The organism is Parafrankia sp. FMc2 (genome assembly GCF_041008525.1).
Classification (GTDB): Bacteria; Actinomycetota; Actinomycetes; order Frankiales; family Frankiaceae; genus Parafrankia.
Map to the genome: position 1 here is coordinate 1 of NZ_JBFLUG010000057.1, position 50,163 is coordinate 50,163.

Here is a 50,163-nt window from a genome sequence, read left to right on the forward strand (position 1 = left end):
TGTGTTTAAGTGACTGGGGCTGGCGGGGTCTGGGTGGGCGTCGTGCCTCGACGGCAGTCGTGGCCAGGCCGGCGGCCACCAGCATGGTGTCGAAGATGGCGGCTGCCTCCGTCGCGGGGAGCAGCCCGGCTTCGTGGTTTCGCCAGCCGCGGGTCTCGGCACCGTCCAGCACGATCTCGATGTCGGGCTCGGGATCGGCGCCGGCCGCGACGAAGACCAGGCGGCCGCCGGCAGGGATCTCACGGTCCCGCAACGGCCGGTTCTCCCACAGCTCCAGCGACTCCTCGGGGGACCAGCTCTCGTCCCGCAGCGGCGTCTGCCAGGCAGCCCGCCCCGGCCGGTAGACGTGGAGGCGGATGCGCACGCCGCGGCAGCGGAAGTGCAGGCCGGTGCCGTCATGGGCGACGGCTTTCATGTCGACGGGAATGCCGCTGCTCGCCGGGCACGTGACGAATCCCCGGTCCCGGAGCCGGGCGAGCCATGATTCGAACGTCAAGGCGGGGTCTCTCCTCCTGCCGCGGGCCGCTCCGGCCCGGCGCCGCCACTGCCCCGGCCGGCCGCCGAAGCAGGCCCGGACAGAGGACGGGGCGGGGGCACCGGGCGCGGGCGGGCCCCGACGGCACGACATCGGGACGCGCGGACGCGCGGACGCGCCAAGGACCGAACGCGCTGAGATACGGGCGGAGCTCACGGCGCGCGGTGCTCGGCACCGCGCAGCTCCGGGACGGCACGTGATCACGCTCCGGCTACGGCCGGCGCGACCCGGCTGGCTTCAGCCTGGGCGCTGGTTCGCTGGGCGGAACGTGATCCGGAGGCCCCTCACGCCCTTGCCCGACCGACGGAATCCGTCCGGGCGACGCCGGGCGGCCGATCTAGGCGGAACGCGGCGTCAACGGGCGCGAGGGCAGGGACAACACCGCGGGCAGGCAGCCGTCAGCTCCAGACGCCGGAAGCCGGCGGAGGAAGCGGACTGCAAGCGGAGTGTCACCAGGCCATTATGCACGCGGACACGACCGGCGGGCGCCAGGCGGCGGGCACCCGACACCCCGCATGATCACCCTCGTTGCCTCCACCTGGGGCGCCCCGACCCGGGGTCCGCTGACTGACCTGACTGTGACGAGAGTCATGCGGCCGGGTACAGCCGGACGGGGTGAGTCGGGGGGGTGAACGACGCGGGCCCGCGGGTGGTCCGGACGGGCGGTTGACGCGGATGACGGGCGGGCCGGACGGGCGCTCGGCGTGGACGGGCCGTCCGGAAGCGGGGCTGGCCGCGACCGTCCGTCAGCTGCCGACCGCGTGGCGGCGCAGCAGTGTCTCGAGCTCGTCCGGCGCCTGCTCCTGGGCCGACGCCTGCGCCGCCGGCTTCCCGGTCTCGGCCGCGGGCGTGGCAGTGGCCTCGGTGGCAGCGGGCTGGATCAGGCCGCCGTGCGTGCCGGGCGGATGAACCTGGACGCGACCGGGGCGCGAGGTGTTCGGGCGGGCGCCGGGCCGCGGCACAGGGCGGACCGCGCCGCCGGGGCGGTAGGTGCTCCCGCCGCTGGCGGCAGGGGCGGTCCCGTGCCCGGTCCCGCCGCTCTCTGCCCCGCTCTGCGCGCCGGCGGCGTACTCGTAGTAGGCCGCCTGCTCGACGTCGCCGGCGTGCCCTGCGTACCCGGTGTTGTCCTGCGCCGCGTATCCGGCCTGCTCCGCGTGGGCAGCCGGCCCGGCCTGCTCGACGTAGCCAGCCTGCACGACGTACTCGGCGTACTCGGCCTGCTCGGCGTACTCGGGCTGCACCGCGTACTCGGGCTGCACCGCGGGGTCCGCAACCGGGTCGGCTTCGGCGGTGTACTCGACGGGGTCCGCCCGGACGTACTCGACGTACTCCACCCGGCCCATGTGGTCGCCGTGTCCGGGGTGCTCGCCGTACTCCGCGTAGGCGGTGCGCAGCACCGTCTCGCCGGTGTAGGGGTCGCCCGCCTCCGGCTGGGGGACGGCCACCGCCCCCGAGCCGTCACCGGCGGCCTCCGCATAACCAGCCTCCGCATAACCAGCCTCGGCGTAGTCCGCCGCCGCGTAGTCCGCCGCCGCATAGTCGGCTTCCGGGTAGCCGGCGACAGCTGCGTGGTCGGACTCGTCGTAGCCCGTGTCCTCCTCGTAGCCCGTCTCCCCGTCATGCTCGGTGCCGATGGTGTAGCCGCCGTCCGCGGCGGCGTCCAGGTGGTCGAGCGGGTCGTGGTGGGGGACGCCGTCATCGTCCGCGTCCTCCTCCGCCGAGCCGGCGCCGTAGGACGCAGCGGCCCCCTGGGAGCGATCGACGAGGGCGCTGAGGTCGACGGTCTCGGCACGCGCATGGGCGAGGTCCTCGGCAGTCAGGCTCTCGTCCGTGCCGCCGGCGGAGAGCCGCACCGGCTCGTACTCGGCACCGCGGTTCGTCCCGCCGCGGCCGGACCGCTGCGCGCCGTGGCCGGCGCCGCCGGACCAGCCGCGGATTCCCCCACGGGCCCGGGCGGCCCGGTCGGCGGCAATGCGGCGGTCCAGCGCGGCCCTGGAGCGCACCAGCCGGCGGTGGGCCTGGGCGGACCGGCGCAGGTGCAGCACGTAGCCGGCTGTCGCGGCGTCCATGATGATCTGCACGACGATCCACATGCCGCCGAGGGTGGCGGCGAGGATGGCGCTGACCGGCAGCGCGACGAGAAGCATCAGCAGCCGCTGCCGGCGCAGCCGGACGAGCCCCGCGTGCTCGGCCTGCACCGCGCGGACCGCCCGCTCGGCGGAGACCTTACGGAGGGCTCCGGACCTCGGTCCGAACAGGCGAGGGGCCTCCCCTGGCTCCTCGTAGGTTCCCGTCTCGTCGGACTCTCCGGCCGGCGCCGGCGCGGACGTCCCGGCTGCCGGTGGCACCGGCGCCGCGGCATGCGACTGGGCGGTCTCCGGCGCAGGGCTCGCAGGGCTCGCCGGGCCCACGGCGGCCCCGTCCGCCCCGGCCTGCCCGTCGCCCGGTCGTTCACCGGAGCGCGAATGCGCCATCCCTGTAGCCTCCTGTGGCCCCATCGCCGGGCCCTCCGACGGGGCCCCCCGGGTCAGCGGGCTCATCCCGCCGCGCTGGGAACCGCGCCGGGAGAGCACCCGCATCGCGGCGGAGAAGCGGTCCGCGGACCGCTGTTCCACCGCGGAGTCATGGTGACGTAGCCACATCGGGATGAGGACGAAGCCCCAGACAGCGACGATCGCGAGCCAGATGATCGCACTCACGCGGTCACTCTCCGCAATGCCGCCAGGGCGTCGTCTGGTGATCGGACGTCCTGCGGGCGACGCACATCGGCACCGGCTCCGGCGGGGCGACTCGCCGGGCGGCAGGCAGGAGCGGATCTGGTCCCCGCCCGCCCGCCGCGAACCAGGCGCGGATCAGACGCGCCGGGCGCGGGATGCGCGAGCGAACGGACCATCTCCGATGCCTCTTCTCGATGTCGTCGTTTACGATTTCGTGCTCGACGCTAGTGAGCGGAATGCGCGCGGTCACCGACCGGAACCCCGCGTGTCGCACTCGTCGGCGAGGTTCGCCGGCCGGCTGACTACTGTCAATGCGAGGGGGCACCGATCCGGGCCAGGCGATATCACCACCCCGCCCGCATGGCCCCCACCACGAACACCCAACACCGGGCAGCCAGGTCGCCGGGGCGTTCTCGTCAGCCCTGGAGCCCGCGGAGGCTTACCGAAGCCGGGGCGTTGTTGCGGGGAAGTGTGGCCGGAGGGTGTCCGGGAGAAGCCCCGCCGGCTGCCGGGACAGTACGGAGCGCGGTTCGAGGACTGGTCACGGCGGGACCATCGGCACCCGCCGGTCGGACGCAGGCCCCGCCCGCGTGGCGCTTCCCGAGCCTCGGGAGCTTCAGGAGGAGGCCGAACGGGCGAGGTTCCAGCGCGCCAGCAATCCGTCGGGGACGTCCTCGGTCGTCAGCGCGTAGCAGATATGGTCGCGGTACTCGCCGTCGATCGCGAGATATCTGCGGTGCAGACCCTCCTCGCGGAAGCCGAGCTTCACCAGCATCCGGCGGCTCGCCGCGTTCTCCGGCCGCACGTTCGCCTCCAGCCGGTGCAGGCCCACCGGCCCGAAACAGTGGTCGGTGACGAGGGCCAGCGCGGTCGGGGCGATGCCCTGCCCGGCACATGCACCATCGATCCAGTAACCGACGTGGCCACTGTTGAAGGCGCCGCGCACGATCGTGGAGACGGTGAGCTGCCCCACCAGGCGGCCGTCGAGGGCGATGACGAAACCCAGCGCCGAGCCGGCCCGGGACTGCGCCCGCAGCCGGTGCATCATCTGCATGTAGACACCGACGGTCTGGCGCTCGTTCCAGGTCGCTCGGATGGGCGGTGACCCGGGCCGGGTGGCCTCCCAGGGCGCGAGCCAGTCCGCGTTCCGGGTGCGGACCTCGACCCAGGCTCCGGCGTCGCGCAGCCGCATGGGACGGACGACGACGTCGTCATGACGCAGAACCGCCGGCCAGCCGGGAGCACTCACCCGGCACCATCCCCCGCCGCGGAAGCCCGCCCGGAAGGGGGGAGGTGCCCGGCGCCGGAGCCGCTGGGGCCAGCGTGGCTCGGGTCGGCGTGGCTCGGGTCGGCGTGGCTCGGAGCGGCGTGGCTCGGAGCGGCGTGGCTCGGAGCGGCGTGGTCGGTGTCGCCGCGCAGCTGGGCGATCGCGTGCGCGACGACCGGGGCGAGCACACCGATCCCGTCCCGGACACCGCCGGTCGAGCCGGGCAGGTTCACGACGAGCGTGGCCCCGACGGTGCCGGCCAGGCCGCGGGAGAGGACCGCGGTCGGCACCTTGTCCCGCCCGGCGGCGCGCAGCGCCTCGGACAGGCCGGGCAGTTCCCGCTCGAGCAGCCCGCGGGTGGCCTCCGGTGTGACGTCCCGCGGCCCCAGCCCGGTGCCTCCCGTGGTGACCACCAGGTCGGTGCCGGCGTCCGCGGCGGCGCGGATCACCGAGGTGATCTCGGCCTGCTCGTCCGGGACGATGACCGCGGCGGGCACAGCGAAACCGAGCGCGGCCAGCGCCTCGACGAGCAGCGGCCCGGAGCGGTCCGGGTAGACGCCGCGATGGGCCCGGTCGGAGACGGTGACCACCAGTGCCCGGGCGCCGGCCGGCGGCACCGGCGGGCCGGTCACCGGCCCCCGCCGCCGCGGTGCCAGTCCCCCGTCTTCCCGCCGGTCTTGGCGACGACCCGAACACCGGTGAGCTCGGCCTCCGGATCGACGGCCTTGATCATGTCGTGCAGCGTCAGGCCGGCGACGGCGACGGCGGTGAGAGCCTCCATCTCCACCCCGGTCCGGTCCGTGGTGCGCACGGTGGCGGTGATGTCCACACCGTCGTCCAGCACGGTCAGCTCGACCTTCACGCCGGAGACCGCGATCGGGTGGCAGAGCGGAACGAGGTCCGGGGTGCGCTTGGCCCCCATGATCCCGGCGATGCGGGCGACGGCCAGCGCGTCTCCCTTGGGGACCCCCTCGCCGCGCAGCAGTTCGATGACGGCCGGCGTGGTCAGCAGCCGGCCCGCGGCGGTGGCCGTGCGCGTCGTCACGTCCTTGGCGGAGACATCCACCATCCGGGCCGTGCCCCGCTCGTCGACATGGGTGAGCCGCGCCTGGTCGGTCACCCGAGGCCCTCACCGCGGCGGGACCCGCCCGGGTGGGAGCCGTCGCTCTCCTGGGCGCCGGCGCCGGGCCCGGCCCATTCGGGGTCGGGCAGCAGCAGCGCGGGCAGCCTGGTGCCTGCGGACACCTCGGTGACCTCCTCAGGTACGACGAGCAACGCGTGGGCCGACGCCAGGCCCGACAGCTGGTGAGCGCCCTGCCCGCCAGCGGACGTCGCGACCAGTTGGCCGGAGTCGTCGCGCTCAAGGCGGACCCGGGGAAAGGTACGCTTTCCCGACGGTGAACGCATCGCTTCACCCACCGTCACGGTGACCGCGCCGGGGTGTGTATCCCCCACAAGGCCGGTTTCCGGTTTGCCGGTGGTCTTCCACGGCACCTGGGCGGCCAGGGGGGTGACGTGGGGTACAAGCCCACGCATCCGCCGCAGCGCGGGGCGGACAAAAAGTTCGAAGGACACCAGGGCACTCACCGGGTTCCCCGGCAGCGTGAACACGGGCACGCCGTTCATGACCCCGAATCCCTGCGGTTTGCCGGGCTGCATCGCGATGCGCTCGAACCGCATGTCCGCGTACCTGCTCAGGACCTGCTTGACGACATCCCGGTCACCGACGCTGATCCCGCCGGTCGTGACGACGACGTCCGTGCTCTTCAGCAGCACCTCGAACGCGGCGGCGAACTCGTCGGGGTCGTCGGAGACGCCGTCGACCCGGCGGACGATCGCCCCCGCCTCGTGCGCGGCGGCAGCGATCGCGTGGCTGTTCGAGTCGACGATCTGGCCGGGGCCGAGCGGGGTGCCGACCTCGACGAGCTCGCTCCCGGTGGACAGGACGGCCACCCGGGGTCGGGGGTGGACGGCTGGCCGGGCGACGTTCACCGCGGCCAGCAGACCGATCTGCGCGGCGCCCAGCACCGTGCCGGAGGCGAGGACGAGATTGCCGGGCGCGATGTCCTCGCCGGCGCGGCGGATGTGCAGCCCACGCCGGGGGGCCTGGTGGATCCGCACGGTCCCGGTGCCGCCGTCGGTCCACTCGAGCTGGACGATCGTGTCGGCGCCGGCCGGGAGCGGGGCCCCGGTCATGATCCGCGCGACCGTGCCCGCGAGGAGCGGTCCCGGCCGCACCGGGCCGGCCATGATCTCGTCGGAGACGGTCATCGTCACCGGCGCGGCCTCGCTCGCGGCCGCCACCTCGGCGGCGCGCGCCGCATAGCCGTCCATCGCCGAGTTGTCGAACCCGGGCACAGCGACTGTTGCCCGGACGTCGGCAGCCAGCACGCATCCGTGCGCCTCCCGGAGCACGGTCCGGCGCGGGGCCATTGGTACGATTGCGTCCAGAATGTCCGAAGCGTGCTGGTCTACCGTTTTCACGTGCACCGTCCGTTCTTTGCACTTCTGTTCTGGCCGGTCATCCTTCGCGTCAGCGGTGAGCGGGACAGCAGGACATCACGGCTGTCGGGATGGGCTCCGCCAGCCGTTCACCCAAGGGGCATTTCCCGGCCCTGGTCAGACGCCGGGCAGGCGCGCTTCCATGGCCCCACACAATTGCGCACGAAGATGCCCGACCAGTCTGCCCGCCCGTGGCAATGCTCTCCGGCAAGGGTCCACCGGAACGCGGTCCCGATCGCATATCCGGAAGTGCGCGGTCACGTCTTGTCAACACCTGCTGGTCACGGGCCGTCAACACCTCCTCAGCCCCCTGACACCGCCAGCACGGAACCGGTGCGGACCCGGCCCGGCCCGGCCCGCTGCCGTGGCCCGCGGGCGGCGGGGTGGGCCCGCGGGCAGGGGGGCATCGTCAGGCCTCGAACCGGGACGTCTCAGGCCTCGGCCTTGGGCCCGCCGGCGGCCACGTACTCCTCGAGCCACGGGTAGAAGTCGGGCCCCAGGTCCTGGCGCTCACTGGCCAGCCGGACGATCGCCTTGAGGTAGTCGAGCCGGTCCCCGGTGTCGTAGCGGCGGCCGGTGAACACGACGCCGTGCACGGGCACGGCCGCGTCCGGGTCGTCGCCGGCCTGCTCCGCCAACATCCGCAGGGCGTCGGTGAGCTGGATCTCGTCGCCCCTGCCAGGCGGCGTCGACCGAAGGACGTCGAAGATCTCCGGCGGCAGCACGTAGCGCCCGATGATGGCCAGATTGCTCGGTGCCTCGTGCACCGGCGGCTTCTCGACCAGGTCGGTGATGCGAACCGTCCGGTACCGGGCGGACGAGCGGCTCGCCGGGTCCACCGACTCCTCGGGACCACGCGGCTCCGCAAGGTGCGGCTCCGCCAGGTGCAGCCCGGACGCGGGGCCGCCCGCGGCCAGGTCCGCCAGGCCCGTCGGGTCCACGAGGCCGGTCGTACCGGCGGTGCTGCCCAGGCCGGCGATGCTGCCCGAGCCGGCGGTACTGCCCGAGCCGGTGCCGCTCGGGTCCGCCCCGACGGTGCCCGCGGCAATCGTGGCCACGCCGTACATGGAGACAGCCTCTTCGGGCACCTCCATCAGCGCCACCACCGCGCCACCGTGCCGCGCCTGCACCGCCAGCATCTCGACCAGCAACGGGTCGCGTTCGTCGATGAGGTCGTCGCCAAGCAGGACCGCGAACGCCTCGTCGCCCACGTGCGCGGCAGCGCAGAGCACGGCATGACCGAGCCCTCGCGGTGACGGCTGGCGCACGGAGTGGACCTCTGCCAGCTCCGCGGACGCACGGACCCGCTGAAGGCGGGTTTTGTCCCCTTTGCGCTCAAGCGCCGCCTCCACTTCGGCCTCTCGGTCGAAGTGGTCCTCGATGGCCTTCTTCGAACGGCTCGTGACCAACAGGACGTCCCGGAGACCAGCCCGCGACGCCTCCTCGACGACGTATTCGATCGCCGGTCTGTCGACGACAGGTAGCATCTCTTTGGGAACCGACTTCGTCGCGGGCAGGAACCGGGTTCCCAGACCCGCGGCGGGAATGACCGCCTTCGTCACCAGCATGGGCGAAACCTTAGTCCGCCAAGGGGTGCCGGAGCACCACGGCACCGGTGCGCTGGGCGTGCCCAACAAACCGCGCGCCGACCGGCCAAAGCCCGTCCCGACGCCCGTCGCCGTGCACTCGTCTCGGCACCTCTCCCGTCATCGCGTCGGCGCGGCGCGGCGCGAGGGTCAGTCGGCGCCGGGGCCCGCCAGCTGATCCACCCCCCACCATCGAGGGGCCTGTACACCACGCTGCGTGTTCGACCGGAGGGTTCTCGCCGACGACATCCGGCACCGTGGTCACCCGTCCGCGCTCGGTTCGTCACGCTCGCCGGACGCCCGCCGACACGTCTGGGCGGGGCCGGCGGGTCAGCGTCGAGCAGGCCCCCACGTGTGGGTCGATCACGGTACCGTGAGGCCTTCGCCAGTGGAGATGTCACGCCGATGGCGCCCGGGCGGATCATCATCCGCCGCCCGGACACGCGCGGAAGCGGGGCACCCGAGGGCTCGGGGGACGGGGCCGGCCGGCCTCGGGCGACCGATGCCCGCGCGGAGGGTGGGGATGGCTGTGACCGGAGGTACCGTCACCAGCAGTGACGTGGTGGGCCGGTCCGGCTCGGAGCAGAACGCGCCGGGCTCCGCCGCCGGCGCGGCCTCCCTCGGGGTGCCCGTCCGAAGTACGGGGCACCTCGGCACGCCGCCTCTCGACGCGTCCTCCTCCGCCGGCGGCTCCGCCGCGGGCAGGTCCTCCGCCGGGCCTTCCTCCGTGGGAGCGACCTTCATCACGGCATCCTCCCCGGAGGCGTCCGCCGCCGGAGCGGCGGAGGAACGGCCACGCCCCAAGATCGCGCTGCGCAGGCGGCTGCTCGCGCTGCGCCGAGCAGGCGTCCTGCCGGATCCGGCGGTCCTGACCGAGCGGGTGCTGGCACTGCCCGAGGTGGCCCGGGCCACCTGCGTGGCGGCCTACGTCGGCATGACCGACGAACCGGACACGACCGAACTGCTGGCCCGGCTGCGGGCCCGAGGCGTACGGGTCCTGTTGCCGGTCGTGCGGGCAGACCTCGATCTGGACTTCCGCGAGTTCGGGGGCACCCTGGTGCCCGGCGCCATGGGCACCCGCGAACCACCACCGAGCGCCACCCATGTGGAGCTCGGGGAGGCGGATGTGATCATCGTCCCCGCCCTTGCCGCGGACGAGACCGGGAACCGCCTGGGCCGTGGGGGCGGCTCGTACGACCGCGCCCTGACCAGGACGGCCCCCGCCACTCCGGTGATCGCCCTGCTCCACGACCGGGAGATCCTCGGCGACGTGCCGGCGGAGGCCCATGACAGGCGTGTGACGATCATTGTCACGCAGTCCAGAACCGTCCGCCCGGCCTCGCTGTGACCCCCGAGCCGGCATTCCGGAAGCCATCAGGCGCTCTCAGGCGTTAGAGTTGGCAGTCCCTACCGCCGAGTGCCAACTTCGGGAGGAGTCCGTGCCGACCTACCAGTACCGCTGCACAGCCTGCGGGCATGATCTTGAGGCCGTGCAGAGCTTCAGTGACGCGGCACTGACCGAGTGTCCTGCTTGCACGGGCCAGCTTCGGAAGGTGTTCAGCTCCGTAGGCCTCGTCTTCAAGGGCAGCGGTTTCTACAAGACCGACAGCCGTTCGGGATCCTCCTCGGGAGTCCCGGCCCGGCCCAAGGAGTCGTCGACGAGCTCGTCCGACGGCGACTCGTCCAGCAAGAGCTCCGCGTCCGCCGAGAGCAGCACGTCCGGCGGCACGTCGAGTTCGACGTCGTCGTCCGACAGCAGCTCGTCGACGAGCACGGCGTCCAGCACCGCGGCGGCCTGACCGGGCGCTCAGGCTCCCGACACGTCACCCTCCAGCCCCCGGCCACACGGTTCCACGGCCGGGGGCTGTGCCGTGCCCGCGGCACGCGGCAGGGGCACGGCACCGCCGGGCCGCCTCGTCGCTGGGCTCAGCCTGCCGCCGTCATGACACCAGCGCCTGCCGGCCAGCACCGCTCCTGCCCGCCAGCACCCGCCACGCCCCCGACGACGGCCTGCTGACGCGCGTCGCTCCCGCCGGCTCCGCCGACGCCCGCCATCCCTTTTCCGCCCTGCGCGGGCCCGGCACTGATGCCGCTCCGGTACCTCCGAACACCGCCTGCCGAACACCGTCTGCCGAGCGCACCGCCTCGTCATTCCGCGCTGCGGACCAGCGCGGACGCAGAAGGCGATTGACTCAATGAATCTCCCCGTTGCACTTCTCCATGCAATTGCACCAGGGGAAGGGAAGGCGACGCGCCAGCCGGGTGGGCATGGGATCGGTTCCGGCCGGACCACTACGCCTACCCGCCGCGCCTCCGGAGCACGCTAACGCGTCCAGCGCGCACAGCAGGACCCGAATACCGTCAACCTACGGGATCGGAACGGTTTCCTCCGCCTGGAGCGGACCGAAACCCCGCGCAGGCCAGCACCTGCCGGCCGGGTATCGGGCACATTGCCCGTTTCACGTTCCACTCGGTGGGGCACCCGGAAGCCCACGCCTGCAGCACATCCGGATCGCCCGGGGAACCCGGGCCGACTCGGCCGATCGGAGCTGCAGGCACCCCCACCCCTGGGAGGGCTCTCTACTGTTTGCGTCGGCGATAGTGCTCCACGATCCACGCGTCAACCTCACGCTTGCGCCAAACTCTGGTCCCTTTGGCGCCGCTGCCGGCCGGGGCGTTGATGACCTGCAGAGGCTCGGGAAACTTGGAGTCCTTGCGGGTCCAGTAGTCCACGGCCTGTCGCGTGATCTTGAGTTGGAACGCGATGTCCCCGATGCCCACCAACTGCTCACCGTCGTCCACGACGAACATCGTAACCACTTTGCTCTTGCTCAAGAACCTCGCTAGGGTCGTTTTTGCTTTCCGACAAATAATGGTGTGGAGGAAACCATGGCCGCAGCACCCGGCGGACACGACGAGATCGGCCAGCTCATTGACCGTGACGAGGCATACGACGAAGATCCGTGCGGAGACCCTCCGCTGCTGGTAGCGCGCTACCGGGCCTCGCTGCGCGCGGTCCTGGCAGCCAGGCCGGCGCAGCCCGACACACAGGCCCGAGCCTGGACCGGCCAGGAGCACGAGGCCTATCTCGCCGGCGGCCGGGCGACCCTGCGGACGGTCGTCGGCGCTGTGGCGGCGGCCCTCACGGAACACCCGCCGGGGCCCGCCCGGGTGGATCGGGTTACCCGACCGGCGGCGAGCGAGTAGCGGCCGACCCCGACCCGCACCCGACACGGACACGGACACGGACACGGGCATCGACCTGAGCGGCACGATGCCCGTGTCGTCGCACTCCCCTGGCGGCGGGACGCCGGTAGATTGGCCGCCGCCGGCGCCGGACGTGGCCCTCCCGGGCCGACGTCCGACACGACCCGATGGACGGACCGACGGACCGGCGGGTGGCCTGTGAACAACTGCCCGCAGGACAGGGGCCGCCCGGCGATCGAAGGAGATCATCATGGGCCACACGCCGCTGCCCGGCGACGAGCTCCCCAGCGATGAGCGGGAGATCGGCTGGGGCGACGACATCCTGCTCGAGGACGATGCCGACACCGACCTCGCCCGGTTCCTGGAGGACCTGCCGCCGCACCACGTCGACCGCTGACGGCGCCGGCCTCAGCCCCGTCGGTGTCAGCCCCCGTCAGCGTCAGACCGCTGCCGTCGGCGCGGCGGGCCACCCGGGTCCCGCGGCCGCGGCCAGCAGCTCGGCGAACCGCGCGGGCGCGTCGAGGTGCGCCGCGTGGCCGCAACCGGGCAGCACCCGCAGGTCGAACCCGAAGCGGGCACGCAGCACCGCCGCGGCATGATGGCGCACCGGCGGCGACTGCTCGCCCACGGTGATCATGACGGGTGGCGCCCCCGGCGGTGGCGCCGCCGGTTCGAAGCCGAGAAACATGGCCAGGTCACGCTCGACCATGGCCGGGTCGGCCGGCGCGTGCGCCAGACGCCGGCTCGGGCCGTAGAGGCGTAGGCCGAACGCGGCCACATCCACACCACCGCGCGGCGCTGCACAGGGTGACGATGCAGGGTGGCGTGTTCGGCGCCGTCGCGACCTCGGTCTCCGTCCGGGACGCGGTCGCCGTACGGGATCCCCCCGCTCCCCGTTCGACCCGCGGGTGATCTCCGGTGGGTCGAGCTCGGGGTCGGGTGTGGCCGTCGCCGGGGGCCTGGCCACCTTCGCCGTCGGCACCGACACCGCCGGTTCGGGCCGGGTCCCGGCTGCGGCTACGAACACGGTGGGGCTCAAGCCCTCCCGGGGGCTGGTCAGCACGCGGGGGGTCGTGCCCGCGTGCCGTTCGCTGGACTGCCCGAGCGTCTTCGCCCTCTCCGTCCCCGATGCGCACCTTGTGCTGTCGGTGATGAGCGGCTTCGATGAACATGATCCGTACACGCGCCGGTTCCCGGCGTCTCGGCGCCGGGAACCCGCCCACGTCGCCGTTCCGTCCGGTTTCAGGGGGCCGGACGGAACGGGCCGGGTCGAAGAGGCCGCGGTCGCGCCGGCATCGACCTGCTGGCCGCGGGCGGCGCCCAGCTGGTGGAGATCGACCTGGGGGCGTTCCTGGAGGCGGCCGGCCGCTCTACGACGGGCCGTGGCTGGCCGAGCGGTACGCGGCGGTGGAGACGTCTTCCGCGGGCTCACCCACCTGCGGGCGCTGCGGCGGCGCGCGGCGCGCGCCTGGGCGGCCGCCGACATCATCGTGGTGCCGACCGTCCCCACCACCTACCCGGTCGACCTACCCGGTCGACGCGATGCTGGCCGACCCGATCCGGCTCAATGCCCGACTGGGGCGGTACACGACGTTCGCCAACCTGCTCGGCCTGCCGGTGGGCGCTGGAGCCCATCCGCTCCTGACCACCTGAGCCGCGCCGGTCACAGCGTTGACTGGCCGCCCCGCACAGATGCTCGCCACTGTGATCTGCGATACACCCGCTCGAGCTAGAACACAAGGTGACCTTTGGCCTTGGATTCGGTCACCGAAGGGAGCAATACTGATCGAGCCCCGCATCTGAGGTAACCCTCATGCGTCAGCCGTGACATCGCGCCCCTCGGAGGCGACGTGACGCTCACCATCGGCAAGGAAGCCGACACAATCACCACCGCGGCTACGGCTACGGCTGTGTGCGAGCCCGCACTGCGCACACAGTCCCCGCCGCGACCCGCCTGGACGTCCCGTCCGGATCGGGCGGACCGTGCTGACCGGCCGGCCCGGACGGCTCTGACCCCCCGGACGACGCGCACGGCCGGCACCGAACACCGGATCGTCGACGAACACCGGATCGTCGACGAACACCGGGCCGTCGACGAACACCGGGCCGTCGACGACCGCCGGCTGACCGCCGGGCCCCTCGCCACCCGCGTCGAGCTCCGGGAGGAGGGTGCCGTCATCAGCCTCAGCGGGCTGCTGGTCGCCGGCGCCATCGCTGCCGCACGCACCGCGGTGGACCGCGCGGCAGCTCTGGGGCCGCGGCAGATCATCGTCGACCTGGGTGGCGTGCGGGCGATCGATCCGTCCGGCGCGGTGCTGCTGGGCGCGATGAGCCGGCACGCGGCCCGCCGGGGCTGCCTGCTGCACCTGTGCAACGCCGGGCTCCCGGTTCGCCAGGCGCTGACCGACCGAGGAGTGCGGATCGAGGTGCCCAGCACCGCCGACTGACCCCGCCCCGCCCCGCCGTGGCCCGCCGTGGTCCGCGGCCAGCCGGCAGACCTCGACGGTCGCCCCCGATCGCACGTACCGTTAGGGGGTATTTCCGGGTCACGGCGCGGGGTGGCGATGCGGGTGAAGGCCGAAGTCGACCAGGCGGCCGAGGGCCGGTCCGAGAGCGAGCCGGCAGATGCCGGCGCCGCGCCACCGGAGACGCCCCAGCCCGAGCAGGCTGCGCAGCCCGGGCATGCCACCGGGCACGGGTACAGCCCGGCCAAGGCGGAGTACACCGCCCGCCTGCGGCGGATCGAAGGCCAGGTCCGCGGCCTGCAGCGCATGGTCGACGAGGACAAGTACTGCATCGACATCCTCACCCAGGTTTCCGCGGCCACGCGGGCGCTGCAGTCCGTCGCGCTCGGCCTGCTCTCCGATCATCTGGCCCACTGTGTCGCGCAGGCCGTCACCGAGGGCGGCCCCGCCGCCGACGAGAAGATCCGGGAGGCGACCGCGGCCATCGCCCGGCTCGTCCGCTCCTGAGGCAGCCGTCGGTGGTGGGCAGGCCGCCACGCCGCCCAGTACCACGCTAGACGCTGGAGGCCTGGTCAGCGGCACCCTGGTCGCCACCTGCTCGCGGGCGGTCATCAAGGGCCTGGACGAGGTGGCGCAGGGCCGGCAGCGCGGCGACGATCGCAGCCCGGTCCTCGTCGGTCAGGGCCTCCATGGCGGCACCGATCCGCCGCTCGTGGGCCTGCAGCCAGCCGGCGATCGCCTGCTCCCCGGCCGCGGTCAGCCGCAGGGCGGCGGCCCGCCGGTCAGCGGGGTCCCGCTCCCGCCGGACGAGCCCGGCCTCGGCAAGCTGCGCGACCAGGGTCGAGACGGAGTTCGGCGCGAGCCGCAGCAGCCCCGCGATCTCACCGACCCGGATACCGTCCCGTTCGGCCACGCACTGGAGCAGCTCCACCTGGGCCATCGGCAGCGACTCCCACGGAATGTCAGCCCGGACGCTGGTGCGCAGCACCCGCCGCAGGCGTGTGACGACTTCGGTGAGGTTCGCGGCTGTCGCGACGGCGGCATCCTGATCGACGCTCATGACCGGAGAAGGTAGCGCGCGGCGAGGACGACCGGAGCACTGCTCAGGCTGATCTGACCCGGGGTAGCGTCGGTTGATGGCCGACCATGCGAGGGCCGACGACGGGACGAGGGCCACCACATCCGCCGGCGTGACCGGCGAGCGTGGCGGGCCGGGTGTCGATCCGGCCGCGGTGTTCGAACGGGTGCACCTCGACGCGACGTCCTGGGTGGATGTGGCCCGCGGGTGGATCACGGAACCCGACACTCTCTACCAGGCAGTGCGGGACGGGACGCCCTGGCGCCAGGGAACGATGTGGCGGTACGAACGCCACGTCACCGAACCGCGGCTGAGCGCCTTCATCCGCAGCGGGAGCCCGGTTCCGTTCCCGGGGCTGCTGGCCGCCTACCGCGGGCTGCGGCGGCGTTACGGCGTCGACTTCGACGGCTATGGGATGTCCTGGTACCGCGACGGGAACGACGCTGTGGCCTTCCACCGCGACCGGGAGATGCGCTGGCTCGACGAGACGGTCATCGCGATTCTCACCCTGGGTGCGCGGCGCCCGTTCCTGGTGAAGTCCCGGCACCTCCCGCCCGGGCGCAGGCTGCTCAACGACCCGTTCGCCGACCGCGGGCGTGACTTCGCCCCCCGCGGTGGAGACCTGCTGGTGCTCGGCGGTCGGGCGCAGGCCGACTGGCTGCACGCCGTTCCGCGGGTAGGCGGTGCCGTCAGCGGGCGCATCTCCGTCCAGTGGCGGTGGACGTCCCGAGCGGGCCGGCCGGAGATGGGGCCGGGTTACGGGGCCGCGCGGATGTTCTCCCGCTGACGCGGGCCCCGCTGACCAGCACGGCCCCTCCGAACCACCCGGGCCACCGGGCCGGCGCCGGCGTCCGCGTCCGCGGGCGCGGACGTGGACGCACCGGCGGAAGCCGCCAGACCGGCCGCGACGAGACCGGCCACGGCCAGCAGAACCATCGTCGTGCGGAAACCGCCGGCGGCGTAGGCGAGCGCCGACACGGAGACACCCAGGGCGGTACCCAGGCCCCGGGTCATGTTGACCACCCCGCTCGCCATTCCGCTCTGCCAGGCGGGGACGACGCTCATGATGGCCGCGTTGTTCGACGGGGTGAACAGGCCGAGGCCGCATCCGACGAGCATCAGCGCCGGCAGCCCGACCGCCGGTCCGCTGCCGCCCGCGGCCAGCAGCAGCAGACCGGCCGCCACGCAGAGCATCGCCCCGACGGTCACCGCCCGGGCGCCGAACCTGGTGACCAGCGTCGACGCGACCGGTGCGGCCAGGCCGATCGAGACCGGCAGCACCGCCAGCAGCAGGCCGACGGCGAGAGCGCTCGCCTCCGAATGCTGCGGGATGGTCAGCAGCAGGCCGAACAGCACGAGGAACGACAGCGCACCCGCCAGCAGCCGCAGCCCGATCCCGCGGCAGCCCACCACCGCCAGGTCGACCATCGGGTGGTCCGCCCGTGCCTCCCGGCGGGCGAACAGCACCGCGCACAGGACGGCGACCAGGACGAGCGCTGCCACAGCCGGTGCCGCGACCGGGCCGGACAGCGACGCGGCCGCCGACAGTGCCAGCAGCACCGCGGAGACGGCGGGCACGAGCAGCCCCAGGCCCGGCCAGTCGAAGGGCGCCCGCGGGGCGCGCTGGTGTGTCCGGGGCAGCAGGAGGACGCCGAGCACCAGGCCGAGCAGGCCGGCGGGGATGTGCGCCCAGAAGATCCAGCGCCACCCGCCGAGCTCCAGCAGCAGGCCGCCGGCCAGCGGCCCGAGCGAGAGGCCGAACGCCTGCGCCGCTCCCTGCGCGCCAAGGGCCGCGGTGAGCCGCTGCGGGCGCACGGTCGTCGCGATCAGGGCCACGCTGTTGGCCTGCAACATGGCGGCGCCGAGAGCCTGGGCGACCCGGCAGGCGAGGAGGATCCCGACGCCGGGCGCCAGCGCCGCGCCGGCCGAGGCCAGGGTGAACAGCGCGAAGCCATACAACGAGAGAAGCTTGCGGCCGGCCATGTCGGCGAGGCGGCCGAGTGCGGCGATGCTCGCCACCAGGGTGACCAGGTAGGCGAGGCTCACCCAGGTGGCGAGCCCGACGGAGATGCCCAGGTCGGCCCGGATCTCGCCGAGGGCGACGGTGACGATGCTGGCGTCCAGCTGGCCGAGGAAGCTGCCGATGCACACCGCGCCGACCGCGAGCACCGACGCCGCGGGCGACTCACGGACCCGGGCCGGGCGGGCGGGCTCGCGCAGCAGCGCGCTGGCGGCCCCGAGCGGCCGCCGGTCCCGCCACTCGCGGCGGCCGAGGTCAGGGTGGGGCATGACCCCATATTCCTCTGTGACAGAGGTATCTGTCGACGCGAACCGGTGATCTCACATCCCGCCACGTTGTCAGATGGACGGGCAGGGCGGATCGAAGCGGCGGCTACCGACATGGTGACGCCACTCGGAGCGGGTGATCGCCTTCTGGGAGCGCGCGCAGACGTTGTCCACAGCGGCACCGGGACTGAGATCCCAGACGCGGGCGGCGTTGCCGTCCGCGACGGCGAGCGAACGGCCGTCAGTGGCGGCCAGCGCCAGCGCGACCGGCTGGCCGGCCGTCCCTGCCGGTGCCGGCAGGGGCAGGCTCGCCCGCGACGACGGGCGGACCGGATTGGACAGGTCCCACAGCGCGACATCGCCGCCGGCGGCCGTGGGCCCGACCAGGAGCGCATGGCTGTCCGGCGAGAAGGCCACGGCACCGGCACCTCCCGTGGGGGTGAAGGACGTCACCCGCCGCAGGCCCCGCGGGTCACGCGGCCGGTAGATCTCCACGATCGACCGCGTCCCGGTGGGGGCCGGCACCGACGAGGCGACCGCCATCGGCAGGCCGGCGGTCGCGACCGCGAGAGTGCGCCCGTCCGGCGAGTAGGAGGCGCCTGTCACCACGCCGTCGCCGCTCAACTGGCTGGCCCGACGCGGTCGGCGGGGATCCGCAAGGGACCACAGCGAGAGCCGGGCACTGCCACCGACCAGCAGCTGGCTGGAGTCGGGGGAAAATGCCAGCGCCGTGATGGGCCCCGGGGTGCGCAGGGCCGCGAGCGCGGTCGGTTGGCGCGGATCCCGCACGTCCCAGAGCCGCAGCGAGCCGTCGGACGAACCGGTGGCCACCGTCGCACCGTCCTGGCTCACAGCGATCTCGCCCACCGCGCCGCTGTGCCCGCCAAGCTCACCGAGCCGCTCGACCGCCCCGTCCACCGACACCCGCCACAGCTGGACGTTGCTCGCGACGTCGCCACCGGCCTCGGTGGCCCCCGCCGCCGGCTCCTCCGCGGCCCGGCCGGCCGTGACCGGTCCGGCCGTGACCGGTCCGGCCGCCGTCACCACGATCACGCCGGCCAGCGGGGAGCGCCTTGGCGGCGTCACGTAGCCGACGGCACTGACCTGTGGTCCGTCGACCGGAAAGGCAGTGATCTGCCGGCCCGACGCGGGGTCGGACAGGTCCCACAGACCCGCACCGCTGTCGCCGGCCGTCACCAGGCTCAGCCCGTCCGGCGCCACCGCAAGATCGTGGACGTCGCCGGTGAGATGGCCGGTCCGCCGGACGCTCGCGGCCACGAGCGCCTGCGCGGCCGCCGTCGTCGGGGAGATCCGGTATGCCACCAGCGCGAGCTGGCCGGCGAGGTCCGGCTGACGCTCGAGCAGGCCGACGGCCTGGCGGGCGACCCGCCCGGAGGTGCCCGCGGCGGTGTGTGCCCGGACCATGCCAACGGTCTCGATCATCATGGTCATCACGACCGTGGCCACGACCCCGAAGAGGAAGACCGGGAAGAAGCGGCCGCCGCCGGACAGGCGTGACCGCCAGCCGCCCACCGCCCGTGCCCAGCTCGGCCTGGCGGACTCCCCCGCCGCTGCCTGCGTCGGAGCCGGCGGTTCCCCTGCCAGGGGCGACGGTGCCACCGGCGCGGGCGCGGGCGCGGACGGAACCGCTGCCGGCGACGTTGGCGGTGCCGGCCACACCGCCTCCATGGGAGCGACCGGGCCGGGCCTGGCCTCGAGTACGACGGTCCGATCGGCCTCGGCCTCGGCCTCGGTCTTGGACGTGGGCTCGGGCTCGGGCTCGGGCTCGGGCCGCAGGTCGGCCCCGGCGCCCGGGTCCGTCTCGGCCTCGGTGGCCGTGTCTGCCCCCGGGCCAGGTCCGTCCGCCGGCCGTACCGCGGCCTCCGTGGCCTTCCCGTCGTCTGTCAGGCCCTCAGCTTCGGCCACCGAGCCGGCGCCGGGCTCGGCCTGCTCCGCGGCCGCTTCCGACCCGACCACCGCTTCCGGCTCGGCCGCGGCGACCTCGACCGCTGTGCCCGGTTCGGCCGCGGCGACCTTCCCGAGGGACCCAGCCGGTTCCGCAGCGCCGGCCGGTTCCGCAGCGGTCGCCTCGACGGCGCCGGCGGACTCGAGACGGTCGGCGGACTCGGACTCGGACTCGGACGTGGTCGCGGGTCCGGTCGCGGGCGTGGTCGCGGGTCCGGTCGCGGGCATGGGCGTGGGCGTGGTCTCAGAGTCGGCTTCGGCGCTCGGCTCTGCGCCGACCGTGGCCTCGGGCCGGGGACTGGGGAGCCGCGTGGTCGTCGTGGCGAGGTCGCCACCGAGCACACCGGGGGTGGTCTCACCGCCGTCAACCGGTAGAGGGGCGAGGCGTCCTTCCAGCATTTCCAGCAGCTCGGCCGCCGTGGGCCGGCGAGACGGGTCCTTGCGCATCGCCATGCTCACGATGTCACGGAGGGTGTCGTCGAGCCCGACGAGATCCGGCTCCGCATAGACGGCGCGCTGCAACAGAACCTGCGGCGTCCCGTTACCGAACGGAAGTCCTCCGGTGGCGGCGAAGAGGACCACACCACCCCAGGTGAAGATGTCCGACGCCGCTGTGAGCGGCTGTCTCAGAACGTGCTCCGGGGTAATAAAAGCGGGTGTGCCCATCCCGGGACCCGTACCGGCACGTGCGGGTAGGGCGACGGTGTTGAGGACACGCGACAGCCCGAAGTCGAGCAGTCGGATTCCACCCTCGGAAAGCAAAACATTCGCGGGCTTCAGGTCAGCCGAGACAAGACCGGCACCATGGAGCCCGGTGAGCGCGGACACCAGTCCATGAGCGAGTGCCCACACCTCGGCCCGCGGGAGAGGACCGGCGTGCGCGACTGTGAATGCCAGGCTGGGGGCATCGACGAACTCCGTGACGACGTACGGGGGCGCAGCCGCCGTGTCCGCGTCGATGATCTCGGCGAGGGTGGGCGGTGCCAGTGCCCGGACGGTCTCCAGGTCGGCCCGCAGCCGCCGGCGGAATTCGTGGTCGCGGGCGAAGGCCGCGCTGATCACCTTGATGACCACCGCGCGGCCGGCCGGATCCCGACCAAGATAGACCGGCCCGGTTCCCGCCTCGAGGAGCTGTCGTTCAACCGCATACGGACCGATTGAAATCGGCCGATTGCCGCGGGAACGTCCGAGGTGTCGCCGGGCAACGACCACAGGTCGGCACCTCCGAAATATTCGCGAAACCCCGTAACGGGACGTCGCGGTCACATGGGACGTATCCGCATGCTATCGACGCAGGCAGGCGCCTGAACGGGCCGGTTACTCTTCGCGGTTCCCCAGAGCAGCGGCGACAGTGAGCAACAGGCCGGGATGCCGGTACACCGCCTCGGTCGTCAACGGCCCGCCGCGAAGCACACCGAGGACCTCGGCGTGGCTCGGGACCTGCGCACATCCGCTCCGTACCAGGCCAGCCAGGGTGAGCAGCCCGCCCAGGTGCTCTTCCAGGACATCCACGGGCGGCCCGGGCCGGCCCCCAAGCCAGGCCCGATGCTGATCGGGACTCATGATTTCCCACACCACCCGGTCTGTCACCCCCGCGGGCCCCATCGGACCACCCCAGGGACCACGCGCCGCCTCCCCGGCCCGATGGTGCACAGCGAGGAGATGCGGCACGCAGACCAGGCCCGCCGCATCGACCCCACCCACGCCCCTCGCAGGCAGCTCGGGCCGGTGATCGGCGACGACGACGTGCCCGGTCAGGCCGCGCCTCGCACGGGCGTCGTGCAGGCGTCCGGCGAGGCAGACAGCGAGCGCGGCCGTGTCGGAGGGCGCGTACCGCGCATGGACTGCCACCGCGGTGAGCCCGGACAGGCGCACCAACCGGACCGCCGTCCGCGCTGCCTGCGCGGCGTCGGCGGCGACGAAGTCGACCAGGGTCGCCCGTTGCCCGTGCGCCGGGTCGCCGGGCGGCACCCGGCAGACCGGCGCGTCCGGCGTTCGGCGCACCCGGGCGATCGTGATGAGGCCGTCGGCGTAGGGGAGGCTCAGCCGGGGCAGATCGCCGGCGACGACCGCGTGCGGGTCGGCGCCGGCGCCGGGCGCATCAGGCGGATCGGGTGCATCAGGCGGATCAGGCGGATGCGGGTCGCCGCCCGCCATCCGCCCCGCCTCCCCCCACACGCACTCCAGGTGATGCTGACCATACAAGTGGTCAACCACCCTGAAGCCCGTGTTCGCGCAGAAGATCCACAGGAGGGCAACGGCAAGCCCGTGAGGTCACCCGCGGTGGGCAGTCACTCCGTACTGCCGCCCGCCGAGCGGGCGAAGGGCCGCAGCCGAGCCACCAGGCCGCGCACCTCGGCCCCGGCGGCGGCCAGCGTCTCCTCGTTCGAGGTCGCGGCACCGTCGAGGAGGACGTCGAGGGCGATGAGGCGCTCGGCGACCTCCGTGATGAGATCGAAGTCGCGCACCCGCTGATGGGCGAGCTCGGCAAGCCGCTCGTTCTTCTCGAACAGCTCGACGAACACGCTCACCTTGGCGCGCAGCAGCCACGGGTCGAACGGCTTGGCGATGTAGTCCACTGCTCCGACCGCGTAGCCGCGGAACGCGTGGTGCGGCTCGCGGTCGATGGCGGTGAGGAAGATGATCGGGGTGTCGCGCGTCCGGCCCCGCTGCTTGATCCGGTGCGCCGTCTCGAAACCGTCCATCCCGGGCATCTGGACGTCGAGCAGAATGACCGCGAAGTCGTCGACGAGCAGGCGTTTGAGCGCCTCCTCGCCCGAGGACGCGGTGACCAGGTCCTGGTCCAGGGAGGCGAGAATCGCTTCCAGTGCCATGAGGTTGTCAGGTCGGTCGTCCACCAGGAGGATCTTGCTCCGTGGCCGTTCCGTGTTTGACGCGCCCGCGGTGTCGACAGGTCCGCCGGTCCGCTCGGTCACCCGCCTGCCTCCTCCTTCGCCGGTCGGCCTGTGTGCTCGTGGCGACGACACCACTGTTCCACCATCGCTGATCGGCATGTCGGGGCCACCACCGGCCCGTCGACACCTACCCGAATGCGCACCATACGCGATCTGATCATCACAGATGTGACCGCATCACTCCAAGAAGATGATCAAGATCGACGGGCTTGGTGATGTAGTCGGTCGCGCCGGCCGAAATGCTCTTCTCCCGGTCGCCGGGCATCGCCTTGGCGGTGAGCACGAGGATCGGCAGCGGCGCGAAGGCGGGCATCGCGCGGATCGCCGACGTCGTCTCGTTACCGTCCATGCCGGGAAGCATGACGTCCATGAGCACGATGTGCACCGGCGTGCTGTCCTGCTGGAGCATCCGGATCGCGTCGTGGCCGTTGTCCGCGTAGAGCACCCGCATCCCGTGCATCTCCAGCGCGCTGGTCAGCGCGAACACGTTGCGGACGTCGTCGTCGACCACCAGGATCGACGCGCCGACCAGCGGGTCGGCGGTGTCCAGGTTGGTTGCCGGGGGCCGGGCCACCGCGACCGGGTCGGTGAGGAACGGGGTGCCGGCTGCCTCGGGCGTGTCCGTGAGTGCCGTCTCCGGCGCCCGACTGGACCACAGCGTGCGGCCGACCGTGCGCGGGGGCACCACCGGGCCATCGTCACCGGAGGCTGCGGCACTGCCCGCCGGGGGCAGTGGCGCCGCCCTGTCAGCGGCCGACAGGTCGATGCCGGGCTCGGCCGGCGAGCCGCCGGGCCGCGCCGCCGGGCCGGGGAGGGCGGCCCGCTCGCTGCCAGGTGGCAGCTGGCCCCGGCCGTGGTCGCCGGCGCCGTCGGAGCGCCACCGCGGCTGGCCGGCCCCCTCCACGATCATCAGGACGCCGTCCGGCTCTCCGGGAATCGCGCTCGCCGGCGGGTCAGCCGGCATCACCGACGGCACGAACAGGGTGAACGTGCTGCCCTGCCCGATCTGGCTGGAGACGGAGATCGAGCCGCCGAGCAGCCGGGCGATCTCCTTGCTGATCGACAGCCCGAGGCCGGTACCGCCGTAGCGGCGGGACGTCGTGCCGTCCGCCTGCTGGAAGGCCTCGAAGATCATCCTGAGCTTCTCGGCGGCGACCCCGATGCCGGTGTCGCTGACGGCGAACGACAGCACCATCGGCGCCGAGCGCAGGCTCGGCGCGACGAACGGCGTGTCGGGCGGGGCGACGGAGACGTCCAGTCGCACGGTGCCGGCATCGGTGAACTTGACCGCGTTCGACAGCAGGTTCTTCAGCACCTGCTGGAGGCGCTGCTCGTCGGTGACGAACTCCTCCGGCACGTCGGCGGTGACGCTGATCTCGAAGGTGAGGCCCTTTTCCTCCGCGGTGGGCCCGAAGACCCCGGCCGCGGCGTCGCACAGCGCGGCGGTGCGCACGGGGCCGGCGTCCACGTTCATCTTGCCGGCCTCGACCTTGGACAGGTCGAGGATGTCGTTGATCAGCCCGAGCAGCTCGGAACCGGCGGAGTGGATCGTCTCGGCGAAGTCGATCTGCTTCTGGCTGAGGTTGTGGTCCGGGTTGTCGGCGAGCAGCTTGGCGAGGATGAGCAGGCTGTTCAGCGGGGTCCGCAGCTCGTGGCTCATGTTCGCCAGGAACTCGGACTTGTACTGCGAGGACAGCGCGAGCTGCTCGGCCTTCTCCTCCAGGCCGATCCGGGCCATGTCGATCTCGGTGTTCTTCTCCTCCAGCAGCGCCGCCTTCTCCTCCAGCTCGTTGTTGGTGCGCTGGAGCTCGACGGACTGGGAGCGCAGCTCCTGGGTGAGACGCTGCGACTGGGCGAGCAGCTCCTCCGTCCGGGCGTTCGCCATGATCGTGTTGAGGACGACGCCGATCGTGTCGACGAGCTGGTCGACGAGGGTGAGGTGCAGGTCGGAGAACGGCGTGAAGGACGCCAGCTCGATGACGCCGAGCACCTGGTTCTCGAAGATGACCGGGACCACCACCAGATCACACGGTGGCGCCTCGCCGAGGCCGCTGCGGATGTTGAGGTAGCCGGCGGGGACGTCCTCGACCCGGATGCGCTTCTTCTCCAGCGCGGCCTGCCCGATCAGGCCCTCGCCGAACAGGAACGTTCCGTCCGAGCGGCGCCGCGGTACCGACCCGTAGCCGGCGACGTAGCGCAGCTTGTCGCCCTCGATGAAGTCGAGCAGGTAGACGGTGCCCTGCTGGGCGTTCACGGCCGGGGTCATCTCACTGATGATCATCTGGCAGACCGTGTAGAGGTCCCGCTGGCCCTGCATCTTGCTGCCGATCAGCGCCAGGTTCGACTTCAGCCAGTCCTGCTGGGCGTTGACCTCGGTGGTCTCCCGCAGCCGGGCGATCATCTGGTTGATGTTGTCCTTGAGCTCGGCGACCTCGCCCTCGGCCTCGACCGTGATCGAGCGGGTCAGGTCACCGCGGGTCACCGCGGTGGACACGTCGCCGATCGCGCGGAGCTGGATGGTCAGGGTCGTCGCCAGCTGGTTGACGTTGTCGGTGAGGTCCTTCCAGGTGCCCGCGACACCGGCCACCGTCGCCTGGCCGCCCAGCTTGCCCTCGACGCCGACCTCCCGGCCGACCCGGGTGATCTCGGCGGCGAACGAGGAGAGCTGGTCGACCATCGTGTTGACGGTGTCCTTCAGCTCGGCGATCTCACCCTGCGCCGTGACGGTGATCTTCTGGGAGAGGTCACCGCGGGCCACCGCCCGGGTCACCCCGGAGATGTTGCGGACCTGGCTGGTCAGGTTCCCGGCCATCGAGTTCACCGACTCGGTGAGATCCCGCCACACCCCCGAGACGCCCCGCACATGGGCCTGGCCACCCAGGTTCCCCTCGGTGCCCACCTCCTTGGCGACCCGGGTCACCTCGTCCGCGAACGACGACAGCTGGTCGACCATCGTGTTCAGGGTTTCCTTGAGTTCCAGGATCTCACCCTGGGCGGTGACGGTGATCTTCTGGGAGAGGTCACCGCGGGCCACCGCCGTCGCCACCAGGGCAATGTTGCGGACCTGGCTGGTCAGGTTCCCGGCCATCGAGTTCACCGACTCGGTGAGATCCCGCCACACCCCCGAGACGCCCCGCACATGGGCCTGGCCACCCAGGTTCCCCTCGGTGCCCACCTCCCAGGCGACCCGGGTCACCTCGTCCGCGAACGACGACAGCTGGTCGACCATCGTGTTCAGGGTGTGCGCGAGACCCACCACCTCGCCGCGGGCATCCACCGTGATCTGGCGGGTCAGGTCGCCCCGGGCCACCGCCGAGGCGACCTCGGCGATGCTGCGCACCTGGGTGGTGAGGTTGCCGGCCATGATGTTGACCGAGTCGGTGAGATCCCGCCACACGCCGGAGACACCCATGACCTTGGCCTGGCCGCCGAGCTTGCCCTCGGTGCCGACCTCCTTGGCCACCCGGGTGACCTCGTCCGCGAAGGCCGAGAGCTGGTCGACCATCGTGTTCACGGTCGACTTCAGCTCGTGGATCTCACCGCGGGCGTCCACGGTGATCTTCTGCGAGAGATCACCCTGGGCGACGGCGGTGGTCACCTGGGCGATGTTGCGGACCTGGCTGGTCAGGTTCCCGGCCATCGAGTTCACCGACTCGGTGAGATCCCGCCACACGCCGGAGACACCCATGACCTTGGCCTGGCCGCCCAGGTTGCCCTCGGTGCCGACCTCCCTGGCGACCCGGGTCACCTCGTCCGCGAAGGACGAGAGCTGGTCCACCATCGTGTTCACGGTCGTGCCGATGCGGAGGAACTCGCCGCGCACCGGCTGGCCCGCGATCTCCAGCGCCATCTGCTGCGACAGGTCGCCCTCGGCCACCGCGGCGATGACCCGGGCCACCTCGTGGGTGGGCCGGCCCAGGTCGTCGATGAGCGAGTTCACCGACTGGGTCAGCTCGTCCCAGCCACCGCTGCCGCCGAGGTCGTCCATCCGCATGGTGAGACGTCCGTCACGCCGGATGACCTTGCTGACCTTGGTCACCTCGCGGGCCTGCCGCTCCTGCATCCCGGCGAGCTCGTTGAAGCGGCGCGCGACGTCGCCGCCGATCCCGTCACAGATCGGCAGCCGGGCCCCGAAATCCCCCTCGACCAGCTGGTCCAGCCCGGCGAGCAGGGCTGGGAGCAGCGTGTCCACCCCGCCGGAGGCAGCAGTGCCGGCGGCCGCGACCGCCAGGCCGCCCGCACCGCCGCCACCGTCGGCGGGCCCGTTCGCGGCGGCCTCGACCGCCCCGTTGGTGGCGTCGCCCACCGGCAGCGTGGCGGTGGAACCGTTCGGAGGGCCGCCGGAATCCCCGGTACGCACGGGCGACTGCTGGCGGTCAGGGCTCGCGTCGGCGCTCATCAGTCTCCTACCTAGCCTGTGACGGTGGAATTATCAGGGCTGCGAGCCGCGCCGAGGCGGCCCCGCGACGGCCCGTCGCGGCGGGCCGGTCGGCACCCGAGCGGACGGCTCCCGGACCCGTCTCCCGGATGTCTGACGATGGTGTGGTTCAGATCGTGGTGTGGGGTAGGCGTGCGGCTGACGACGATGCGGAAGGCAACAGGGGGGGCGGGGGTGTGACGGTGTCGTTCGATCGGTCCAAGCTGTCACCTGGTTGTAGGTGCTTGTGTTGCTGTGAACGTTCGTCCCACGCTGGTCAGCTTCGCGTGGGGAGCACGCGAACAGAGCGCATCAGCCGCCAGTATCCGCCTTGCCGAGGACAACGCAGGAGAGACTGAGCCACATGAACGCCGACCCCGCGACCGGAGACCGGGTTCCGCCCCCGCGTTCCGTCGCGCTCCCGCCGACCGCCGACTCGCCGCGGTCAGCCCGGCGTTTCGTGCAGGACGTCCTGCGCGGCAGGCTGGACGAGGACACTCTCGACTCGGCGCTGCTTCTGGTGACCGAGCTGGTCACCAACGTGGTCGTGCACGCCGGCACGACCACCACGGTCGACATCGCCCTGGACCAGGCCGGCGTGCGGGTCAGCGTGAGCGACCGTCATCCGGTCCGCATCGGCGTCGGCCGGCGCGAGACGTCGGTTCCTCGCCCGCGGCCCACCGACCTGGACCTGGACAACCTCGACGACCTGGAAAGCCTCGAGGGGCTGGAAGGTCTGGAGAGCCTCGAGGGGCTGGCGGGGCTCGACGCCGGCCCGGGCGCGTTCGACGGGCTGCGTGAGGACGGGCGCGGGCTCGCCCTGGTCGACGCCCTGTCGGCCTCCTGGGGCACCGAGCATGTCGCGGGCGGGAAGACCGTCTGGTTCCGCCTCGCCACCCGGCCCGCCGACAGCTCGCCGCTGGGACCGGCCGGGACGTCCGGCGTCGAGCCCGCCGGAGCCGCCCCCCCAGCCGGGGTCGACCCGGTCGCCGCCCCGGTCGGGGCGTTCCCGGACCGCGAGCTCAGGGCGGGCGGCGAAGCCTCGCCGGCGCCCGCCCGCCGGATGCCACGACTGATCGCCCGCGACACCGCACGCGCCCTGACCGCCGAGGGCGAGGTCGCGGAGCTCCTCGCCCAGCTCCTCGACGCGCTGCCCACGGCCACCGGCGGGCGCGTCCGACGCCCGACGCAGGACGGGGGCCGCACCGAGACCGTGGCGACGCTGGGTCGCGCCCGTCCGGCCGGCGAGGCACGGGTGTTCCCGCTGGACCCGACCCAGGAGGCCCTCGGCGAGCTGCTGCTGTGGCCGGCCGTCACCGGCGGGGAGAGCACCTTCGACGTCGAGCAGATCCAGCTCGTGTCGCGGTGGATGGCGCTGGCGCTCGGCGGTGGCGACATGCGCCGGGCGGAGGAGCGCCGCATCGGCATGCTCTCCTTCCTCGCCGAAGCGTCGGACCTGCTGGCCGGGAGCCTGGACCTGACCCATTCGCTCACCCTGTTGGCGCGGCTGCCGGTACCGCGTCTCGCCCAGTGGTGCGCGGTCTACCTGAACCACGACGGCAGCGATCCGACGCTGGAGGCCCTCGTCCACGCCGAGGAGTCCGAGACCGCGGCGCTGACCAGGGCCGCGGTCGACCCGGACGGCCCGCTGATGGCCGCCGTGCGCGCAGCCCGCGGGGACAAGGCCCAGACGATGACCGCGTTCGGCGGGCCGGCGCTGGTCGTCGTCCTGCAGGCCCGGCGACGGGTGCTCGGGGTGCTCGCGCTCGGCCGGGCGGCCGGGCACGCGTTCCTCGCCGACGAGATCGACCTGCTGGCCGACCTGGCCCGCCGGGCGTCGTTCGCCGTCGACAACGCGCGGCTCTACAGCCGGCAGGTGGAGCTCGCGGGCACCCTGCAGGCAGGGCTGCGCCCGCCCGCGCTGCCACACATCCCCGGGATCGACCTCGGCTCGGCGTACGGCGCGGCGCAGTCCGCCGGGCTGGACGTCGGCGGTGACTTCTTCGACCTGATCTCCGGGCCGAACGGCTGGACGGTGGCCATCGGCGACGTCTGCGGGAAGGGAGCCGAGGCGGCCACGGTCACCGGGGTGGCGCGTGCCGTGCTCCGGCTGCTCACCGGTCGGGGCGCGGACCTCGAGGAGCTGCTGCTGGAGCTGAACCGGGCGCTGCGGGACACCGCCGCCGCCTACCCGAGCGGGCACGCACGCTTCTGCACTCTGGCCGCCGCCACCCTGCTGCCGACCGAGGGCGGGGAGGCCCTGCTGCGGCTGCACCTGGCCGGCCACCCGCAGCCGGTCGTGCTGCACCGGGACGGCACCGCCTCACTCGTCGGCCTGACCGGCACCCTGCTCGGGGTGCTCGACGACGACGAGATCTCCTTTCCCGGCCTGGACCTGCGGCTGCACGCCGGCGAGTCGCTGGTGCTGTACACCGACGGGGTCATCGAGGCCCGCCAGGGCCGGGAGCTCTTCGGAGACCAACGGCTCCTCGACGCCGTCGCCGGCTGCGCCGGGCTTCCCGCGCAGGGAGTGGCGGACCGGGTGCGGTCCGCCGCCGAGCGGTTTGCGGGCGGCAACCTGCGGGACGACGTCGCGATCCTGGTCGCCCGGGTAGCCGAATGATCCCGGTCGGGGGGATTGGCCGGCCGGCGTGTGGGTAGAACCGTGCGGGATGTCCCCGTTCTAGACGTGGTGATTGATGAGTTCGACGTCGGTTCCGATGAGCGTTGTCCGGCAGGCAGGCTGGTGCCGCCTTCCGGCCACGCACATCGTCGCGGAGCTGCCCTACCTCCCGTCGGCCGTGCCGCAGGCACGACGGGTGCTGCGTGAGTGCCTCGACATGACGACCCTGCCCGAGGAGAGCAGCGCCACGGCGGAGCTGCTGGTGAGCGAGCTCGTGACGAACGCGGTCAAGTACGGCAGCCCGCCGGTGTGGCTTCTGGTCGAGCTCCGGCCGGGTCTTGTCCACGCCTCGGTCTCCGACACCTCGACGACGCTGCCGCACCGCCGCGAGTCCGCGCCCGACTCGGAGGGCGGCCGCGGGCTGCTCATCCTGGACGCCCTGGCCGCGAGCTGGGGCGCGGTGTCGGTGGAGTCCGGGAAGTACCTCTGGTTCGACCTCGCCGTGCCGCTGCGCAAGCCCCCGGCCGGCCAGATCGACTAGCGCCGGAGCGGCCTGGTGCCAGTCACGGCCTGGGGCGCGCCGGTCACTGCTCGGGTGAGCTCGCATCGACGACGACCCGGTCGGCGCGGGGGTGGCCGAGGAACTCGTGCATCGCGAACTCGTAGCCGTAGGCCCCCGCCATCGGGAAGACCACCACGTCACCGGCACGCAGACGGTCGATGGTCACGTCCCGGGCCAGGGTGTCCTCCGGGGTGCACAGCTCCCCCACCACGGTGACCGGCCCCCCGGCCACCTCCGGCCGAGGCCAGCCGCTCGGCCAGGTCTCGCGGGGGACGACAGCGAAGTTGTGGACGATCTCCCAGGAGGTCGGCAGCTGAAAGTGGTGAATACCGCCCCGCAGCACGGCGAACACCTCGCCGTGCACCCGCTTGACGTCGGTCACCTCGGCGGCGTACCAGCCACAGTCCGCCGCGAGCGCCCGGCCCGGCTCGAAGATCACCCGGGCCCCCTCCGGCGGGCGCAGCCGGGCCAGCCCGTCGCCGAACAGGTCCAGGTCGAAGGGGCGCTCGCCGCGCCGGTCCGGCTCGAAGGGCACGCCGAGGCCACCGCCGACGTCCACCACCCGCAGTGCGAAGCCCCCCTGACGGGCCGCCCGGGCCGCGAAGTCCAGGCACCAGCGCACGTACTCCAGGTGCGCCCGCGCGTCGAGGTTCCCCGACACCGCATGGACGTGGAAGCCGACCAGCTCGACCCCCGGCAGCGACCGGGCCACCTCGACCGCCGCCGGGACGGCGCTCTCCTCGATCCCGAACGCGGTGGGACGCCCACCCATCCGGAGCGCGCCGCCGAGCCCGACCTGGGCGGGGTTCACCCGCAGCGCGACGGCTGCCCGGCGCCCGGCCTCGGTGGCCACCGCGTCGATGCGGCGGAGTTCCAGCACGCTCTCGGCGTTGACGACGTCCACCACCGGCCCGGCAGAGCCCGGCAGGCCACCCAGCAGGGCCCGCAGCAGGGTCGTCGACTTGCCCGGCCCGGAGGCCACCAGGCCCGCCTGCCGACCGCCCGGCGGGGCGGCTCGGGCGACCGCTCCGGCCGCCAGCGCGAGCTCACGCGCCGAGGAGACCTCGAAGCCGTCGACTCCGCCCGCGCCCGCCACCCCACTCGCACGGCCGACCGCATCGCCGACCGCGCCCGCTCCGCCCGTACCGCGCAGCAGGGCGTCGAGGACAGGCGGGAAGGAGTTCGCCTTGACGGCGAAGTACAGGTCCGCCCAGGCGGGCAGGTGCCGGCGCAGGTCCGCGGCGGCACGCGCCGCCACGGCCGGGTCGTACAGGTAGGCCGCGATCTCCCCGCGCTCGGTGGGCCAGGAACGCAGCCGGCCGAGGATCCCGGGGGGCAGCTGGCCGGGGCCGAGGGCGCGCAGCGGGGCCGCCGACACGGGGAGGTCCAGCACGTCGACGCCCCTTCCTCCGACCGACCGGGCTCGCCCGACACCCCGCAGAAATGCCGGGGCAACACCGGAGACATCGACAGAATCACTCGCGTGGGCGCCCTGCAACCGTAATCTTACAGTCGGCAACAGTCTCGCCTGGTTCGTCCTTCGTTCGGTTCGCCTCCCATGCCCCTGCCGGCCCGCCACCGCGGTACCGCGGTACCGCCACAGACCTCGATCCCGACATCACGACCTCAGCACCGACAGCACTCCGGTGCGGCACCACAGGGGCAACAGTGAGGAAAAGCTCGGCGCATCCACACGCCGGAGATCGGGACTCATCGAAGTTAGGCTTCCCTGATCCGGCTCGCTCGAAGGGAAGTCGCCCGTGAAGATGATCTCTCCGGCCGACGCCGAAGCCGGTCCCGGCAACACGGATCCGGCTGCAGCGGCCGCTATCCTGGCCCGCCAGGCCACCCGGGAGTCCGCGGCCCGCACCTACGCCCGGTCGCTGCCGATCGTCCCGGTCGGCGCCCACGGCTCCTGGATCACCGGCGCCGACGGGCGGCGCTACCTCGACTTCCTCGCCGGCGCCGGCACCCTCGCCACCGGGCACAACCACCCGGTGGTGGTCGAGGCGATCGAGCGGGTCCTGCGCTCCGGCGCGCCGCTGCACGTGCTCGACCTCGCCACCCCGGAGAAGGACGCCTTCACCGAAGAGCTGGTCGCCACCCTGCCCGTGGGCCTGCGCGAGGACCCGCGCCTGCTGTTCTGCGGCCCGACCGGCGCCGACGCCGTCGAGGCCGCCCTCAAGCTCGCGCAGACTGTCACCGGCCGCCAGACGGTGCTGGCGTTCACGGGCGCGTACCACGGGATGACAGCCGGCGCGCTCGCGGTGACCGGCAAGGTCGCCGCCAAGGAGCCACTGCCGGCTGCCGGCGCGGTCACCCGGCTGCCCTTCCCGTATCCGTACCGGTGCCCCTTCGGGGTGGGCGGGCCGGCCAGCGCCGAGATCTCCGCTGATTTCGTCGAGCGCCTTCTGGACGACCCCTGCGGCGGGGTCACCAGCCCGGCCGCGATGATCCTCGAGGTCGTGCAGGGCGAGGGCGGTGTCGTGCCCGCGCCGGACGGCTGGCTGCGCGCGATGCGCGAGCTGACCCGCCGCCGGGGCATCCCCCTCATCGTGGACGAGGTGCAGACCGGCGTGGGCCGCACCGGCCGTTTCTGGGCGTGCGAACGCGCCGGTGTGGTGCCCGACATGCTGGTGATGTCGAAGGCGATCGGCGGCGGCCTGCCACTGGCCGTCGTCGCCTACCGTGCCGAGCTGGACACCTGGGCCCCGGGCGCCCACGCGGGGACCTTCCGTGGCAACCAGCTCGCGATGGCCGCCGGGCGGGCGACGCTGCGGCTGGTGCGGGCGCAGGAGCTCAGCGAGCGCGCGGCTGTCCTCGGCGACCGGCTCCTGGCCGGCCTGACCCAGCTCGGGCGAGGGACCGCGATCGTCGGTGACGTCCGGGGCCGCGGCCTGATGCTCGGCCTCGAGATCGTCGACCCGGAGGCCGCCGCCGACCGGACGGGTGCCCGTCCGGCCGACCCGCGCCGCGCCGCGGCCATCCGTGACGCCTGTCTGGCCCGCGGGCTGATCACCGAGCTCGGCGGCCGGCACGACGCCGTGCTCCGCCTGCTGCCGCCGCTCACGGTCTCCGACGAGGAGGCCGAGCTCGCCCTGGAGATCCTCGCGGAGTCGCTGGGGACGGCAACCAGCGCGGGCCCGCGGGCCGGCACGCCGCAAGCCCGATGACGAGGCCGGGTCACCGGCCGGCCGACGACCTGCGGGCACTGCTCGCCGTCACCGTGGACGCCCTTGACGCCGGGCGGCGGGACCGCGGCGGCCCGCTGCCTTCCGGCGGGCCGGCGGACGTCCGGAAGGCGGTTCTCGCCGCGCTCGGCGAGCCCGGCCCGCTGCTCCCCCCGAGGGGGGATGGGGAGGCCGCGGCGCTCGGCGCGCTCACCCGCATGCTGTCGGCCGGGTCGGCCGATCCCGCGGACCCGTTGTGCGCGGCTCACCTGCACTGCCCGCCGCTCGCCGTCGCCGTCGCCGCCGATCTCGCGGTGAGCGCGCTGAACCCCTCCCTCGACTCCTGGGACCAGGCTCCGGCCGGCACCACCATCGAGACGGAGGTGCTCGCCGCGCTCGCCGACCTCGTCGGCTACGACCCGACCCGCGCCGTCGGCACGGTGACAACCGGCGGCACGGAATCCAACCTGATGGGCCTGTTACTCGGCGGGCATGTCGCCGGACGCGCTGCCGCACCGGCCCCCGGGAGCACCGCCGCCTCCCCCCGCGGCTGGCTCGGCCAGCTCTCGCACCACGGGCGGCACGGTGCGCGCCCTCCCGCGTCGCGCGCACCCGCGTCGCGCTCGGCCGCCACGGCGGCGCTGCCCGTGTTCTGCTCCGCGGCCGGCCACCACTCGGTGCGCCGCGGCGCCGAACTGCTCGGGCTGCGCAGGATCGTCCCGGTGGAGGTCGACGCCGCCCATCGGATGGATGTCCAGGCGTTGCGCTCGGCGCTGGCCCGCCACCCCGGGCCGGCTCTCGTCGTCGCGACCGCCGGCACCACCGACGCGGGTGCGATCGACCCGCTGGCCGAGATCGCCGAGCTGGTCCGCGCCCACCCGGCCCCGGTCTGGCTGCACGTGGACGCGGCGCACGGCGGGGGCGCCCTGTTCTCCCGCCGGCTCGCCGAGCGGCTGGCCGGGCTGGCCCAGGCCGACTCCGTCGCCCTCGACCTGCACAAGCTCGGCTGGCAGCCGGCCCCCGCCGGCATCTTCCTCACCCCGTCGGGCCGGGGGTGGGACCGGCTCGACGCCGAGGTCGCCTACCTGAACCCGGCCGACGAGACCATCGCCGGGTACACCAGCCTGCTTGGGCGCTCCCTGCGCACCACCCGCCGCCCGGACGCGTTCAAGATCGCCGTGACCTTCCGCGCGCTGGGCCGGGAGCGCCTCGGCGCGATGGTCGACACCTGCCACGATCTCGCTCGGCATGCCGCCCGGGTGGTGACCGCGGACCCACGCCTTGAACTGGCGGCTCCGGTGACCCTGAGCACGGTGCTGTTCCGCTACCTCCCGCCAGAACCCGGCGAGCACCCACCAGATACCGGCGGCGGTACGCCGGAACACACCGGCGTACCGCGCCACGCAGACCGCGCGCGCCACGCGAGCCGGCTCGACCGGATCGACCGGATCGACCGGATCGACCGGCTGAATGCCGCCATCCGCTCGCGGCTCCTCGAGGAGGGCGCGGCGGTCGTCGGGCGCACCACCGCCGGGCCCCACGGGGCCGTCCATCTGAAGCTCACCCTGCTGAACCCGAACGCGACCGATGCCGACGTCTCCGCCCTGCTCGCGCTCGTCGCCGCGACCGGGGACCAGCTCGCCGCCGAGCGGACGCCGTGACGGAGGCGGGGCGGACATCCGCGGCGGAGGCGGAGGCCGCGGCGGTCGTGACCGAAGTGCTGCTCCGCTGCTGGGCCCGCGAGGTCGGGCTCGTCGGCGCGGTGGACGGGCCACCGGCGCCGGGGCGCCTGCGTATCGCGCTGCCCGCAAGCAGGCTCGACATCGACGTGGAGCTGCGGTACCGCTCACCCACCGGCTGGCACCGGTTCGGCCCACCCAGCCTGCACGGCACGCCGCTGGACGTCGGCCCGCTCGCCGCGCTCCTCGTGCGGGAGGCAGCCGGCACCGCGATCTCCCCGGCGGCGGCCCGGACCGCGCTGGCCCGCATCCTCGCCTCCACCGCCTGGCTCGCCCGCTTCATCGCCGCCCGTGCAGCCGGGTCGGTGGCCCCGGCTGACGACGCCGCCGGAGACGGGAGCGCCGCGCCGTTCCTCGTCGCCGAACGTGCCCTGATCACCGGTCACCCCTTCCATCCGGCGGCGAAGAGCCGCGGGGAGGCGACCGACGCGGAGACGGCGCGGTACTCCCCCGAGCTGCACGGGTCGTTCCCGTTGCACTGGTTCGCCGCACATCCCGACATCGCCCGGCACGGGGGCCCCGATCCGGCACCGCTGCTGGCGTCCCTGCGCGGCACCGGCGGACCGCCCGCGCCGAAGGGGTACCTGGTGCTGCCGGCTCATCCCTGGCAGGCACGGGCCATCCGGGACCGCCCGGCCCTCGCCGGCCTGCTCGGCGACGGCCGGCTGGTGGACCTGGGGACGTCGGGCCCGCCGTGGTACCCGACGGCGTCGCTGCGCACCGTCTGGCGGCCGGACGCACCGGTGATGCTCAAGCTGTCGCTCGGCATGCGGATCACCAACTCGCGCCGGGAGCTGCATCCCGACGAGCTCGCGCTGGGCGCCGAGATGGCCCGGTTCGCCCGGCTGGACGCGGACGGCTGGCTGCAGCGGCACCACCCGCGGTTCCGGCTCGTTCCGGAGCCGTCGTGGGTGTCGGTGCGTGGCGGCGGGCTGGAATGCTCGCTGCGGACGAATCCGTTCGGGCCCACCGACCGGGTGGTCTGCGCCGGAACGCTGGTCGCGGACCGACCCGACCTCACCCCGGGAGTGCCCGGCCGGTCCCGGCGGTCGATGCTCGCCGAGCTCCTCACCGGCCTCACCGACCTCACCGGCCGCACCGCCCGCACCGGCGTCGGCAGCGTCGGCGACGACGGCCCGGGGGCGCCGGACGTCGCTGCAGCTGGCCGCAGGCGGGCGGAAGCGGCCGCGGGCGCGGTCGCCCGCGAGTGGTACGCCCGTTACCTGCGGGTTCTCATCGTCCCGGTGCTCGACCTGTACCTGCGCCGCGGGACGGGCCTGGAGGCGCACCTGCAGAACACCCTGGTCACGCTGGACGAGCAGGGCTGGCCGGTCGCCGGCTGGTACCGCGACAGCCAGGGCTACTACCTGGCCGCCTCCTACGCCGACACCGCGCGCCGGGAGGTGCCCGGGCTCGGCGAGGGGCTGCCCGCCGTCTTCGACGACGCGCTGGTCGAGCAGCGCATTCTGTACTACACGGTGGTGAACAACGCGCTGGCGATCGTGGGGGCGCTGGGCTCCGCCGGGCTCGCCGACGAGCACGACCTGCTCACCGTGCTGCGTGAGGCCGTCCTCGGCCTGCGGTCGCGCCTGACCGCCGGGCCGGGACCGGGACCGGGACCGGGACCGTCGTCGGGGCCGACGTCCAGCGGTGGCCTGGCCGCGCGCCGCGGCCTGCTGGACCGGCTCCTGGACGCGCCGACGCTGCCCTGCAAGGGCAACCTGCTGACGTGCGTCGATGGGCGCGACGAGCTGGTCGGGCCCGTGTCGAGCCAGTCGATCTACGTGGAGATTCCCAATCCGCTGCTGGAGGTCCGCCCTTGATGCCGTCGCCCCCGGACGAGGCCGGCCCCTACGACCTGCTCGGGGTGGGGCTGGGGCCGTTCAACCTCTCCCTCGCGGCGCTGGCCGACGGCGTGCCCGGGCTGCGGGCGGTGTTTCTCGAGCAGGCGGACGAGTTCCACTGGCATCCGGGCCTGCTGCTGGACGGGACGACGCTGCAGGTGCCGTTCCTCGCCGACCTGGTGACGTTGATCGACCCGACCAGCCGGTGGTCGTTCCTGTCCTACCTGCGCGAACACGACCGCCTGTTCCGCTTCTACTTCTACGAACGGTTCCATCTGCCGCGCCGTGAGTACGACGACTACTGCCGCTGGGTGGCGCACGCCCTGGCATCCACCCGCTTCGGGAGCCGGGTCGAGGCGGTGCGCTGGCAGCCGGGCAGCGGGCTGTTCGAGGTGACGGTGTGGGACGGGCAGCGGCGCACCCTCACTGCCCGCAACCTGGTGCTCGGGGTCGGCACCGAGCCGGTCGTGCCGTCGGCGTTCGCCGGACAGCACGGGCCGCGGGTGTTCCACTCGGCCGACTACCGGCAGGCGCGCGACCGGCTCGCCGGGGCGGGGCACGTCACGGTCGTCGGGTCCGGGCAGTCCGGCGCCGAGGTGTTCGCCGACCTGCTGCGCGCGCAGCCCACCTCCGGGCACGCGCTGGCCTGGATCACCCGGACACCGGCCTTCGCGCCCATGGAGTACTCCAAGCTGGGGCTGGAGCAGTTCACCCCCGACTACGTGCGCTACTTCCACGGGCTCGACCAGCGGACGAAGGACGCCCTCGTCCCCGGCCAGTGGCAGCTGTACAAGGGCATCGACGGGCAGACGATCGCCGAGATCTACGACCTGCTCTACGAACGCAGCATCGGGGGCGCCGAGCCGAACGCCCTGCTGCTCCCCAACGTCACCATCGAGGCAGTCGAGGCGGGCGAGACGGGCGAGACGGGCGGGACGGGCGCCGGCCCGGCTGGGCAGCGCAGCTTTCAGCTGCACTGCCGGCACGGCGATCAGCACCGCGCGTTCACCGTCGGCACCGACGCGGTGGTGCTCGCCACCGGCTACGCGCCTCGCCGCCCGATCCTGCTCGATCCGGTCACCGACCTGCTCGACCTGGACTCCGGCGGCCGTTTCCGGATCGACGAACGCTACCGCCTCGCGACCGCGGACGAGCTCACCGGACGGATCTACGTCCAGAACGCCGAGCTGCACACCCATGGAGTGGGAGCTCCCGACCTCGGGCTGGGTGCCTGGCGGGCGGCGGTCATTCTGGACGACCTGACCGGCGGCCGGGCGCACCGGTTGCCGCGCCCGGCGGCCTTCACCACCTTCGGCCCCCCGAGCGGAGCCGGCCGGTGACCGCCGCGACGGACGGCGAGCTGTGGCGCACCGCCGGGCTCGCGCTACTGGCCCGACTGATCGCCGAACTGGCGTACGAGGAGCTCCTGGTCCCCGCGCCCGACCCCTCGGCCGGCACGGCGGCGCGGCGTCCGGACCCGCCGCCGGTCGGCCGGGGTGCCCCGGCGCCGTACCGGATCGACTGCGGTGCGGTGGCCTACACGTTCACCGCCCGCCGGGGCACCTTCGGCAGCTGGTGGCCGGACGCCGCGACGCTGCGGCGCGGCGGCGGGCCGGCCTGGGACCCGGTGCGCTTTCTCCTCGACGCGCGGGAGGCTCTCGGCTGGTCGGGTGACGTCCTGGCGGATGTCGTGCGCGAGGTGACGGCCACCCAGCGCGCGGACGTCCGGCTGCTGCGCGGGGCACTGCCCGCGGGCCGGCTCGCCGACCTGTCGTACGTGGAGCTCGAAGGTCATCAGTCCGGGCATCCGTGCATGGTGGCGAACAAGGGCCGCCTCGGCTTCGGCGCGACGGACGCCGCCCGCTACGCCCCGGAGTCCCGGGCGCCGTTCCGGCTGCGCTGGCTGGCGGCCGAAGCCGGCCTGGCCCGGCTCGTCACAGCGGAGGGCCTGGCCCCGGGCGCGCTGTACGAGGCTGAGCTGCCGGCGGTCACCCGGGCGGAGTTCACCGCGGCCCTGCACGCGGCGCTGATCGGCGCGGGCCTGGCCGACGCGGGTTCCATCCCGGGTTCCGTCGCGGCGGCGGCGGACCGGTACCGGTGGCTGCCGGTCCACCCGTGGCAGTGGGAACACGTGGTGGTCCCGCTGTTCGCCGCCGAGCTGGCCACCGGGGCACTGGTCGATCTCGGCGAGGCACCCGACCGGTACCTGCCGCTGCAGTCCATCCGGACGGTGGCGAACGTCGACACACCGGGCCGGCGGGACGTCAAGCTCGCCCTCATGATCCGCAACACCCTGGTCTGGCGCGGGATGTCCGCCGACGACGCGGACGCCGGCCCCGTCGTCTCCTCGTGGCTGACACGGCTGGCGCGGGAGGACCCGGAGCTACGGGCCACCGGCGTCATCCCGCTGGCGGAGGTCGCCGGTGCCACCGTCGCCCATCCGGCCTACGACGCCGTGGCGGACGCCCCGTACCGCCTGCACGAGCTGCTCGGGGTGCTGTGGCGGGAGCCGGTCGCCTCCCACCTGGCACCCGGCGAGCGGGCCCGGACGATGGCCGCGCTGCTCACCCTCGGATCAGACGGGCAGGCGCTCGTGACCGAGCTCGTCCGGCGCTCCGGGCTGGATCCGGAGCAGTGGCTCACGGCGTTCCTGCAGGCCCTGCTCCCCCCGCTGCTGCACTACCTGTACGTGTACGGCGTGGCCTTCACCCCACACGGCGAGAACGTGATCTGCGTGTTCGATGCGGACGAGACCCCGCGGCGCATCGCCGTCAAGGACTTCGGTGCCGACATCGACCTGGTCGAGGGCGACTTCCCGGAGCGCGCCGCGACCGACGGCGGGGCCGGCGCGCTGTGCCGGCACTGGCCGGCCGGGCTGTTGGCGCACTCGGTGCTGTCGGCGGTGTTCGCGGGGCACTTCCGATACTTCTCGGTGCTGGCCGCCGACCACCTGGGCGTCGCCGAGGAGCGCTTCTGGTCCCTCGTGCGGGACACCGTGCTCGGCTACCAGCGGGCCCACCCCGAGCATGCCGCGCGTCACGCGCTCATCGACCTGATGGGCCCGGTGTTCGCCCGCGTCTGCCTGAACCGGGAACAGCTCGCCGGGGCCGGCTTCCACGACCGCGCGGGGCGGGACGCCCAGTTCGACGTCCTGCACGGCACGGTGGCGAACCCGCTCGCCGCCATCCCGCCGCACTCCGGCGACGCACTGTGATGGTCAGCGGTGGCGGAGCGCCCGCGGATGGCGGGGCGCCCGGCGATGCCAGGACACCCGGGGATGGCGGGACGCCCGCGGGCACCGCCCGGGGAACGGAGCTGCTCGACAGCGGCACCGTGGACGAGGTGATCGTCGCCGTGCCTGACCTGCAGGGGCGGCTGGTCGGCACGGGACTGTCACCGGAGTACTTCCGCGAGCAGGTGCGGTCCGGCTCCGACGGGGTCGGCGCCTGCACCTACCTGTACGCCGTCGACGTCGAGATGCAGACCGGGCCCGGCTACGCCTACGACCCGTGGCAGGGCGGGTTCGGTGACCTGCGCCTGCACCCCGACCTGACGACGCTGGGCCGCGCGCCGTGGCGGCCGCGCTCGGCGGTCGTCATCGCGGACGCCGTCTGGCCGGACGGGAGCGCCGTCGAGGCCGCGCCGCGGACGGTGCTGCGCCGCCAGCTGGACCGGGTGGCCGCCCGGGGACTACGGGCGTTCGCCGGCACCGAGCCCGAGTTCCTCGTCTTCGAGGAGACCTACCGCGAGGCCGCCCGGCAGGACTACGGGCGGCTCACCCCCGCCAGCAGCTACGGCATCGACTACGCGCTGGCGGGCACCGAGCGGATGGACGATCTCGTCCGGGCCATCCGGACGGCGATGGCGGCGGCCGGCGCGCGGGTGGAGTCCGCCCGGGCGGAGGTGCATCCGGGCCAGTTCGAGATCGTCTTCGGTTACGACGAGGCGCTGCGCACCTGCGACCGGCACGCGCTCTACAAGACCACCGCGAAGAAGATCGCCGGTGCGGCCGGCCACGCCCTGACCTTCATGGCCAAGTACGACGAGGGCGAGGGGAACTCCTGCCACGTACACCTGTCCCTGCGCGGCGACCAGGGGGAGCTCACCTTCGCCGCCCCCGGTGCACCCGATGGACCCGGGGCACCCCCCGACGGGGCCATGTCGGACCTGATGCGGTGGTTCGTGGCCGGCCAGCTCGCCTGCATGGCCGAGTTCACGCTGCTCTACGCGCCGACCGTGAACTCCTACAAGCGGCTGGCACCAGGCGCCTTCGCCCCGACCGGGATCTCCTGGGGCCTGGACAACCGCACCTGCGCGATCCGGGTGGTCGGGCACGGCGCCTCGCTGCGGATCGAGCACCGGGTACCCGGCGGTGACGCCAACCCCTACCTGGCGCTCGCCGGGATGATCGCCGCCGGCCTGCACGGGATCGAGCACCGGCTGCCGCTGGAACCACCGCGCACCGGTAACGCCTTCGCCGCCCCCGACGTCCCGCGGCTGCCCACCACCCTGGCCGCCGCGGCCCGGGCGTGGCGGGAGAGCGCCATCGCCCGGGCCGCGTTCGGCCAGTCGGTCGTCGATCACCTTGCGCAGGCCGCCGACGTCGAGCGGGCCGCCTTCGACCGGGCCGTCACAGACTGGGAGCGCCTGCGTTGTTTCGAGCGGTTCTGACGTCGGGCACGCTTCCGGCCGGCGCACTGCCGGCGGGCCCGCCGGCGGTGGGTGCGCCGACGGCGGCCGGGACGGGTGCGGCGGGTGCGGCCGGCGCGCCGCCCTCGCTCAGGCCGATCCGTGCGTGCAGGGCCCGCAGCGGCTTCGGCGCCCACCAGTTGGCGTCCCCGGCGACCCGCATGAACGCGGGCACGAGCACGCCGCGGATCAGTGTGGCGTCGAGCAGGATCGCAAGCGCCGTGCCCAGGCCGAACATCTGCATGAAGCGGACGGACGAGGTCGAGAAGGCCACGAAGGTCACCGCGAGCAGCGCCGCGGCGGTGGTCACGAGACGTCCGGTACGGGCCAGGCCGGCGGCGACCGCCTCGGCGTTCGAGGCGCCCGCGTCATGCTCCTCCTTGATCCGGGAGAGCAGGAAGACCTCGTAGTCCATGCTGAGCCCGAAGGCGATGCAGAACAGCAGCACCGGCATGGACGTGTCGAGCGGGCCCGGGGTGAAGTCGAACAGCCAGCCGAGGTGCCCGTCCTGGAAGATCCAGACGGCGACTCCGAAGACGGCCGTGAGCGTGATCCCGTTCAGCACGATCGCCTTCAGCGGCAGCAGCACACTGCCGGTGAACAGGAACAGCAGCACGAAGGTGGTCAGCGAGATCAGCCCGATGGCAAGCGGGAGACGGTCGGCGATCGTGTCCTTGCCGTCGACGATGACGGCGGGTGGCCCGCCGGCGAGCGCCTCGGTCCCGGCCGGGGCGGCAGTGTCGCGGATCTGGTGGACGAGGGCCTGGGCCTCGTCCGAGTGCGGCTCCACGGACGGCACGACGCGCAGGTAGGAGGCGTTCTCGGCCGTGTGACGGCTGGCGGGCTCCCGCGGTGGCGCAACCGTCCGCCCGTCGATCAGGGTGCCGGCGGAGCTGTCGACCCGGGCGACGCCGTCCAGTTCGGAGAGGGCGGCGGCGTAGCCGGCGACCTGCTCCGGTCCGGTGCGGTCGGCCGGCCCGGTCACCACGACGACGATGGCCCCCGCGTCGTTGGAGGAGAAGTCCGAGCGGAGGACGTCACCGACCGCCCGGCTGGAGGCGTCCGCGCGCAGCACCCGGTCGTCCGGGGTGCCGAACTCGACGTGCAGGAAGGGGGCGGCCAGCACCAGCAGCAGGGCGACGACAGGCAGGCCGGCGAGCAGCGGACGGCGCATCGTGACGGTGGCCACCCGGCGCCAGAACGGCGACTCGACCACCTCCCGTGGCACCGCCCGCCCAGCAGCCGCGCCCGCACCGGCTCCGGCGCCGGCGCCGGCGCCGGTCGCGGCGTCGGCCTGCGCCGCGGCGTCGGCGGCGCGGCGGCGGCGCCGGAACAGCCCGATCAGGCCACCGACCCGCAGCGCGTTCACCCGGGATCCGAGCAGCATCAGCACCGCTGGCAGGACGACCACCGCGGCGACCACGGCCACGGCGGTGACCGCGATGCCGGCGTAGGCCATCGACTTCAGGAAGTACGGCGGGAAGACGAGCATCACCGCGAGCGCGACGATCACTGTCGCGCCGCTGAACAGGATGGTGCGCCCGGCGGTTCGCACCGTCACCGTCACGGCCTCGGCGCGGTCCCGGCCGGCCGCGAGCTCCTCGCGGAAGCGGCTGACCATCAACAGCGCGTAGTCGATCCCGAGGCCCATGCCGAGGGCCGTCGTGAGGTTGACGGCGAAGATCGACACATCGGTGAGGCTGCCGACCACCGAGAGCACGGCGAAGCCGCCGAGGATGCCGAGCAGCCCGATCCCGAGCGGGAGGAGCGCGGCCACCAGCCCACCGAAGGCGATGATCATCAGCACGGTCGTGATCGGGATGGCGATCGACTCGGCGACGGCCAGGTCGGCCCCCACCTGGCCGTTGATGTCCTCGCCGACCGTCGCGGCACCACCCGGGCGCACCGTGACCGGGGCGGCGGCACCACCCGGTGGGCCCTGGTCGGCCTGGCCTGCCTCGTAGGCGTCCTCGAACCGGGCCACCAGGTCCTCGGTGTGGTCCTCGTCCACGCTGGCGACGACGAGCGCGGAGCGGCCGTCGTCGGAGCGCAGCGGCGGGGCGTCCGTCCAGTAGGACGAGACGTTCGTGACGCCGGGTTCGCGGGCCAGATCCTCCGCGAGCTCCCGGCCCGCCCGGGCCACGGCAGGATCATCGACCGCCCGCCCGTCCGGGCCGGTCACCTCCGGCCGGGCGGTCACCAGGAGGACGAGGTTCGGCTCGCCGCCGAACTTCTCGTCCACCAGGTCCGCCGCCCGGGTGGAGGGTGAGGCGGGGTCGTCGAAACCGTCCGACTCGAGCTTGCCGAAGGCGCCCATGCCCACCACTCCGGCACCCAGCAGCGCGACAAGGGTGAGGAGCAGGACAAGTCGTGGCCGACAGGTGACGATCTTCGCTACAACAGTGAACACGGGACCCTCCCGAGAGAAGCAGTCTCTTAGGAGAACAGTGTTCACAGAGATCGACGCCACCGTCAAGAGCAGTGTTCTCGAAAGTTGACACCGATCGCGACCGGGACCCAGCATGGTGCGGTGACCCATCCCGTCCCACGTCGCGAACGCATCCGCCAGACGACGATCGACGAGATCAAGACGGTCGCCCACGAACAGCTCGCCGAGCACGGGGCGGCCGCGCTCTCGCTGCGCGCCGTCGCGCGCGCGATGGGGATGACCCCGTCCGCGATCTACCGGTACTTCGACAGCCGGTCCGCGCTGATCTCCGCACTCGCGCGGGACGCCTACAGCTCACTCGCCGACACGCTGGAGGCTGCCTTCCTCGCCGCCCCCGCGGACGACCAGATGGTGCGCTGGCTGCTGGTCGCCCGGTCACACCGACGCTGGGCGAAGACGCATCCGACCGAGTACACGCTGATCTTCGGCCCGCGGCCGGCCGACCTCACCGGCCGCCCCACCGCCGTCCAGAACGAGGTGGAGCGCTCCGTCGCGGTGCTCTTCCGGTGCATGCAGGAGGTGGTCGAGGCCGGCATCGTCGACCTGGGTGTGCTGGACGCCGAGCTGTCACCCGGCCTGCGCGCGCGGTTCCAGGAGTGGGACTGCACCGACCTGGGCCCGGCCGCCGAGGCCGCCTGCATGCTGGTGTGGACGCAGCTGCACGGCCTGATCGCGCTGGATCTGTTCGACCATCTGCCGCCACCGCTCGCCGACTCGGCCGAGCTGTTCGACCAGCAGATGATCGGCGCGCTGGTCCGGATCGGCCATCGCGGCCCGGTCGACTTCGCCGAGGTGATCAGGCGCGCCGATCTCACCGAACAGCACACGCTCGCACCGACCTGACGCGCCCCCGGCTGACGCGCGCCGGCCCGATGCCCGCCGCCGGCCCCGCCGGCCCCGGCTGACGCGCGCCGCCGGGCCCCGGCCGCCGCCGCGCCGGTGTGACGCGGCGGCGGCCGGGATCGTGCCGCGGCGGGGTTTCGTCAGGCGGAGGCCCGCATCCGCCGGCCGAGGGTGTCGAGCGCGGCGCGGCGGGCGCTCTTGATCTCGGGGAGCCGCGCCTGGTAGGCCGACGCCGTCGCCAGCGGCTGGTAGAACCCCAGCCGTGGGACGAAGTCGATCTCGTCGTAGCCGGGTGGGCGGTGCAGCGCGTAGGTGCGCCCCGGGAAAAGGAGGTCGTAGTTGTCGGCAATCTGCCAGATGGCGACATGGGGATCGAGTCGGCGCCGTTGGAAGTAAGCCTCCAGGACGTCGATTGTGAAACTGATCTCGTGGAACTGCTTCACCAGGTTGTGGTAGTGCTGACCGACCTGGTACTTGATCGGCAGCTCGACCTGGAGACAGTCCGCGTAGTCGAGAAGGTCGAGGGCGAGAACCTTCAGGGAGGTTTCCACCCCGTAACCGCGGGAGAACGCGAGCGCCGCAAAGACGTCGGCGTCGATGACGAACTCCCCGATCAATGGCTGGATTGTCCGCGTGATGGACGGCACATAACGAGCGAGTTGCTTCGAGAGCAACGACCTGAGCATCTCCGTCGTGCGCCCGCCAGGCTGACCGTCACCGGTCACCCTGCGCGAACTTCCATTCACGAAAAGCGGGGCGTTCCCAGCCGTGGCTGCGGCCGCGAGCACACCTACCGTGGTCGGGTCATAACTTTCGAGGTCGGCGTCATGGAAAATGAGGCGGTTGCCGAAGGCCAGATAGGCAAGGCTGCGCATCGCGCCGGCCTTGCCGCCGACCGTGGCCGCCTCACGCCCCGCATGGCGCTCGAGCACGGACTGGCCGCGGACGACCCAGCTCGCACCCGCCTCGGTCGCGATGCGGACGAGATCGTGCTCGTCCCCGTCCGACGAGGGGTCGACGACGACCCCGATCTCGTCGAGGACGCTGCGCTCCTGCATCCAGCGTTGCCGGTTGAGCGCGATGATGGTCCCGAGCGTTCGCGCCGCCTCTGGCCCGCGTGCGGGTATCAGAAGACTGAGCGTGACGCCTTTGTTGAGCTTGTCCACCTCGATCGCGTCGAGGTCGAGGGTGGTGGGTTCGAGCGTTCGCACGGACGCCCCTCTCTCGAGGCCTTTCTTGGTTACGACCAACCCCCCAGACCGACCACGCCCGCGCAGACGTGGACGGCGGAACACCAGATGGTCCGTGTACCGCGTGAACCATCCAGGCGAAGCTTTCCGGGCAGACGTCCCCAGGTCAACAGGGCGTCCTTCCCACCCTCCCTTGTTAAGCCTTTTCGCGACCCCTGATCCCCCCCGGGATCGATCGGCCCGCGGACCGGCCGATCAGGTGGCGAGCCCCAAAGTATGGATGTTGCGCGACGGATCGTCACTCCCCCGGAAGAGTCCTTCGGGGAGCATCTGCGCCCGGCGGGGGACACCGGGCGGGCCACGGTCTCCCCGTGGAGGTCCGACAGGTCAGGGCACTCTGGCCGCTCCAGCCCGTCATGGGCTGGATCCCTGCCCTGAACGGTCTACCCGGGAACTGTCCGGATGACCCCCGGCGGGTCCGGAAACGCCGCCAGGACCCGATGTCGGCGCTGGTAGTGGACCTGGGCACTGTCCTGGCGAGGGCCCGGCGACCCGATGGCATTGATGGCATGCTCGGGTGATGGATGTCGCACTGGACCCGATGCGCCCCGATCTCCGGCTCGCCGGATCGCCCCTCCCGGTCGTGGGCCGAGCCCGGATCTACGTGTGCGGTATCACACCGTATGCGGTCACGCATCTCGGCCACGCGGCGACCTATCTGTGGACGGACCTCGCCGTCCGGCTCTGGCGTTCCACCGGTGTGCAGGTGGAGCTGGCCCGCAACATCACCGATGTCGATGACGCGATGTTCACCGAGGCGCGCCGGCTGGGCATGCCGTACGACCAGGTCGCGTCGATGCAGCGGTTCGGCTTCGACCGCACCATGGCGGCCCTCGGGATCCGCCCGCCCGACCACGAGCCGACGGCACGCGCCTCCGTCTCGCGGGTGATCGAGCTCGCGGCGGCCCTGCTCCGCTCCGGCGATGCCTACGAGCGCAACGGCAGTGTCTACGCCCGCGCGGCCCAGGCGGCGGACAGCGCCGGGATCGACCGGGCGGAGGCGATCACGCTCGCCGCCGAGTACAACGACGAGCCGGGCGATCCGGAACGTGACGACCCGCTCGACGTGGCGGTCTGGCGGGCAGCCACACCCGGGGGCGACTTCCCGAGCTGGCCGAGCCCGTGGGGCCCCGGCCGGCCGGGCTGGCACGCCGAGTGCGCGGCGATGGTCCTGTCGACCTTCGGGTCCAGCGTCGACCTGCACGCGGGCGGCGCGGACCTGCGCTTCCCCCACCATGCGGTGGAGGCGCTGCTCGCCGAGCGCGCCACCGGCGTCCGCCCGTTCGCGCGCGCCTGGCTACGCTCCGGGACGGTCCGGGTCGGCGGCGTGAAGATGTCCAAGTCGCTGGGCAACCTGGCCTACGTCGACGACCTGCTGACCCGGCACGAGCCGGCCGCGCTGCGGCTGCTCTGCCTTGCCCGCCCGTGGGGTCTGGACTGGGACTTCGACGAGGCGGCGTTCGAGGCGGCCGAGGCCGACCTGGACCGGCTCTACACCGCCGCGGCCCGGCCCGGCGGCAGCCGGGACGGTCTGGCCGCCGCCGCGATCGACGCCGCCCTGCTCGACGACCTCGACACCGTCCGGGCCCGGGAGGTGGCGTTGGAGGCGGGAGGCGGCGCCGCCCGGCGCTTCATCTCGGTGCTGGGGCTGGTCTGACCTCCGCCCCGTCACCGGCTGGCGAGTGCCCCGCGGAGTGCGACACAAGACTCAGACAAAAGGTCGCACCCTGCGTCAAATGATCGTGTACACGTAGCTACCATCGAAACAGTTTCGACGTCGCCCAGGTTCGGGACCGTCAAACCAAAGCCGCCCGCCCGGCCAGAACGACACAAAGGGTGATGATCCAAGCCGGCAGGGTGGTGTTGCGGGCGGTGAGCGGCAGGCGTGGACCGCGCCGGTACCCGACCCGCGCGCCCCTGTCACCGGCGCATCCCCCGACCCGGCGTTCGTATTCGGAGAACCTGCACATGGCCCGGTCACTCCCGTCCGGTGCGCGGCGGCCGGCGCCCCCCGGCATCCGGTGACCGTGCGACTGCCCCCACGTCCGTCCCGCACACCGCCCGACTCGCCATCGGCCGTCCCACCACGCAGCTGGGTCTGGTACCTCGTCGGCGGTCTGGGCCTGCTCGCCCTCTTCTGCGCCGCCCCGTCGAGCGGCCCGCTGTCGGTGCTGCGCACGATCGCGTCCCTGCTGGTCAGCAGCTCCGCGGTGGTGGCGGTCCTGATCGGGGCGCGGCTGCGGCAGCACCCGCCGGCCCGCCCGCCCTGGCTGCTGTTCGCCGCCGCCGAGGCCGCGGCGGCGCTCGGCGGCGTCCTGCTCCACGGGGCGCGCCACCTGCTGGACCGGCAGGGCTTTCCCGGACTCTGGGACGTCGCCCTCCTCGCGCAGTACCCACTGCTGGTGGTCGGCATCGCGATGCTGGGCCGGCGGCGGGGCGCGGCCGACGGGCTCACCAACATCCTCGACAGCCTGACGATCACCGTGGCCGGTGCGCTCGTCGCCTGGATCTATCTGGTCGCCCCGCGGCTGTCCACCGAGCAGACACTCCTCGTCCGGCTGCCGGCACTGGCGTACGCGGTGCTGAGCCTGGCGGTCCTCGCCGCCGGTCTGCGCCTGCTCCTGAACGGCAGGCCGCGCGCCGCCTCGTACTACCTCCTTCTCGGCTATCTCGCCGCCGTGCCGGCCGCGGCTGTGCTGTACGTCCCACGTCAGCTCGACGGGACATACCAGGTCGGCGGGCCTGCGGAGATCATCGGGATGGCCGGCGCGCTGCTGCTCGGTGCCGCCGCGCTGCATCCGAGCGCGGGCGACGTCACCGCCGGGCGCCCGCGGACGGGCACCGTGCTCTCCGTGCCGCGGCTGCTCGCGCTCACCGCGGCGGCGCTGGTGGCGCCGGTCGTGCTCACGGTGCAGAGCCTGCGGGGCCAGACCGACGGGCTGGTCGTGGTGGCCGTCTCCAGCGGGGCGATGTTCGTCCTGATCATCTTCCGGATGGCCGGCCTGGTCGCCGACCAGCACCAGGCCGCGATCACGGACGGGCTCACCGGCGTACACACCCGCCGCCACCTGGAAGGCGAGCTGTCCGCCTCGGTGGACCGCGCGTTGCGTCACGGCAGCCGCCTCGGCCTGTTCCTGATCGACGTCGACCACTTCAAGGCGATCAATGACCGGTTCGGGCACCCGTCCGGCGACGACGTCCTCGTCGAGGTGGCGCGCCGGCTGCGAGCCGCGACCAGGCCCGGTGACGTGCTGGGCCGGTACGGCGGCGAGGAGTTCGCGGTGGTCGTGACGGACCTGCGCGAGGCGGACCTCGCGGCCGTCGGGGAGCGGCTGCGCCGCCAGGTCGGCACCGAGCCGATCCGGATCAGCGCCCGGACCTCCGGCGAACCGGCCGCCGCCGGGCAGGTTCCGGACGGGCCGGTTCAGGATGATCAGATCGTGACGGTGACGGTGTCGGTCGGGGTGGCGGTCGTGCCCACCCACGCCGCGGACGCGGCCGGGCTGGTCGCCGCCGCCGACAGCGCGCTCTATGCGGCGAAGGCCGGGGGTCGGGACAGGGTCACGATCAGCGGCCAGCCCGCTCCGCCCGCGGCCGAGGGGCAGCTCGCCGTCAGAGCGGCCTCCCGCACCGTCTGAACCGCCGGCACGGGGAGGCCCGGACGGGCACCGGTGGACGTCGCCTGCGCGACATCCCGACCGCGTGACGTGCCGGCACGCGTGGCTGGCCACCTCAGCCGGGGGTGCAATGCGCAACTTGTCCAGTTAAGGCCGGTTTCGCGACGTAGTGTTCGCACAGGGTGCAGCCGCACCGCACCGACTGGTGAAACCTCGATTCTCCCACTGGTCGGCAGCGCCGATCCGGTAGAGCAACCCGGACATCAGTCCTCCTCGACTCCGCTGGCCGATAACTCCGCTGGGCCGTCAGCTCCGGTCGGGCGACGCGCCGCCTCGTTGCCGCGGCCACCCGGCCGTGGCGGGTCATCGGGATGTGGCTCGCTGCCCTCGTCGTGGCTCTCGGGCTGGCAGCCGGTTCCGGAGGAAAGCCTCACGAC

The 50,163-nt window shown here is 73.3% G+C and carries 37 protein-coding genes and 1 pseudogene; 20 read left to right on the plus strand and 18 right to left on the minus strand.

The window, feature by feature from the left end:
- From AB1460_RS19760 to AB1460_RS19790, 7 genes are all read right to left on the minus strand, one after another.
- A partial coding sequence (locus AB1460_RS19760) for a hypothetical protein (protein ID WP_368963145.1) occupies positions 1-496 on the minus strand: 496 nt, incomplete at its 3' end.
- A 785-nt stretch (positions 497-1,281) separates the two neighbouring features.
- Entirely contained in the window at positions 1,282-3,234 is a 1,953-nt protein-coding gene (gene glpR, locus AB1460_RS19765) for a gephyrin-like molybdotransferase receptor GlpR (protein WP_368963146.1), read from the minus strand.
- Positions 3,235-3,868: 634 nt separating this feature from the next.
- Positions 3,869-4,501 (minus strand): GNAT family N-acetyltransferase, encoded by a 633-nt coding sequence (locus tag AB1460_RS19770; protein WP_368963148.1) that lies wholly within the window; start codon positions 4,499-4,501, stop codon positions 3,869-3,871.
- The gene (locus tag AB1460_RS19775; RefSeq protein WP_368963150.1) at positions 4,498-5,151 is read right to left on the minus strand and encodes a MogA/MoaB family molybdenum cofactor biosynthesis protein; all 654 of its coding nucleotides are present in this window, start codon (positions 5,149-5,151) and stop codon (positions 4,498-4,500) included. The genes AB1460_RS19770 and AB1460_RS19775 overlap by 4 nt, the downstream gene beginning before the upstream one ends.
- On the minus strand, positions 5,148-5,639 hold the full coding sequence (gene moaC, locus AB1460_RS19780; protein WP_368963151.1) for a cyclic pyranopterin monophosphate synthase MoaC: 492 nt from the start codon (positions 5,637-5,639) through the stop codon (positions 5,148-5,150). The genes AB1460_RS19775 and moaC overlap by 4 nt, the downstream gene beginning before the upstream one ends.
- Positions 5,636-6,952, minus strand: a complete 1,317-nt coding sequence (gene glp / locus AB1460_RS19785) for a gephyrin-like molybdotransferase Glp (RefSeq protein ID WP_420497320.1) — start codon at positions 6,950-6,952, stop codon at positions 5,636-5,638. The genes moaC and glp overlap by 4 nt, the downstream gene beginning before the upstream one ends.
- Positions 6,953-7,452: 500 nt before the next feature.
- Positions 7,453-8,589, minus strand: coding sequence for a UTP--glucose-1-phosphate uridylyltransferase (locus tag AB1460_RS19790; RefSeq protein WP_368963153.1), 1,137 nt, complete (start codon positions 8,587-8,589; stop codon positions 7,453-7,455).
- 541 nt (positions 8,590-9,130) lie between these two features.
- Between AB1460_RS19790 and AB1460_RS19795 the strand changes: the two genes are divergently transcribed.
- Positions 9,131-9,955, plus strand: coding sequence for a 5-formyltetrahydrofolate cyclo-ligase (locus tag AB1460_RS19795; RefSeq protein ID WP_368963155.1), 825 nt, complete (start codon positions 9,131-9,133; stop codon positions 9,953-9,955).
- A 91-nt stretch (positions 9,956-10,046) separates the two neighbouring features.
- Positions 10,047-10,406 carry an FmdB family zinc ribbon protein gene (locus AB1460_RS19800; protein WP_368963157.1) on the plus strand — a complete coding sequence of 120 codons (360 nt, stop codon included), beginning with the start codon at positions 10,047-10,049 and terminating at the stop codon, positions 10,404-10,406.
- Between the two features lie 781 nt (positions 10,407-11,187).
- Here AB1460_RS19800 and AB1460_RS19805 read toward each other — a convergent pair.
- Complete coding sequence (locus AB1460_RS19805; protein WP_195905215.1) at positions 11,188-11,418, minus strand: hypothetical protein; 231 nt, start codon at positions 11,416-11,418, stop codon at positions 11,188-11,190.
- A 78-nt stretch (positions 11,419-11,496) separates the two neighbouring features.
- On the opposite strand from AB1460_RS19805, the gene AB1460_RS19810 reads away from it, so the two are divergent.
- Together AB1460_RS19810 and AB1460_RS19815 are read left to right on the plus strand one after the other, a co-directional pair.
- Positions 11,497-11,814, plus strand: a complete 318-nt coding sequence (locus tag AB1460_RS19810) for a hypothetical protein (RefSeq protein ID WP_368963158.1) — start codon at positions 11,497-11,499, stop codon at positions 11,812-11,814.
- Positions 11,815-12,064: 250 nt separating this feature from the next.
- The gene (locus AB1460_RS19815; RefSeq protein WP_198541875.1) at positions 12,065-12,211 is read left to right on the plus strand and encodes a hypothetical protein; all 147 of its coding nucleotides are present in this window, start codon (positions 12,065-12,067) and stop codon (positions 12,209-12,211) included.
- A 42-nt stretch (positions 12,212-12,253) separates the two neighbouring features.
- On the opposite strand, the gene AB1460_RS19820 is transcribed toward AB1460_RS19815, so the two are convergent.
- Positions 12,254-12,592 carry an alpha/beta fold hydrolase gene (locus tag AB1460_RS19820; protein ID WP_368963187.1) on the minus strand — a complete coding sequence of 113 codons (339 nt, stop codon included), beginning with the start codon at positions 12,590-12,592 and terminating at the stop codon, positions 12,254-12,256.
- A 130-nt stretch (positions 12,593-12,722) separates the two neighbouring features.
- On the opposite strand from AB1460_RS19820, the pseudogene AB1460_RS19825 reads away from it, so the two are divergent.
- The 4 genes and pseudogenes from AB1460_RS19825 to AB1460_RS19840 form a co-directional block, all read left to right on the plus strand.
- A pseudogene (locus AB1460_RS19825) lies at positions 12,723-12,971 on the plus strand (amidase family protein); the annotation flags it as partial.
- A 250-nt stretch (positions 12,972-13,221) separates the two neighbouring features.
- Positions 13,222-13,467, plus strand: a complete 246-nt coding sequence (locus AB1460_RS19830; protein ID WP_368963188.1) for a hypothetical protein — start codon at positions 13,222-13,224, stop codon at positions 13,465-13,467.
- Positions 13,468-13,664: 197 nt separating this feature from the next.
- Positions 13,665-14,261 (plus strand): STAS domain-containing protein, encoded by a 597-nt coding sequence (locus AB1460_RS19835; RefSeq protein WP_368963159.1) that lies wholly within the window; start codon positions 13,665-13,667, stop codon positions 14,259-14,261.
- 117 nt (positions 14,262-14,378) lie between these two features.
- Positions 14,379-14,786 (plus strand): metal-sensitive transcriptional regulator, encoded by a 408-nt coding sequence (locus AB1460_RS19840; RefSeq protein ID WP_368963160.1) that lies wholly within the window; start codon positions 14,379-14,381, stop codon positions 14,784-14,786.
- A gap of 46 nt (positions 14,787-14,832) precedes the next feature.
- Here AB1460_RS19840 and AB1460_RS19845 read toward each other — a convergent pair whose 3' ends face one another.
- Complete coding sequence (locus AB1460_RS19845; RefSeq protein ID WP_368963161.1) at positions 14,833-15,339, minus strand: MarR family winged helix-turn-helix transcriptional regulator; 507 nt, start codon at positions 15,337-15,339, stop codon at positions 14,833-14,835.
- Positions 15,340-15,415: 76 nt separating this feature from the next.
- Here AB1460_RS19845 and AB1460_RS19850 point away from each other — a divergent pair, with 76 nt between their 5' ends.
- Positions 15,416-16,144, plus strand: a complete 729-nt coding sequence (locus tag AB1460_RS19850; protein ID WP_368963162.1) for an alpha-ketoglutarate-dependent dioxygenase AlkB — start codon at positions 15,416-15,418, stop codon at positions 16,142-16,144.
- Here the strand turns inward: AB1460_RS19850 and AB1460_RS19855 are convergent.
- The 5 genes from AB1460_RS19855 to AB1460_RS19875 form a co-directional block, all read right to left on the minus strand.
- Positions 16,114-17,646, minus strand: coding sequence for an MFS transporter (locus AB1460_RS19855; RefSeq protein WP_368963164.1), 1,533 nt, complete (start codon positions 17,644-17,646; stop codon positions 16,114-16,116). The genes AB1460_RS19850 and AB1460_RS19855 overlap by 31 nt on opposite strands.
- Before the next feature lie 69 nt (positions 17,647-17,715).
- Positions 17,716-20,874, minus strand: a complete 3,159-nt coding sequence (locus AB1460_RS19860) for a protein kinase domain-containing protein (RefSeq protein ID WP_368963166.1) — start codon at positions 20,872-20,874, stop codon at positions 17,716-17,718.
- Positions 20,875-20,925: 51 nt separating this feature from the next.
- On the minus strand, positions 20,926-21,825 hold the full coding sequence (locus AB1460_RS19865) for a hypothetical protein (protein WP_368963167.1): 900 nt from the start codon (positions 21,823-21,825) through the stop codon (positions 20,926-20,928).
- Positions 21,826-21,899: 74 nt separating this feature from the next.
- Positions 21,900-22,544 carry a response regulator gene (locus AB1460_RS19870; protein ID WP_368963168.1) on the minus strand — a complete coding sequence of 215 codons (645 nt, stop codon included), beginning with the start codon at positions 22,542-22,544 and terminating at the stop codon, positions 21,900-21,902.
- Between the two features lie 139 nt (positions 22,545-22,683).
- Complete coding sequence (locus AB1460_RS19875; protein WP_368963170.1) at positions 22,684-26,922, minus strand: HAMP domain-containing protein; 4,239 nt, start codon at positions 26,920-26,922, stop codon at positions 22,684-22,686.
- 382 nt (positions 26,923-27,304) lie between these two features.
- Here AB1460_RS19875 and AB1460_RS19880 point away from each other — a divergent pair, with 382 nt between their 5' ends.
- A complete protein-coding gene (locus AB1460_RS19880; protein WP_368963172.1) occupies positions 27,305-29,563 on the plus strand; it encodes a SpoIIE family protein phosphatase in 2,259 nt (752 codons plus the stop codon).
- Between the two features lie 97 nt (positions 29,564-29,660).
- The gene (locus tag AB1460_RS19885; RefSeq protein ID WP_368963173.1) at positions 29,661-30,104 is read left to right on the plus strand and encodes an ATP-binding protein; all 444 of its coding nucleotides are present in this window, start codon (positions 29,661-29,663) and stop codon (positions 30,102-30,104) included.
- 43 nt (positions 30,105-30,147) lie between these two features.
- On the opposite strand, the gene AB1460_RS19890 is transcribed toward AB1460_RS19885, so the two are convergent.
- Positions 30,148-31,518 carry a type III PLP-dependent enzyme gene (locus AB1460_RS19890; protein WP_368963174.1) on the minus strand — a complete coding sequence of 457 codons (1,371 nt, stop codon included), beginning with the start codon at positions 31,516-31,518 and terminating at the stop codon, positions 30,148-30,150.
- Between the two features lie 373 nt (positions 31,519-31,891).
- On the opposite strand from AB1460_RS19890, the gene AB1460_RS19895 reads away from it, so the two are divergent.
- Genes AB1460_RS19895 through AB1460_RS19920 form a run of 6 tightly spaced genes read left to right on the plus strand, consistent with a single transcriptional unit; the run spans position 31,892 to position 41,549 of the window.
- A complete protein-coding gene (locus AB1460_RS19895) occupies positions 31,892-33,298 on the plus strand; it encodes a diaminobutyrate--2-oxoglutarate transaminase family protein (RefSeq protein WP_368963184.1) in 1,407 nt (468 codons plus the stop codon).
- On the plus strand, positions 33,295-34,956 hold the full coding sequence (locus AB1460_RS19900; RefSeq protein WP_420497321.1) for a pyridoxal phosphate-dependent decarboxylase family protein: 1,662 nt from the start codon (positions 33,295-33,297) through the stop codon (positions 34,954-34,956). Before AB1460_RS19895 ends, AB1460_RS19900 begins: the two co-directional genes overlap by 4 nt.
- The gene (locus AB1460_RS19905) at positions 34,953-36,857 is read left to right on the plus strand and encodes an IucA/IucC family protein (RefSeq protein ID WP_368963175.1); all 1,905 of its coding nucleotides are present in this window, start codon (positions 34,953-34,955) and stop codon (positions 36,855-36,857) included. The genes AB1460_RS19900 and AB1460_RS19905 overlap by 4 nt, the downstream gene beginning before the upstream one ends.
- The gene (locus tag AB1460_RS19910; protein WP_368963177.1) at positions 36,857-38,218 is read left to right on the plus strand and encodes a lysine N(6)-hydroxylase/L-ornithine N(5)-oxygenase family protein; all 1,362 of its coding nucleotides are present in this window, start codon (positions 36,857-36,859) and stop codon (positions 38,216-38,218) included. Before AB1460_RS19905 ends, AB1460_RS19910 begins: the two co-directional genes overlap by 1 nt.
- Complete coding sequence (locus tag AB1460_RS19915) at positions 38,215-40,092, plus strand: IucA/IucC family protein (protein ID WP_368963178.1); 1,878 nt, start codon at positions 38,215-38,217, stop codon at positions 40,090-40,092. Before AB1460_RS19910 ends, AB1460_RS19915 begins: the two co-directional genes overlap by 4 nt.
- The gene (locus AB1460_RS19920) at positions 40,092-41,549 is read left to right on the plus strand and encodes a glutamine synthetase family protein (protein WP_368963185.1); all 1,458 of its coding nucleotides are present in this window, start codon (positions 40,092-40,094) and stop codon (positions 41,547-41,549) included. Before AB1460_RS19915 ends, AB1460_RS19920 begins: the two co-directional genes overlap by 1 nt.
- Here AB1460_RS19920 and AB1460_RS19925 read toward each other — a convergent pair.
- A complete protein-coding gene (locus AB1460_RS19925; protein WP_368963180.1) occupies positions 41,509-43,977 on the minus strand; it encodes an MMPL family transporter in 2,469 nt (822 codons plus the stop codon). The two genes, AB1460_RS19920 and AB1460_RS19925, sit on opposite strands and share 41 nt — an antisense overlap.
- Positions 43,978-44,097: 120 nt before the next feature.
- Here AB1460_RS19925 and AB1460_RS19930 point away from each other — a divergent pair, with 120 nt between their 5' ends.
- A complete protein-coding gene (locus AB1460_RS19930) occupies positions 44,098-44,859 on the plus strand; it encodes a TetR/AcrR family transcriptional regulator (RefSeq protein WP_071084986.1) in 762 nt (253 codons plus the stop codon).
- 140 nt (positions 44,860-44,999) lie between these two features.
- Here the strand turns inward: AB1460_RS19930 and AB1460_RS19935 are convergent, their stop codons facing one another.
- Positions 45,000-46,070, minus strand: a complete 1,071-nt coding sequence (locus AB1460_RS19935) for a hypothetical protein (protein WP_018634768.1) — start codon at positions 46,068-46,070, stop codon at positions 45,000-45,002.
- Between the two features lie 559 nt (positions 46,071-46,629).
- On the opposite strand from AB1460_RS19935, the gene AB1460_RS19940 reads away from it, so the two are divergent.
- Positions 46,630-47,766, plus strand: coding sequence for a cysteine--tRNA ligase (locus AB1460_RS19940; protein ID WP_368963181.1), 1,137 nt, complete (start codon positions 46,630-46,632; stop codon positions 47,764-47,766).
- A 364-nt stretch (positions 47,767-48,130) separates the two neighbouring features.
- On the plus strand, positions 48,131-49,747 hold the full coding sequence (locus AB1460_RS19945; protein WP_368963182.1) for a sensor domain-containing diguanylate cyclase: 1,617 nt from the start codon (positions 48,131-48,133) through the stop codon (positions 49,745-49,747).
- The last annotated feature ends 416 nt before the right edge of the window (positions 49,748-50,163 follow it).

What these genes read in the sequence shown, in the direction of transcription:
- glp (WP_420497320.1), bottom strand. Translation starts at nt 6,952, where the DNA reads ATGGCCCCGCGCCGGACCGTGCTCCGGGAGGCGCACGGATGCGTGCTG.
- AB1460_RS19790 (WP_368963153.1), bottom strand. Translation starts at nt 8,589, where the DNA reads ATGCTGGTGACGAAGGCGGTCATTCCCGCCGCGGGTCTGGGAACCCGG.
- AB1460_RS19795 (WP_368963155.1), top strand. Translation starts at nt 9,131, where the DNA reads ATGGCTGTGACCGGAGGTACCGTCACCAGCAGTGACGTGGTGGGCCGG.
- AB1460_RS19805 (WP_195905215.1), bottom strand. Translation starts at nt 11,418, where the DNA reads ATGTTCGTCGTGGACGACGGTGAGCAGTTGGTGGGCATCGGGGACATC.
- AB1460_RS19810 (WP_368963158.1), top strand. Translation starts at nt 11,497, where the DNA reads ATGGCCGCAGCACCCGGCGGACACGACGAGATCGGCCAGCTCATTGAC.
- AB1460_RS19815 (WP_198541875.1), top strand. Translation starts at nt 12,065, where the DNA reads ATGGGCCACACGCCGCTGCCCGGCGACGAGCTCCCCAGCGATGAGCGG.
- AB1460_RS19840 (WP_368963160.1), top strand. Translation starts at nt 14,379, where the DNA reads ATGCGGGTGAAGGCCGAAGTCGACCAGGCGGCCGAGGGCCGGTCCGAG.
- AB1460_RS19845 (WP_368963161.1), bottom strand. Translation starts at nt 15,339, where the DNA reads ATGAGCGTCGATCAGGATGCCGCCGTCGCGACAGCCGCGAACCTCACC.
- AB1460_RS19850 (WP_368963162.1), top strand. Translation starts at nt 15,416, where the DNA reads ATGGCCGACCATGCGAGGGCCGACGACGGGACGAGGGCCACCACATCC.
- AB1460_RS19855 (WP_368963164.1), bottom strand. Translation starts at nt 17,646, where the DNA reads ATGCCCCACCCTGACCTCGGCCGCCGCGAGTGGCGGGACCGGCGGCCG.
- AB1460_RS19875 (WP_368963170.1), bottom strand. Translation starts at nt 26,922, where the DNA reads ATGAGCGCCGACGCGAGCCCTGACCGCCAGCAGTCGCCCGTGCGTACC.
- AB1460_RS19880 (WP_368963172.1), top strand. Translation starts at nt 27,305, where the DNA reads ATGAACGCCGACCCCGCGACCGGAGACCGGGTTCCGCCCCCGCGTTCC.
- AB1460_RS19885 (WP_368963173.1), top strand. Translation starts at nt 29,661, where the DNA reads ATGAGCGTTGTCCGGCAGGCAGGCTGGTGCCGCCTTCCGGCCACGCAC.
- AB1460_RS19895 (WP_368963184.1), top strand. Translation starts at nt 31,892, where the DNA reads ATGATCTCTCCGGCCGACGCCGAAGCCGGTCCCGGCAACACGGATCCG.
- AB1460_RS19900 (WP_420497321.1), top strand. Translation starts at nt 33,295, where the DNA reads ATGACGAGGCCGGGTCACCGGCCGGCCGACGACCTGCGGGCACTGCTC.
- AB1460_RS19910 (WP_368963177.1), top strand. Translation starts at nt 36,857, where the DNA reads ATGCCGTCGCCCCCGGACGAGGCCGGCCCCTACGACCTGCTCGGGGTG.
- AB1460_RS19920 (WP_368963185.1), top strand. Translation starts at nt 40,092, where the DNA reads ATGGTCAGCGGTGGCGGAGCGCCCGCGGATGGCGGGGCGCCCGGCGAT.
- AB1460_RS19940 (WP_368963181.1), top strand. Translation starts at nt 46,630, where the DNA reads ATGGATGTCGCACTGGACCCGATGCGCCCCGATCTCCGGCTCGCCGGA.